Source organism: Kitasatospora sp. NPDC051702, from assembly GCF_040681575.1.
In the GTDB taxonomy this organism is placed as follows: Bacteria; Actinomycetota; Actinomycetes; order Streptomycetales; family Streptomycetaceae; genus Kitasatospora.
Genome location: NZ_JBFAZB010000030.1, coordinates 1 through 56,427 on the forward strand (window position 1 = coordinate 1; position 56,427 = coordinate 56,427).

The window sequence follows — 56,427 nt, forward strand, 5'->3', positions numbered from 1 at the left end:
CGCGGGGGCGGACGGGCTGCACTTCAGCCTCTCCCACTCGGGCGAGACCGCCCTGCTCGCGCTGGCTGCGCGGCCGGTCGGGGTGGACGTCGAGCCTGCGGAGGGTCAGACCGCGGCCGGAGCCGCCTCCTTGCCCGCCTGCGCCGGGATCACGGCCGCCGGGGTGGCGTCGTACAGGTCGCCCGGCGGGTCGTTGTACGCGGCGACGTCGAGGATCTTCTCCCGCGCGGCGACCACGACCGGCACCAGCGCCTGGCCGGCGACGTTCGTCGCGGTGCGGACCATGTCGAGGATCGGGTCGATGGCGAGCAGCAGGCCGACGCCCTCCAGGGGCAGACCCAGGGTGGAGAGGGTGAGCGTCAGCATGACGATCGCACCGGTGAGGCCCGCGGTGGCGGCCGAGCCGACGACCGAGACGAAGGCGATCAGCACGTAGTCCTTGATGCCGAGGTCGATGTTGTAGACCTGGGCGACGAAGATCGCGGCGATCGACGGGTAGATCGCGGCGCAGCCGTCCATCTTGGTGGTGGCGCCGAACGGCACGGAGAAGGACGCGTACTCGCTCGGGACGCCGAGGCGCTCGGTGACCCGGCGGGTGACCGGCAGGGTGCCGACCGAGGAGCGCGAGACGAAGGCCAGCTGGATGGCGGGCCAGGCGCCCTTGAAGAAGTTCACCGGGTTGAGGCCGGCCGCGAACCGGAGCACCAGCGAGTAGACGACGAACAGCACCAGCGCGCAGCCGACGTAGACGTCCAGGGTCAGCGTGGCAAAGGGCTTGAGCAGGTCCCAGCCGTACTTGGCGACGGACTTGCCGATCAGGCCGAGGGTGCCGAGCGGGGAGAGCCGGATGACCCACCACAGGGCGGTCTGGGTCAGCTCCAGCACGGACTCGCTGAGCTTGAGGACCGGCTCGGCCCGGCTGCCGAGCTTGATGATCGCGGCGCCGACCACGACCGCCATGAAGACGATCTGCAGGACGTTCACCTTGGCGAAGGCGTCGACGATGTTGGTCGGGAAGATCCCGGTCAGGAAGTCGATCCAGGTGCCCTTGGAGTCGAGCGCCTTCAGGCCCTCGGTCTTGAGGTCGGTGCCCCGGCCGGGGTTGGTCAGCAGGCCGAGGCCCAAGCCGATGGCCACCGCGATCAGCGAGGTGATCATGAACCAGAGCAGGGTGCGGGTGGCCAGGCGGGCCGCGTTGGTGACGTTGCGCAGGTTGGCGACGCTCACCACGATCGCGGTGAACACCAGCGGCGGGACGGCCAGCTTGAGCAGCTGGACGAAGATCTTGCCGATCGTCTCCAGGGTGGTGGCCAGCCAGGAGATGTCGGCGGTCCGGGCCAGGTAGCCGAGGCCGGCGCCGAGCACGAGGCCGGCGACGATCTGCACCCAGAACGGGGTCTTTCGGATCTTGGTGAGCACGGACGGCGACGAGGTCGCCTCGGGCGCTGTGGACATGACGGTGCGGCTCCGGGGGAGGGCGTTGCTGACGGCGGGGCGGGGCGGGGAAGGCGGCACGGCGCGGGGCCGGACAGGAAGGTCACGAACCCCCGGTCAGGGGCGTGCCGCCGACGTACAGCTCATGGCGCGACAACGGCGCGGGCTGTCCACAGCACCGGTCAGAGCGCACGGGCGGGCGGCGCCGGGCAGCGAGCCCAGGCCGTGCGTCCGCGGTGCGTCTGAGGTGGTCACGGCCGACACGTTAGCAGCAAAGGTTTGAGATGTTCAAAGTAGTTGTTTGAGGTTGCGGCGAGATCCGGACACGAACGAAGCTGACGCCCCATCAGTCAACGCCGATCGGCTCGATTGACCGCAGGTAGTTATACGTATAACTTTGACCTGTCCCCGCCCCCGCCTGCCCAGACCGGAGAAGAAGACGCCGATGGGCTACCTCGCCCTGCTCCGCGCCCCCCACGTCAGCCGCCTGCTCCTCGGCACGCTGCTCGGCCGCCTGCCCGCCGGCATGACCGCCCTGGTCATCGCCCTCGCCCTGCGCGAGGCCGGCACGCCCTACGGGCGGATCGGGCTGGCCACCGCCGCGTACGCGATCGCCGCCGCGGTCGGCGGGCCGGTGCTCGGACGCGTCGTGGACCGCACCGGGCAGCCGCGCGTCCTGCTCGCCTCCGCGGTCGTCGCCGGCGGCGGCTACGCCCTGCTCGCCCTCGCCCCCGGCTCCGCCCTCGCCGCCCCGCTGGGCGCCGCGATCGCCGGACTCGCCATGCCCCCGCTCGAACCCTGCCTGCGCTCGCTCTGGCCCGAGGTGGTGGAGGAGGAGCAGCTCGACACCGCCTACGCCTTCGACTCCGCCTCCCAGCAGATCCTCTACGTGGCCGGCCCGCTGGCCGTCGCCGGCATCGCCGGGCTGTTCAGCCCGGTCGCCGCGCTCTGGGTGGCCGCCGGCCTGGGCCTGGCCGGCGCGCTGATCGTCTCCACCACCGCCCCCGCCCGGGCCTGGCGCGCCCCGGCCCGGGAGCACTCCGCCGGCCTGCTCGGGCCGCTGCGCTCCCCCGGCCTGGTGCTGCTGCTGGTCGGACTGGCCGGCGCCGGCTGGGCGGTCGGCGCGCAGAACGTGCTGTTCATCGCGTACGCGGAGCACCACGCCGGCGAGCTGCCCGGCGGGGCCGGCACCCTGCTGGCACTGGCCGCGCTCGGCGGCCTGCTCGGCGCGCTCGCCTACGGCGCGGTGCGGTGGCGCAGCAGCACCGCCACCCGCACCTGGGTGATGGCGCTCGCCATGGCCGCCTCCTACCTCCCGCTGGTCCTGCTGCCCGGGCCGTACCCGATGGCCGCACTGGCCTTCCTGTCCGGGATCGTGCTGGCCCCGCTGCTGGCGGCGGCGTTCGTGCTGGTCGCCGAGCTGGCGCCGACCGGGACGGTGACCGAGGCGTTCGCCTGGCTGGTGACGCTGTTCGCCACCGGCAACTCGCTCGGCTACGCGGTGGCCGGACACCTCGCCGAGGACTCGCTGCGCCCGGTGGCGCTGTGCGCGGCCGGCGGGATCGCGCTCGGCGGCCTGCTGCTGTTCGGCGCCCGGCGCTGGTTCCACCCGGCACCGGTCGCGCCGCTGGCGCAGCCGGTCCCGGTGGGCTGAGGCGCCCCCGTAGACGACCGCGCCCACCGGGGTCTGGCCGGTGGGCGCGGTCCTTTTCCGCTTCCCTGCGGTCGTCTCCGGCCGCCGTCCGCTGCGATCGACGGGCGGACTCCACACCGGGGCCCACGCCGGGACCCACGTAGGAATTCCACGCCGAGGTCGACGCCGAGGTCCACGTAGCGGTCCGCCCGGGATCACGCCGGCCCCGCCCGGGAGTCAGCCGTGGGCCGGCGCCGTGGAGGAGCGCAGCACCAGCGAGGTGGCCAGCGGTGCGACCGGCGCCACCCGCTCCCCGCGCAGCAGGCCGGCCAGCGCCGCCACCCCCACCCGGCCCAGCTCTTCGCCGGGCAGGTCCACGGTGGTCAGCGGCGGGGCGAGCAGCGCCGCCACCGGAACGTTGTCCATGCCCACCACCGACAGGTCCCCGGGCACCCGCAGCCCACGCTCGGCGGCGGCCTGGTAGACCCCGGAGGCGACCACGTCGTCGTCGCAGACCACCGCGCGCGGGTGGTCCGCGCGCTCCAGCAGGCGGTGCGCCACGCTCCGCGCGGCCGGCTGCCCCTCGTTCAGACTGACCCCCAACTCGACCACGTCCAGGTCGAGTTCGCGGACGGCCTGCTCGAAGGCGGCCTGCCGCACCCGGAAGGTGTACGCGGAGTGGGTCGAGCGCAGCCGCCCGATCCGGCGGTGGCCGAGCGCGGCCAGGTGCTCGACGGCGGCGCGCATGCCGCCCGCGACGTCGAGCTCGACGGTCGGCCGGGCGCGGTCGGTGCCCGGGTCGGCGTCCAGGAATACGGCGGGAGTGTCGGCGGGGAGCTCACCGAGCTGGCTGTCGTCCGGGGAGCAGATCAGCAGGCCGTCGAAGCGGCTGGTGGTGGCGGCCTCTGCGAGGGTGGCGCTCCCCCAGCCGGAGCTGACCACCACCGCCAGGCCGTGCCGGCCGGCCTCCTCGTGGACGCCCTCTAGCACCCGGCCGAAGAACGGGCCGAGGATGTTCGGCACCGCCAGCAGGATCATCCCGCTGCGGCCCAGGCGCAGCTGACGGCCGGCCGCCTGCGGGCGGTAGCCGAGGCTGCGGGCGGCCTCCCGGACCCGCTCCCGGGTGGCGTCGGAGACCCGGCGACCGGCCTCGGCACCGGAGAACACCAGCGAGACGGTGGCCTGCGAGACACCCGCGAGCCTGGCCACGTCGCGGCCGGTGGGCCGCCGGACCGGGGCCGGCCAGGTCCCGGTGGCGCCGCTGCCCGGCGGCTCGGCCGACGACCCGGCGGCCGGAACGGCACGGGAGTCGGCGGACGGCACGGCGGACGGCACGGCGGACGGCACGGCCGGAACGGCGGAGGTGTCGGTGGACGGCCCGGCAGGGGTGTCGCCGGACGCGGCGGAGGACGGCTCGGGCGGAACGGCCCCGGAACCGGAACCGGAGCCGGAGCCGGAACCCGAACCGGAGGTGGAACCCGAACCGGAGGTGGCGGAGGCGGGCACGAGGGCTGCGGTCGCTGGTCCGGCCGGGGTCAGCTCTGCCCGGCGGCGGCCGCGCGGGCGGCGTCGTCGGCGGCGTCCTCCTCGGCGTTCTGCGCGGCGATCCGCTCGGCGGTACGGCTGCGCAGGCCCTCGACCTTGCCGCTGATCTGGCTGGACATCTCGTCGCGCTGGCGGCTCAGCAGCACGTAGCTCAGCGGCGCGGAGGCGACCGCGGCCAGCAGGAACAGGAAGACCACGCCGGCCTGGCCGCTGACCGGGATGATCCCGAAGTGTCCGAGCAGCAGCGAGACCAGCAGGCAGCCGAGGAAGATGCTGACCCGCAGGGAGGTGTAGCGGAGCGTGGCGTGCGACTTCTCCTGGCCGGTGCTGCTCACGGGAACACGTCCTTTTCACTGGTCTGGGCGGGGGCCGGTCTCCCAGTGAAGCATGCCTGACGGGCGGCGCGGGGCCGGGGGCGTCCGCGCCCCGCCCGCCGCCGCCCGCCGTCGGCCCGGATCACCGCAGGTCGAGCCAGAGGGTGATGTCGTCGCGGTCGTCCCCGGGGGCGACCCTGATCGCGGCCGGCACCCGGCCGACCTCCCGGTAGCCGCTGCGGGCGTAGAAGCCCTCCAGGCCCTGGCCGCCGCGCGCGGTGAGCCGCAGCGACTGCAGGCCCCACCGGCGGGCCACCCGCTCGGCCTCGGCCAGCAGCTCGGCGCCGTAACCGCGGCCCTGGAAGTCGGGGTGCACCATGACCCGCTTGAGCATCCGCCAGTGCTCCATGAGCTCGAAGCGCATCGACTCGAAGAACAGCACGCCCACCAGTCGGCCGGTACCGCTCTCGTGGGCGACCAGCATCCGGTCCGGGCCGTCCGGCCGCACCCCGGCGAACTGCTGCTCGGCGGTGTCCCAGACCTCCTCCTCGGTGACCGGCGCCACGAAGCCGACCGCTCCGCCGGCATTGGTGACGTCCGTCCACAGCCGGACGACGGCGGTGCGCAGGTCGGGGTCGAGCTTCGGGTCCACGGTGAAGATGAGCGCCATGGTTGCGGAGCCTAGCGGTCCGCTCCGGAGTGGCGGTGGACGGCCTCGGGACAGCGCCGGGGCGGCGGTGGACGGCCTCAGGACAGCGCCGGAGCCGGCCGCGCGGCCGTCCGCCCTCCCCGCAGGGCCAGGCAGAGCCCGACCGCGATCGCGCACAGCGCACCGGCGCCGTACCAGGTCAGGTCGTAGTTCCCGAGCGCGTCGCGGGCCAGGCCCGCCAGGCCGGCCACCACGGCGGCGCCGATCTGGTGGCTGGCCAGCACCCAGCCGAAGACGATCGGGGCGTCCTCGCCGAAGTGCCGGCGGCACAGCGCGACGGTCGGCGGGACGGTGGCGACCCAGTCCAGGCCGTAGAAGACGACGAAGGCGAGGATCGGCGGCTCCAGCGAGCCCGCGAACAGCTGCGGCAGCAGGAGCAGCGAGAGCCCGCGCAGCCCGTAGTAGACGACCAGCAGCAGCCGGGAGTCGACCCGGTCGGTGAGCCAGCCGCTGAACACGGTGCCGGCCACGTCGAAGACGCCGATCAGGGCGAGCAGGCTCGCCGCGGTGGTGACCGGCATGCCGTGGTCGTGGGCGGCCGGGATGAAGTGGGTGCCGACCAGGCCGGCGGTGGTGGCACCGCAGATCGCGAAGGAGCCGGCCAGCAGCCAGAACGCCCGGCCGCGCGCGGCCTCCCGCAGCACCCGCAGCGTGCGGGCGAGGGCGCGGCCGTCGGCAGCGGTCGCCGTCGCGGTCCCCTCCGAGCCGCCGGCGGCCGGGGAGGGGAGTTCCCCGGTCTCGCCGTACGGCAGCAGGCCGAGGTCGGCCGGGCGTTCGCGCATCAGCAGCAGCACCGGGACGGCGACCGCGCTGGCCGAGAGCGAGACCACGATCACCGCCGAGCGCCAGCCGTGCTGCTCGACCAGCCAGGCGCCGACCGGCAGAAAGACCAGGTTGCCGGCCGCCCCGGCGGCGGTCAGCACGCCGGTGACCAGGCCCTGCCGGGCGCGGAACCAGCGGCCGGTGATCGTGGTGGCGAAGGCGCCGGCCATCGAGCCGCTGCCCAGGCCCACCAGGACGCCCCAGCAGAGCACGAGTTGCCAGGGCTCGCGCATCAGCATGGTGAGCCCGGACCCGACCGAGATGGTCAGCAGTGCGCAGACCACCACCAGGCGGACGCCGAAACGGTCCATCAGGGCGGCGGCGAACGGGGCGGTGAGGCCGTAGAGGGTCAGGTTGACGGAGGTGGCGCTGGATATCGTCGCGACCGACCAGCCGAACTCGTTGTGCAGGGCGTCCATCATCAGGCTGGGCGTGGACCGGAAGCCGGCCGAGCCGAGCAGGACCAGCAGCGAGACGCCGGCCACCACCCAGGCGTAGTGCACCCGGAAGCGGGTGGGGCGGGCGGGGTCGGACGGGCCCCCGGAGGCGGGGGCGGGGGCGGAGGCGGGGGCGGGCGTGGGGGCGAGGACGTTGCGTTCGGTCACGCGGACGAGTGTCCCGAAGCCGCGGGGCCCCGACGAGTGGCCTGAATGACAGGTTTCGCAAGAATCGGGCCACGGCCCGGCGTACGCTGGCCCGACCACCACGGCACCGGAGGGAACGGCATGGCGCACCTGGTCGCGGTACTCGCCCTGGACGGCGTGATCGCCTTCGAACTCGGCATCCCCGCCCGCATCTTCGGCGGCGCCAGGGACCCGCTCGGGCAGTCGCTCTACCAGGTCGCCACCTGCACCCTGGACGGCGGTCCGATCGCCACCAGCGCGGACTTCCGGATCGCCGTCGACCACGGCCCGGAGCTGCTGGAACGGGCCGACACCGTGGTGGTCCCGGCCTCCGCCGACTCCAGCCCGGCCACCGTCGACGCCGCCTTCACCCCCGCACTCGCCGCCGCGCTGGCCCGGATCCGGCCCGGCACCCGGCTGATGTCGATCTGCACCGGCTCCTTCCTGCTGGCCGCCGCCGGGCTGCTGGACGGCCGGCCGGCCACCACCCACTGGCGCTACACCCGGCGCTTCGCCGAGCTGTTCCCGCAGGTGCTGCTCGACCCCGACGTCCTCTACACGGACGACGGCGACGTCCTCACCTCCGGCGGGGTGGCCGCCGGGGTCGACCTGTGCCTGCACGTCGTCCGCCGCGACCACGGCAGCGCGGTGGCCAACGCGGTGGCCCGCAACTGCCTGGTGCCGCCGTGGCGCGAGGGCGGCCAGAAGCAGTACGTGGAGGCGCCGAGTCCGCTGGAGTCGACCGGCCAGGGCACCGCCGCGGTGCGCGCCTGGGCGCTGGAGCGGCTGGACCAGCCGCTGGCCCTGAGCCGGCTCGCCGACCGGGCCGGCATGAGCGTGCGGACCTTCACCCGGCGCTTCCGCGAGGAGACCGGTTCCAGCCCCGGCCAGTGGCTCACCGTGCAGCGCACCGAGCGGGCCCGGCAGTTGCTGGAGCGCACCGACCTGACCGTCGACCAGATCGCCAGGGAGTCCGGATTCGGCACCGCCGCCTCCCTCCGGCTCCAGTTGCGCGGGCGCCTGGACGTCGCGCCGAGCGCGTACCGGCGGACCTTCCGCGCCGTTCCGGAGTGACGCGCCGTTCCGGAGTGACGCGCCGTTCCGGAGTGACGCGCCGTTCCGGAGTGACGCGCCGTTCCGGAGTGACGCGCGGCTCCGGAGCGCCGCACCGTTCCGGGGTGACGCACGGTACCCCTGCGGTCGGTGAGCCGGGTGTGGTCCGGGTGGCCGGAAAGCGCCGTAGTACCACGGCGGATCGGATGGCGGCCGACCGTGCTCACCCCGAGCGCGGCACGGCAGACCGCCATCCGATCGCGACGCACGGGCCCTGAACCCGCGTCGTGCTCCCCGCACTCGCCAAGGACAGCCCGCGGCCGACGTTCCACGGCCCCCCTGCTGGCGCGGTCCCCCTGGACAACAGCACCGTGGCGGCGTTCGGGCTTCCCTCGACGTCCCCTCGCAACGAAGAGCTGCACCCAAGCGTGATCAGTCGGATACGTCACGTCAATGGGTAGTCCGAAATTCGGAATGGTTGCGTCAACTTTCAGCCGGTGATCTCCGGCGGCGCATCAACGGCGCACACCGGCGCCCCGGTTCACCACCGCCGCCACCGCCGCCACCGCCGCCACCGCCGCCACCGCCGCCACCGCCGCCACCGCCCACGGCTACTGCGCCAGCGCCGCCCAGTCCACGCCGGCCATCGGGTCCACCGGCCGGGCGTCCGCGCCGATCTCGCACCACACCCGCTTGCCCGAGCCGTCCGGGTACCAGCCCCAGCGCTCGCAGAGCAGCTCCACCAGCTCCAGGCCGCGCCCGTTGGTGGCGTCCTCGTCCGCGCCCGCGTGCCGCGGCGCCGGGGCCGTCCGACTCGCGTCGGCCACCTCCACCCGGAGCGGACAGAGCGGGGCCTCGGGGGTGCCGGCCGGGCCGTCCTCCACCGGCAGGCAGAGCCGCAGCACGGCCGGACTCCCGGTGTGCACCACGGCGTTGGTCACCAGCTCGGAGACCACCAGCACCACCGTCTCGGCGATCGGCGCGTCCGGGTCGACGCCGTGGTTCAGCAGCCGCGAGCGCACCCACCGGCGCGCCCGGCCGACCTCTGCGGGGTCCGCCTGCACGGCCAGCTGTACCTGAAGAACCTGCACCGCTCCACCACCTGCACTCGCAGTTCGGCCATCGTCCCGATCGGGCCGGATCATCCAGCCGGCGGGCCTCGCACGTCGCCCGGAGCCGGCCGGGCCCACCCGGGCTCCCGCCCGGCGCTCACCCGATCCGTCCGCCCGCGCCACCTCGTCCGTCGCGCACTGGCCGCGACTCGAATACGCCTCAGGATGGGTGGGCGGACGGGCCGCAGCAAGCGCTTCGGGCATATTCCAGCGATCGGGGGACAGCGCGGTGCATACTGTCCCGTTCACTCTCGCGAGCCTCGTACCGGCACTCGGCCGACCCGGGCCGACCCGCCGGTCCCGCAGTGGCGAACCTACCGCCGCACGCCCCGCGCGCCCGGCCCGCCACTCGCGAACCACCCGTGCGACATATGTCCACCGGTGCTCGAACAGCGGCTCCGGCGGAACGCCCGACGGACCGTCCCACCAGCCGACCGTCCCACCATGTGACGATCCGCGAGCCCCGGTTCCGTTCTTCGGGGAATCCTCCCACCGCCGAGCGGCCGCAAGATACCGTTGGGTAAGCCAGCGGACCCGGCAGGAGGGTGGTTCCCGATGGCCGCCCCCGACCGCGCACCGCGCTGGGACGAACAGCTCCAGCACCGCCTCGCCCGCGGCGAGGAGACCGCGCTCGGCGAACTCTACGACCAGCTCGCGCCGATGGTGCACGGCCTGGCCGGGCGGATACTCGCCGACGAGACCGCCGCCGCCCAGCTCACCCGGGAGATATTCGCCCACGTCTGGGAGCACCCGGAGGACTTCGACCCGGCCCGGGGCTCACTGCGCTCCTGGCTCGGCACGCTCACCCACCGCCGGGCGGTCGACCGGCTTCGGCTGCGCCGGGCGGCCGAGTACGGCCACGCCGGCGAACCCGACCGCGGCGCGGCCGAGGCCGAGATCCGCGCCGTGTCCACCGCCGCGCGGGTGCGCTACGTGGTGGACGCCCTGCCCCAACCCCTGCGTGAGACCATCACGGTGACGTACTACGACGGCCGCACCTACCAGGAGACGGCCCGCCTGCTCGGCATCACCGAGCAGGCCGCCAAGCAGCGGATGCGGCTCGGACTGTCGCTGCTGGCCACCGAACTGGCCGACGAACGCGCCCGCCAGGACGAGGACCACGGCCACCGGGACGTCCGGCCCGCCGGGCCTGACGGGCCTGACGAGGCGGACGAGGCGGACGGCCACCGGGACGGCCCCGGCGACGAGCACGGGAACGGGGGCGCATGAGCACCGGGGACCGGCACGACGACCTGCGCTCGCTGCTCGGGGCCTGGGCCCTCGGTGCCTGCCAGGGCCACGAGTCCGCCGAGCTGGAGCAGCACCTGCCCGGCTGCGCGGACTGCGCCGACGAGGCCGCCCGGCTGAGCGAGGCGGCCGGCTGGCTCGCCCTCGACGAGCCGCTGGACCAGCCCGGACCGCTGCGCCAGCAGGTGCTCGACTGGTGCCTGGCCCGCCGCCCGGCCGAACTGCCCGTTCCCGTCTGGGGCATGCCCTACGGCGCGGAGACCGCCAAGCTCGACGCGCTGCTGCGCGACCTCGGCCCGGAGGAGTGGCAGGAGGTGGCCGAACTGCCCTGGCACGGCGGCGTCGAGCGGCTGCGCCCGGCCGAGGTCCTCGGCCACCTCGCCGCCGTGGACGGCTGGCTGGCGCTGGCCCTCGGCCTGCCCGACCCGGTGCCCGCCGCCCCGGGCACCGCGACGCCCCCGGCCGAACGGCGGGTGCCGCCGCAGGAGGCGGTCGCACCGCCGCCCAGGGTCCCGCCGCAGGGCGGCCGGTTCGCCGGGGTGACCGGGCGCACCGCCCGGCTGATCGCCGAGCAGGCCGACCTCCCGCCCCAGTCGGTGCGCGCCCGGTGGCGGCGGCAGACCCACGAGCTGGTGCGCACCGCCGCGCTCGCCCCGCAGGGCAACACCCCCGTCGACTACGGCTTCGCCGTCCTCCCGCTGCGCGACGCCTTCCTCGACCGTGCCTTCGAGTGCTACGTGCACGGCGAGGACGTGGCCCGCGCGGTCGCCTACCCGTACGAGCCGCCCGCACCCCAGCACCTGCGGCAGCTGGTGGACCTGGCGGTGCGGATGCTCCCGCAGGCCCTGGCCGGTCTGCGCGCCGCCCGACCCGCCGCGGCGACCGCCGGGGCACCGGCCGGCACGAGCGGCCCGGAGCGGGGCGGCCGCCGGCTGCGCCTGGTGGTCGACGGCCCGGCGGCCGGCGAATGGCTGATACCCCTGGACGGCCCGGAGGCGGGGCCGCCCGGCGGCGAGCCGGTGGCCTCGATGGTGCTGGACGGCCTGGAGCTCTGCCAGCTCGCCGCCGCGCACCGCGACCCGGACCGGCTTCCGGTCGGCGAGCACGGCGACCGGGCCGCGATCCGCGAGGTGCTGCACGCCCTCCCGCTGCTCTCCCGGCCGTAGCGCCGGGCCGCGGCCGGCGCGAGCGGCCGCGGCGGCAGGCCCGTGGGCCGGCCGCCGGCCAGGACCCTGGGCCCCTGGCCCCTCGCCGCAGTGCCTAGGCGAAGACCACCGTGCGGGTGCCGTTGAGCAGCACCCGGTGCTCGCTGTGCCACTTCACCGCGCGGGCCAGCGCCTGGCACTCGACGTCCCGGCCGAGCGCGACCAGCTGGTCCGGGGTGGTGTCGTGGGTCACCCGGGCCACCTCCTGCTCGATGATCGGGCCCTCGTCGAGGTCGGCGGTGACGTAGTGGGCGGTGGCGCCGATCAGCTTCACGCCGCGGGCGTGCGCCTGGTGGTAGGGCTTGGCGCCCTTGAAGCTCGGCAGGAAGGAGTGGTGGATGTTGATCACCCGGCCGGACAGCGCGGTGCACAGCTGGTCCGAGAGCACCTGCATGTAGCGGGCGAGCACGACCAGCTCGACGTCCTCCTTGGCGACCAGGTCCAGCAGCTGCTGCTCGGCCTCGGCCTTGGTGTCCCGGGTGACCGGGATGTGGTGGAACGGGACGCCGTAGCTCTCGGTCAGGTCGCGCAGGTCGGTGTGGTTGGAGACGACCGCCGCGATCTCCACCGGCAGGGCGCCGATCCGGGTGCGGTACAGCAGGTCGTTCAGGCAGTGGCCGAACTTGCTGACCATGAGGACGATCCGCATCCGCTGCTCGGTCGGGTGGATCTGCCAGTCCATCCCGAACGAGGCGCCGATCGCGGCGAAGCTGGCCCGCAGCTTGTCCGCGGTGACCGGCTCGACGGCGGAGAAGTGCACCCGCATGAAGAACAGCCCGCTGTCGCCGTCCCCGAACTGCTGGCTGTCGATGATGTTGCAGCCGGTCATGAAGAGGTAGCTGGAGACGGCGTGGACGATGCCCTGCTTGTCGGGGCAGGACAGCGTGAGGACGTACTGGGCGCTGGCCGGCTGCTGGTCCACTGGGGGTATCCCGTCCTGAGGTCGTGGCGTGCGTGGGTGGTCCAGCGTGTCACATCCTGGACACTCGCCGCCCCGCTGCCCGTACTGCGGGACGGCCCTGCTCAGGAGCCCGGTCGCGGCGCCGCGACGGCGCGGCCCGCCCACGGCGCCGCCACGGCCCGACCCCGCCCCGGGCTGCGCCCCGGGGCTCAGACCTGGGTGAGGATGCGCAGCACGTCCAGCGACTTGGGCGCCGCGTCCGGGTCGTCCCCGTCGTTGGACGCCAGCACGACGTGCGCCTCACGGGCCGCCCGGACCGCCTCCGGCCAGCCGGGGTGCCCGAGGTAGGCGGAGGCCGGGGCGTCCGCGCCGACCTCGTGCAGCAGGTGGACCACCCTCAGCACCGCGACGTCGACCAGGGCCGCCTCGGTGGCGTCGCGGAAGATCGTCCCCACGTACTTCCCGGCCGACCAGCGGTCCAGCCAGGTGTCCTCGACCAGCCGGTAGACGGCGTCGGTCACGTCCCCGTAGCCGGCCCGGCCGGTCAGCCAGGTCTCGTGCTGGAACCCGGGGTCGGACAGCATGTGCAGCGCCGAGCGGAGTCGGGCTCGCCAGCGCCACCAGGGCAGGTCGTTGAGCGGCATGCCGCCCATGGTGCTGGAGCGGTGGCCCGGACGAGAAGGGTTTCGGGCGGACCGGTGCGAAGAATCTGTGCTGGCGGACATGGAGAACGATCGTACGTTCCCGGTCCGTTCGTGCTCCACTCGCGATCTACACGCGTACCCGTCCGGATTTCAGCCCCCGTTTGCCGACTGTTCGCACTTCGGCCCTCTCGACGTGTGGCACCGGCGTTTGGCTGGATCCGGTGCGCCGGATGGCGCCCAGAGAGGGAAGACCGATGACCAGCCGAAGGGACGCGTTCCAGGCCCGGCACCACGCCTCGAGACGACGCCGCCCGATCGCCGCGGCAGCCGCCGCGGCCGCCCTGATCCCCACCCTCTTCTCGGCCTCCGCGTGCGGCGGACCGGCCGACGCCTCCACCAACGGCGGCGACCTCACCGTGATGACCTGGGCCCCGTCCGGCACCGGGTCCGCCGACCGCCCGGGCATGACCGCGCTCGCCGAGGCGGTCGGCCAGGACGTCAACCTCAAGGGCGGGTTAAACGGCCGCCGCCTGAAGGTGATCACCTGCAACGAGCACAACACCGCGGACGGTGCCCGGGCCTGCGCCCAGCAGGCGGTGGACGCCAAGGCCGTCGCCGTGCTCGGCTCCTACAGCCAGTGGGGCGACGCCTTCATGCCGACGCTGGAGCGCGCCGGCATCCCGCTGATCGGCGGCTACGGCCTCTCCCAGCCGGAGTTCAGCAGCCCGCTGTCGTACCCGGTGGACGGCGGCATGCCCGCCCTGATCGGCGGCAGCGGCCGCCAGCTGGTCGAGGCCGGCTGCAAGGCCGTCTCGCTGGTGCGCCCCGACACCCCGGCCGGCGACAACCTGCTCGGCTACCTGGCCAACGCGCTCAAGCCGGCCGGGATCAAGCTGCTCGACGTCAAGGCGCCCGAGCAGTCCACCGACTACACCGCGGTGGCCCGCAAGGCGATCGGCCGCGACGAGTCCGGGAACTGCATCACCAGTGCCCTCGCCGCCGAGCCCACCGGCAACCTGCTGGACTCCTACCGCCGGCTGAACCCGAAGAACACCAGGATCGCCTCGGTGATCGGCAGCGTGCAGCAGTCGGTGGTCGACTCCACCGGCGGCGACTCCGGCCCGCTGGCCGGCGCGTACGTCACCAGCTGGTACCCGCCGGAGTCGGCCAAGACCTGGGACGGGCTGCGCGCGGTGGTGCGCGCCGACACCACCGGCGGCCGCACCATCGACGTCTCCGACCCCGGGGTAGAGACCACCTGGGTCGCGTACGAGGTGTTCCGCATGGTCGTCGAGAAGCTCACGGCCGCCGGCAAGCAGGTCACCGAGAAGACCATCACCGCGCTGCTGGACAGCGGCGAGGGGATCGACGTCGGTCTGACCCCGCCGCTGAACTGGGGCACCACCAACATGCTGCCCAGCACCGAGTCCCCGCGGCTGGTGAACACCTGGGTCACCTACCAGGTGGTCAAGGGCGGCCGGATGACCCTGCAGCAGCCGGGCTTCGTGGACGTCCGCTGGGTGCTCACCGGGGGCAGACCCCCGGCCTGACCGGCACACGGGGGCGGGCTCCGGCCCGCCCCTGCGCCGTCCGACCCTGCGCCGTCCGACCCCGCGCAGTCCCGCCCGGCCCGTCCGTCCGGGTCCTCAGAGGTCGCCGTCGCCGCGGCTGGGCAGCCCGGTCTGGACGGCGATCGCGTTCCACAGCGCCGAGGCCTGCTTCTTCGCGGTGGTCGCCGTGCCGCTGGCCTGCACGGCGTTCTTGTAGTGCTGGTTGTCCTGCTTCTTCGGGTCGCAGGCGCCCGGGGCCTGGGAGTCGCCGGCCCAGGCCGCGTACTCGTCGTCGGCCTGCGCCGAGGCCGTCCAGGCCGCGTTGAGCTGGTCGACCAGCTGCTGGCCGCCGGGCAGCTTGTCCGTCTTCAGCTGGCCGAGCTTCGTCTGCAGCTCGCGCCGCTTGCCGGCCGCGCCGCTGAGCGCCTGCTGCGACTCGGGCAGCTTGTCGCACTTCTGCACCGAGGAGACCGCGCCGACCACCGCCGAGCGGCTGTCGCTCGCCGTGCCCAGCAGGTCCGACAGCGGCTGCGCCTGGGCCTTGACGTCCGGGTCGACGGCCGCGCCCGAGCCGCTGGCGCTCGCCGTGCCGGGTGCGGTGCTGCCGGTGGCGGCAACCGTGCCGGTCTTCTTGTCGCCGCCGGAGGCGGTGTCGTCCCCGTTCATCAGGACCGCGACCAGCACGCCGGCCGCCGCGAGGCCCGCCAGCACACCGCCGATGACCAGCTTGTTGGAGGGGCGGCCGCCGCGGGCCCGCGCCGCCGGCGCCGCCGACGGCACCGCCTGGGTGGCCTCGAAGCCCTGCCCGTAGCCCTGGTCCTGGTAGCCCGGTGCGGCCTGCTGCGGCACGACCTGCTGGCCCGCCGGCGGGTAGCCGTACCCGCCCGGGGCGGGCTGGTGCTGCTGCGGGTAGCCGGGCTGGGCCTGCTGAGCCGGGTAGCCGCCGCCCCGCGGGTCCGCGACCGGGTACGGCGGGAGGTGCTGCGTCTCCGGCGCGTGGTCCTGCTGCGGGACGCCGTAGCCGGGCTGCGGCGCACCGGCCCACGGGGGCTGCTGGGCCGGCATGGCCTGGGTCGGCAGCGCGTGCGCGCCGTCGCCGAGGTACTCCGGCTGCCCGGAGGGCTGGCCCACCGGCGGCACCGGCGCCTGGTTCTGCGGGTGGCCAGGCTGGCCCGGCTGCCCCTGGGGCTGCTGGCCGGGCTCGGGGCGGAACAGGTCGTCCAGGTTGAAGTCACCCGAGTTGGGGTACGAGCGGCGCTGGCTCAACGCGATTCCTCACCTGTGCACGACCGCGCGCTGACGGCGGACCACATCTCGTCGGTTCTTGGGAGCATCACAGTTCCTTGGACGTCACGCCCACGCTACCGGTTCGCCGAACCGGGTGGCCACGCGGGCGGGACATCCCTCACACACTCCCCTCACAGCCCCCGGACCCGGGGCTCAGAGCCTCGCCGGACGGCCCCTGGGCCCCGCCTCCGCGTCCACCGGCTGCTCCGCCCCTAGGGCGTGTCTTTCGGATCACGTCGGATCAGCGGGCGTCGTTGGGGTGCGTGCATCGGCGGCGCCGAGGAGGGAGTCCATGCGGAGCATCGGCGACTGACGAGAAGCCGGCGAGGTGCGTGCCCCGGCGGCGCCCGCCTGGCGTGATCCGAAAGACACGCCCCTAGGCGGCCTCCGCGTCCGCCCGGGCGTGGAACTCGCGGACCACCCGCTGCTCCCGGTACGGCTCCAGGCGACGCCGGAACTCGTCCAGGTACTCCACGCCGCGGTTGGACCGCAGCCCGCTCAGCAGCCGGACCGCCTGCGCCCCCGTCTCGCAGGCCCGCTCGAGGTCCCGCTGCTGCAGCTGCGCGGTGGCGAGCAGCACGAGGTCGACCGCGCGGCGGCGGACCCGGGTCGGCGGGTGCAGGTCGAGCGCCCGGCGGGCGTAGTGCTCGGCCTGCCCCGCCTGTTCCAGGTCGCGGTGGCAGTGGGCCAGTTCGTCCGCCAGGTAGGCGTCGTCGAAGTGGACGATCCAGTCCGGGTCGTCCTCCGGGCGGCGCTTCTCCATCATCTCCAGCGCCTTGGCCGCGACCGCCTCGCAGGAGCGGGCGTCCCCGAGCAGGGCGTGGCCGCGGGCCTCGGCGGCGTAGAACATGGCCATCGCCGTCGGGGTGGCCACCGTGCGGGCGCCCTCCTGGGCGGCGCGGGCGAGCTGGGCGATCTCCCGCGGGTTGCCGAGGGTGGCCGCCAGGTGGCTCATCGAGGCCGCCAGCACGTAGCCGCCGTAGCCGCGGTCGTCGGCCGCCTGGGCGAGGCGCAGCGCCTGGATGTAGTACCGCTGGGCCAGCCCGGGCTGCCCGGTGTCCACCGCCATGTAGCCGGCCAGTTCCGTCAACCTGGCCACGGCGGCGAAGAGTTGGCGCCCGGTCTCCTCCCGGTAGGCGCCGCCGAGCAGGCTGGAGACCACCGAGTTGAGGTAGTGCACCACGACCGGGCGGACGTGACCGCTGCCGAAGCGGTGGTCCAGGTCGACCAGCATGGTGGTGGTGGCCTTGATCGCGGCCACGTCGGTCGGGCCCACCCGGGGGCCGCCGGTGCGGGCCACCACCGGGTCGGGCGGGGTGATCAGCCAGTCGCGGCTGGGCTCCACCAGGGCGGAGGCCGCGACCGTCGCCCCGGTCAGGAAGTCCCGCCGGCCGACGTCGCTGCGCCACAGCTCGCAGACCTGTTCCAGCGCGGCGTTCAGGGTCGGCGCGAACTGCAGCCCGATGCCGGAGCTGAGGTTCTTGCCGTCCGCCATGCCGATCTCCTCGACCGACACGCTGCGGCCGAGCTTGCGGCCGAGCGCCTCGGCGATCACGGCCGGCGCCTGCCCGCGCGGCTGCTGCCCGCGCAGCCAGCGGGCGACAGAGGTCTTGTCGTAGCGCAGGTCCAGGCCGTGTTCGGCGCCGCAGAGGTTGACCCTGCGGGCGAGGCCCGCGTTGGAGCAGCTGGCCTCCTGGATCAGTTGCTGCAGACGCTCGTTGGGCTGTCGTGCGACGAGTGGTCTCGCGGCCATTGGGCTTCGCCTCCCCACACCCTCCGGTCCCGGCCGGCGGGCGACGCTTCTGCTGATCTGTTGCCGACTGTCCGACCGTCCAAGGAATCTGACACAAGGTTAGCGATCAGCAACGCCAGCGGGATACCCACGGTGACGAACCGCACCCCCCACGCGCCCTGGGAAATGCTCCCGTGCGCCCCCACTGCGCCCACCCCCGCCCGCCCCAACTCGGTCGGGTAACCGGATCGGGTGACATTGCCGGGATGCGCCCAACCGGCTGGCACCGGGCCGTAACCAGCCTCACACACGGTAGTTGAGCAGCGCGTGGAAGACATCCCCGACTCCCCCGACCAGGGCAAGAACGCCGGACTGCCCCCGCTGCTCATCGAAGCCGTCGGCTACGCCGAGACCCGCCACTGGGAGGTGGCCCCGGGTGCCTGGCTGATCGACGGCGACGGGCCCGCCCGCTGCTCCTGCGGCGACCCGCGCTGCCCGCTGCCGGGGGCCCACCCGCTGGACGCGGACTGGGCCCGCAAGGCGAGCGCGGGGCCCGGCGCGGTGCGGCGCTGGTGGACCGAGCGGCCGCAGGCCTCGATCCTGCTGCCCACCGGCCGGTCCTTCGACGTCCTGGACGTCCCGGAGACGGCCGGGTGCCTGGCACTGGCGCGGATGGAGCGGATGGACCTGCAGCTGGGCCCGGTGGCGGTGCTGCCCGCCGCGCCCGGCCGGATCGGTCGGCGGCTGCACTTCCTGGTACTGCCCGGGGTCGCGGCCAAGCTGCCGGAGATGCTCCGCAAGCTCGGCTGGCCGCCCGGGCGGCTGGACCTGGTCGCCCGCGGCGAGGGGGACTGGACGGTCGCCCCGCCGTCCCGGATCGGGGGCACCGGCTACGCGCAGTGGGCCCGCTCGCCCTCGGCGCTCAACCGCTGGCTGCCGGACGCCGCCGAGCTGATCAGCCCGCTCGCCTACGCCTGCGGGCGCGAGGCGCCGGCCGCCGCCAGGCCCCAGCCCGCCCAGCCGGCGGCGGTGCGCTGAGCCGGTTCGGAGCCCCGGTGCACCGGGCCGCCGCGCCGGTCGGGCGCGGCGGCGGTACGCCGGACGGACGCGGCGGTCCACCGCCCGCGGAACGGCGGCCCTACGCCTATCGGGTGAGGGCGCGCGACGCGCGACACCCCGCGCGCGACTGACGGGCCCCGTCTCCCACCGGAGACGGGGCCCGTCACACGCAGGGGCGGATAAGGCCTCGGTCTACCCGCTGGTCAACGGCGAAAGCCCCTCGGACGAGTGACAACGCTCAAGGATTGCCATGATCGGCCGAGGGGAGGATTTGCGGTGCGAGGGGACGCCGGAGGGAGCGCTCGGACGGGGAAGCCGGGCGGGGCGGTGGAGGGGACGGGAGGGAGCGGAGGGGACGGGAGGGACGGGGAGGGCGAGAGGGCCCGCTGCACGGGGAGCAGCGGGCCCTCTCGTTGTGCCCGGCGCCGTTCGGCGCGCTCCGGCCGGCGCTCCGGCCGGGAGACCGGCGGGCGTCCTGGGGGGCGCCTCAGGCCTGGGCGACGAACACGTGCTGGGCGATGTCCTTGCCGATCTCGGCCGCGTGCTCGCCGGTGCCGACGAGCACCCCGCCGACGCCGGCGCTGACCTGCACGGTGGAGCCCGGCCGGACCCCGGCCCGGCGCAGCGTGCGCATCAGCTCGCCGTCCGTCTGGATCGGCTCGCCGATCCGGCGGACCACGACGCTGGCACCCTCGTCGCCCGGGCGGACGGTGTCCAGCGGGACGAGCGCCGCGTCGAAGCCCTCACCCTCGGCCTTGGCGTCGCCCAGCTCGTCCAGGCCCGGGATCGGGTTGCCGTACGGGGACTGGGTCGGGTGGCCGAGCATGGCGAGCACCTTGCGCTCGACCGTCTCGCTCATCACGTGCTCCCAGCGGCAGGCCTCCTCGTGCACCTGCTCCCACTCCAGGCCGATCACGTCGACGAGCAGGCACTCGGCGATCCGGTGCTTGCGCATCACGCGCACGGCGAGCCGGCGGCCGTCCTCGGTGAGTTCGAGGTGGCGGTCCCCGGCGACCTGGAGCAGCCCGTCCCGCTCCATCCGGCCGACCGTCTGGCTGACCGTCGGGCCGCTCTGCTCCAGTCGCTCGGCGATCCGGGCACGCATCGGGACGATGCCCTCTTCCTCCAGTTCCAGGATGGTGCGAAGGTACATCTCAGTGGTGTCGATCAGCCCAGACATCGCCGCTGGCTCCGTTCTTCGGTGTCCTCACCGCCAATTCTGACCTACCGGACCGACAACCGGGCCCGCACGGGGGCTCCGGTGAGCGGTTTTCGTTCCTGTTGACAGCGGTGCCGCCGGGGCGCCACGGTGCTCGCCGTAGCTTTCTCCACTGGCGGTGCGGACCACTCCGGCCGTCCCACCCGGCCGGCTCCCCCACCGGCAGAGAGCGGAGGCAACAGATGAACGACCTGGTCGGCCGGTACTTCGACGCCGCGATCGCCCACCTCCAGCGGGTCCGCGAGGAGGAGGCCGAGGCCATCGAGGCCGCCGCGGAGCTGCTCGCGGAGGCGATCGCCGAGGGCCGCCGGGTGTTCACCTTCGGTGCCGGGCACTCCGCGCTGGCCGCCCAGGACGTGGTGTACCGGGCCGGCGGGCTGGTCCCGGTGAACCTGCTGAACGTCCCGGGGATGGCCGGGGTGACGGTGATGCCCGCGCCGCTGTCCAGCGCGCTGGAGCGGGTCTCCGGCCTGGCCACCACCACGCTGGACCTGACCCCGGCCACCGGCGGCGACCTGCTGTTCGTGATCTCGTTGTCCGGCCGCCAGGTGATGCCGGTCGAGCTGGCCCGGTACGCCCGGGAGCGCGGCCTCAAGGTGGTCGGGGTGACCTCGCTCGCCTACCCGGGCGAGGTGCCCTCGGCGCACCCGTCCGGCAGCTACCTCAAGGACCACTGCGACGTGGTGCTGGACAACAAGATCGCGGTCGGCGACGGCGAGCTGACCCACCCGGCCGCCGAGACCACCTTCGGCCCGGTCTCCACCATCGTGACCAGCGCGCTGATGCAGGCCGTGGTCGCCTCCGCGGTCGGCCGGCTGGCCGACGCGGCGGCCGCCGGCACCGCCGCCGCCCCGCCGCTGTTCCGGTCCGGGAACGTCCCGGGCGGCACCGAGTGGAACGCCAAGCAGATGGCCGACAACGCCGACCGGATCCTCTACACCTACTGACCGCCGGCCGTACACCTGCCGACGCCACCGGCACCCCCCGCGACACGGAGTGTCCGTCCGGCCACCGGACGCACCCGGCCCGGACAACCACCGGGGCTTCCCGGCCATTGCGGGCCGCCCCGGACCGGGCCAGGCGTACCGGGAAGCCGCCCGGGGCAGGACAGCGGTGCGACCGGAGCGACGGGTGGGGGCCGAGCATGGCGTCTGGGGCGGAACGGGCGGGGCGGGTGCGCGAGCGGGAGCTGCTGCCGGAGTTCTTCTGGACCGCCGACGCGGCCTCGCTGCGCGGCCAGCGCCGCTCGGTGCTGCTCTCCGCCTGGGAGCTGCTCCTGCTGGTCGCCGCCGCCGCGACCGGGTCGGCCGACGGCGCCCCGTGGGCTTGGCCGGCGGCCGTCGCCTACCTGGGGGCGATCGTCCTCGCGGTGGTGATCAGCCGGCAGAACCCGCAGGGCCTCTGGTACGAGGGCCGGGCCGCCGCCGAGTCGGTCAAGACGCTGGCCTGGAAGTTCGCCGTCCGGGCGGACGCCTTCCAGCCGCCGCCGCGCAGCCTGCCGGACGCCGAGGGCCTCTACCGCTTCCAGCTCGACCGGGTGCTGGGCGCCTTCCGGGGCGGCCCGGTCGCCGTCGCGACGGCGGAGCGGCCCCCGGACCCCGTCGACCCCCCGGACCCCGCCGACCCCGCCGACCCCGGCGGACCGGCCGGCATCACGGCGGCGATGCGCGGGCTGCGCGAGCAGCCGCTGGCGGTGCGCCGCGAGGTGTACCTGCGGGAGCGGATCCAGGTCCAGCACGACTGGTACCGCGCCAAGGCCCGGTACTGCGCGCGGGCGGGCGACGTGGCCGGGGTGCTGGGCGTGGTGCTCCCGGCGCTCGGGCTGGTGCTCGCGGTGCTGCGGGCGCTCGGCGCGTTCGGCTACGACGCGCTGGGCACGGTCTCGGCGGTGGCCGCCTCGGTGACCGCGTGGGCCCAGCTGCGCCAGTACCGCCCGCTCGCCGCCGCCTACGGGCTGGCCGCCGACGAGCTGGACCTGATCCGGCGCCAACTGGCCGCGCTGGACGTGGCCTCGGACGACGCCGAGGAGCTCTGGGCCAGGCTGGCCCGGGACGCCGAGGACGCGGTGTCCCGCGAGCACACCACCTGGCAAGCCCGCCGGGAGATCCGCACCACCACCGACCGGGACCACTGAGGAGGCCGCAGGTGTCGTTACGGATGGTCAAGGCGGCGGACGGCCGCGCGCTCGCCGTGGAGTCGCTGGGCGACCCCCGCGGGCGTCCGGTCTTCCTGCTGCACGGCATGCCCGGCAGCCGGGTCGGGCCGCACCCGCGCAGCACCGTGCTGTACCGGCTGGGCGTCCGGCTGATCTCCTACGACCGGCCCGGCTACGGCGACTCCACCCGGCTGTTCGGCCGCCGGGTGAGCGCCGCGGCGGCCGACGTGCGGACCATCGCGGACGACCTGGGCCTGGACGGCTTCGCGGTGCTCGGCCGCTCCGGTGGCGGACCCCACGCGCTGGCCTGCGCGGCGCTGCTGCCGGAGCGGGTCAGCCGGGTGGCGGTGCTGGTCGGGCTGGCCCCGCACAACGCGGCCGGCCTGGACTGGTACGCGGGGATGACCCCGTCCAACGTGCACGCCTACCAGGAGGCCGAGCGCGGGCACGGCCGGATCGCCGACGCGATGGAGTTCCGCTCCCGCCAGATCAAGGACGACCCGGTGCGGCTGCTGAACGGCCTGCGGCCCGAACTGTCGCCCGCCGACCGGGAGGTGGTGGCCGACAGCGGGCTGCGGCGGATGCTGGAGAGCAACTACCGGGAGGCGTTCCGGCACGGCGCCGACGGCTGGATCGACGACGTGCTGGCCTTCACCGCCGACTGGGGGTTCAAGGTCGAGGACGTCGCGGTGCCGGCCTGGCTGTGGCACGGCGCCGACGACCAGTTCTCGCCGGTCGAGCACTCCCGCTGGCTGGCCGACCACATCCCGGGCGCCGAGCTCTTCCTGGAGCCCGGCGCCGCGCACTTCGGGGCGTTCCGGGTGCTCACCACCGCCCTGGCCTGGGCGGCCGGCTGATCCCCGACCCGGTCGGGGCCGCGCCCGCCGGGGGCCCGTGCCCGCCAGGGACCGTGCCCGCCGGGCCGGGCACCCGTCAGGCCGGCACCGGGGTGACCGGCGCTCCCCCGCCGAGGACGGCGAGCACGTTGTCCACCGCCAGGCCGCCCATCGCCTGCCGGGTGCGGACCGTGGCGCTGCCCAGGTGGGGTGCGAGCACCGCGCGCTCCTGGGCGAGCAGCGCGGACGGGACGGCCGGCTCGTGCTCGAAGTTGTCCACGGCCGCGGCGAACAGCGCCCCGGACTCCAGCGCGGCGGCGAGCGCCTCCTCGTCCACCACCCCGGCGGTCATGCTGACCACCACGGCGCCGCGCGGCAGCAGGGCGAGCCGGCGGGCGTCCAGGAGGTGTCGGGTGGCGGCGCTGAGCGGGGCGGTGACGACCAGCACGGTGGAGGCGGCGAGCAGCTCCTCGAGCGGCAGCCAGGCGGCGCCGTCGGCCTGCTCGGGCGGGAGTTCGCGGCGGTTGTGGTAGCTGACGGGCATGTCGAAGGCGCGGGCCCGGCGGGCCACCGCCTGCCCGATCCGGCCCATGCCGAGCACGCCGAGCGGGGTGCCGGCCAGTTCCATGCCGAGCAGGAAGTTCGGCGCCCAGGTCCAGGGGCTGCCGGAGCGCAGCAGGCGCTCGCCCTCGCCGAGCCTGCGGGTGGCGGCCAGCAGCAGCGCCCAGGCCATGTCGGCGGTGGCGGTGGTGAGCACCCCGGGGGTGTGGGAGACCAGGACGCCGCGTTCGGCGCAGGCGGCCAGGTCGATGTTGTGGTACCCCACCGCGTGGTTGGCCACGATGGCGAGGGACGGCCCGGCGGCGTCCAGGAACTCGCCGTCCACCCGGTCGTCGAGAGTGGTGAGCACGGCCCGCCGGCCGCGGACGGCGGCCAGCAGCCCGGCCCGGTCCATCGCCTCGTCGGAGTCGTGGCAGGTGACGGCGTGGTGCGCGGTGAGCCGTTCGATCACCCCGGGCGCGAGGCGGCGGGTGACCAGGACCGGGGGCGGGAGCTGCTCCATGGGTCGGCAGCGTACCCGGCCCCCGGTGCCGGGCCGGTCACACCGGCTGCGGTTCCAGGTCGCGGTTGATCCGCTTCCAGCCCCGGGCGGACACCGTGTTGGGGTGTTCCTCGCCGAACTGACGGATCAGTTCGGCGATCGCGCGGGCCCGCAGTTCGGCCGCCTGGGTGTGCCGGTTGGCCGCGCGCAGGGTGATCGCCAGGTTGGCCTCGCAGGCGACGGCGTCCGGGTGCCGGGGCGTGTAGCGGTCGCAGAGGCCCTGGTAGGCGGCCCGGCCGAGCTCCTCGGCGAGGCCGATCTGGCCGTCGTCGCCATAGGCGTTCGCCAGGTTGATCATCGCGTTGAGGGTGTACGGGTGCTCCGGCCCGACCGAGTCGGTCAGGCCCCGGACGGTGGCCAGGCCGCGCTCGATGGCGCCCTGGATGTCGCCGCTGCCGCGCAGGTAGATGCCGAGGTTGTTGGCGCAGGCCAGGGTGAACGGGTGCTCGTCGCCGAACAGCCGCCGGTGGCCCTCGAACACGGTGGCGCAGAGGTCCCGGGCGGCCTCCTTGTCGCCGGAGGCGCTGTGGTCGGCGGCCAGGTTGAGCGCGCAGGCGAGCGCGTCGGGCGCGTCGGCCCCGTAGCGCTCCAGGTAGCGCTCGTAGGTCTCCTTGGTGATCCGGCGGGCCTCGGCGAGCTGGCCCATCCGGCGCAGCGAGACGGCCAGCGACTTGGCGTTGCGCAGGCTCTCGGGCAGGCCCGGGTCCAGCCCGTCGCCGAAGTCCGCGGTGACCTCCTGGAGCAGGTCCGCGGAGCCGCGGTAGTCGCCGAGTTCGCGCAGGTCCCGGGCCAGGGCGGACTTGGTGATCAGCGTGTAGGGGTGCTTGGGGCCCAGGACGGCGGTGCGCCGGTCGAGGGTCTCCTGGTCGAGTTCGCGGGCGGCCTCGCTCTCGCCGACCAGGCGGTAGTCGATGGCCAGGTTGTTCGCCATCGACAGGGTGCGCGGGTTGTCGTCGCCGAACAGCTCGCGGAACTGGTCGAGGATCTCCCGGTCGAGGTCGAGCGCGGCCTGGAACCGGCCGAGCGCGCGGCGGTCGGCGCCGAGCGAGCCCGCGGTCATCAGTGTGTAGGGGTGGTGCTCGCCGAGCAGCACCCGCTGGCGTTCCAGGGTGGCCTCGTCCAGGGCCAGCGCCTCCGCGTAACTGCCCTGGGACCGCAGCACGTTGGCGAGCTGGAAGCGCAGCAGCAGGGTCTGCCGGTCGTCCTCGCCGAGCTTGCGGGTCCACTCGTCGTCGAGCGCGTGGCCGAGGTCGCGGGCGCGGTCGAGCTCGCCGCGCTTCCAGAGGTAGCGGACGCGGTCGATGAGCAGCTGGCGGGTGTCGGCCTCGTCGCAGTTGTGCGCCTTGGACGGCGACAGGTGCGGCCAGATCTCGTCGAAGGCGGGCCAGTTGGCGGGGTCGTCGGTGTCGCCGAGGACGGGCCGGGCGCCGGTGAGGATGCGGTGCACCTCGTGGACGGCGACCTCCTGCTCCTCGTCGGTCATCTCGGCGCGGATCACCGCCTGGACGAGCCGGTGCACCTGGAAGCTGTTGCTGCCGGCGTCGACCTTGGCCAGCGCGTACCGGCCGATCGCCTGGATCACCTTGCCCAGCATGAACTTGTCGCTGAGGTCGGCGTCGTACTTCACCAGCGCCCGGATCATCTGGTCGCTGTAGAAGAGGTTCATCGAGATCGGCTCGGGCGCGAAGAACGCGCAGAGCTGGAGCAGCCGCACGGCGGCCGGGGACTGCTGGCGCAGCCGTCCGATCGACACGTTCCAGGTGGCGCCGACCGGCGTCGGGTAGTCGGCGGGCCGGGCGACGGCCAGCGCGCGGGCGGCCTCGGCGTGCAGCTGGGCGACGTAGGTCTCCACCGGGGTGCCGGTGGTGTCCAGCCAGGCGGCCGCGACCTCGACGGCGAGCGGCAGGTCGCCGACGGCCTCGGCGACCCGGTCGGCGTCCGGGCGGGACAGTCCGCGGGCCCGCCGGCACAGGTGCTCGACGCTCTCGCCGCGGGTGAAGACGTCCACCTCCAGGGCCTCGGCGTGCCCGCTCCAGGCCTGGTTGCGGGAGGTGACCAGGATGTGGCCGGAGCCGCCGGGGAAGAAGCGGCGGATCTCGGACGGCTCGTCGGCGTTGTCGAAGATCAGCAGCCAGCGCTGGGTCGGGACGCCGCGCCGCAGCGCCTCCCGGGCGGCCTCGGCGGCCTCGGTCACCGAGTCGCCGACCCGCAGGCCCAGCCGGCGGGCCAGGTCGGCCAGCGCGGGGGCGACGAGTTCGGTCTGCTCGGCGTCGATCCACCACACCAGGTCGTAGTCGGACATGAAGCGGTGCGCGTACTCCAGCGCGACCTGGGTCTTGCCGACGCCGCCCAGCCCGTACAGGGTCTGCGGGGTGGGCAGCACGGCCGCCATGCCGCCGCGCAGCTGGTTGCGCAGCTGTTCCAGGACGGCGGCGCGGCCGGTGAAGGAGGGGTTGCGCGGCGGCACGTCCCACACCGCGGGCTTGCTCCCGGGGAAGCGCGGACCGCCGCCGTTGGACTCGGTCAGCGCGACGTCGCCGCGGCCGAGCGCGCGCAGCAGGGTCTGCACGGACTGAGCCTCGTCGCGGCCCACCAGGTCGACCGGGTTGCGGTTGCTGAACGGCGCGGTCAGCCGGACGTCGCCGACCCGGACCGGGACGAGCTGGCGGCGGGTGCCGGACGGGTCGGAGCTGACCACGGACTCCCAGAGCGCCCGGGCCTGCGGGGAGCGCTGGTAGGCGGGCGAGAGCACGGCGACCGTGCGGTAGGCGGCGTCGATGCCGCGCTCCGTCTCCTCCCGCGGGTCGGTGCCGGCGCTCAGGTCGCGCGGCAGCACCCGGAAGCCGGCCCGGGTGAGCACGGACTCGATCCAGTCCGCCCACATCCGGTCCTCGGGCACGTAGGAGAGGTAGAGGTCGGCGGGCACGGACGGGCGGCGGCGGGTGAACGCGTCCACGTAGCGCAGCCGCAGCTCCTCGTCGAGCGAGGGCAGCGAGTTGACCCGGCCCTCGGTGATCATCGAGGTGAGCCGCTCGCAGGCGGCCAGCATCGAGGTGGGGGTGCCGGTCTGGTCGCCGAAGGTGGCGAGGATCTCCTCGTAGGCGTAGAACGGCCGGTACGGGATCTCCACCGAGCCCCAGTACTGCGCGAGTTCCTCGCCGTTCAGGCCGACCGGCAGGCCGTCGAAGCGGACCCTGGCGAGCGCCCGGCCGGCGTCGGCCTTCTCCTTCTCGCCCTCGTCGATGCGCATCGGGACGGGCAGGATGCGGATGCCGCGCTCGCGGTAGCGGTCGTGGATGTGCTGGGCGATCCGCGAGGCGCCGTCGATGGACTGGTCGCTCAGGGTGAAGCAGACCACCAGGTCGTCGGGCATCTGCACGGTGCAGATCTCGGCGATGTCGGACAGGCCGGTGCGGGAGTCGATCAGCACGTAGTCGTAGCGCTTGCTCATGTCGGCCTTGAGCGCGTCGAAGAACTGCCCGCCGTCGAAGCGGTCGTAGAAGATGTCCCAGTCCAGGTGGGTGACGGCCTCGGAGTAGTCCCGGTTGAACTGGCCCGCGGAGAGGAAGTCCAGGCTGCCGCCGGCCGGGAACAGCGGCCAGGACAGCGACAGCGCGTGCGGGTGCACCCGGGCGAAGTCCAGGTGCCAGCCCTCGGCGTGCTCGACCGGGCGCAGCGCCTCCTCCCGGTACTCGGCGATCAGGTCCATCATCCCGGTGGTGCCCGCGAGCGAGGCCGGGTCGAGGAAGGGGTGGAAGAACTTGGCCAGGCCCGGCGCCTCCAGGTCCCAGTCGACGGTGAGCACCCGGAAGCCGTTCGCCGCCAGGATCCAGGCGGTGTTGGCGAGCGCCATGGTGCGGCCGGTGCCGCCCTTGTACGAGTAGAAGGTGATGATCCGGCCGTTGCGGTCCTGCTCCCCGCCGTGGCGCAGGGCCTCGCGTTGCGCGGACTCGCGCTGCGCGGCCAGTTCGGCCGCGGTGAGGCCGCCGACGCGGAGGTTCCTGGTGCGGTTCTCGCTCATCTGAATCCTCCCACGGGCGCCATCCCGTCATCGGGGTCATCGCCGTCGTCACGGTCAGGGTGGTCGTCGTGGCCGTAGCGGTCCGGGTGGCCGGCGGGCCCCGCGCCCGGACCGCGCCGGAACGCGTCCCGCAGGCTGGGCCGGGGCGGCGCCGGGTCCTCCGGTTCGGCGCGGGTGCGCCCCTCGAAGGCGTACTTGGCCTTCATGGCGGCCCGGGGCAGTGCGTCGTCGAAGTCCTCCAGGGTGTTGAGCCCGGTCGGGCCGGTGACGCCGAGGAAGCTGGGGCGGCTCGCCCGCCGGGTGATGCGCAGCGTCTGGTCGCTCAGGTCGCCGAGTTCGCCGCCGCGTTCCTCGCACTCGGGGTCCTCGGTGTTCCACGGCTCCAGGACGCTCACCCAGGTGGCGTCGGAGCGGTCGAAGCGGCGGACGAGCTCGCGGCGGTCCGGGTCGCACAGCGCCCAGCGGTCCAGCAGCAGGAGGCCGGGTGCGGCGGCGTCGCCGCCGATGATCGACTCGACCTCCTCGTCGAACTCGTGCACGGTCGGCTGGAACCCCAACTGCCGCGCCAGCCGCACCGCGTGCTGCGCGATCGGCGACCCGGCCGGCCGGTACGGGTGCCAGTCGGTGCGCCGGGCGCCGTAGAAGTCGGGGTTGCGGTCGGCCGGCAGCTCGCCCTGGTGGTAGGCGAGCACCGAGATCCGCAACTGCTTCGTCGGCGCGGTGACGTTGAACGCGCTGGGCAGCCCGTTGAAGTCGAGGCGCCGCCCGACCGGGATCACCGTCTCCTCGGCCACCTGCACGATCCGCGCGGCCAGCCGGTGCACGGCCAGCTCGTAGGCGGAGCGGAAGTAGCTGAGCTTCATCAGCGCGTACAGGCCCTCGGTGGCGTAGTCCGGCCCGAAACTCGCGTGGTTGAACTGCAGTTCACCGGCCACCCCGGGCAGCCGGTAGCGGCTCATCGGCGCCCAGAGCACCGGCACGATGCCACTGGTGCGCTCCGAGTCCATCGTCGCCGGGTACACCGGGCGGCGGGTGAAGGCGTGCCACTCCTGGCCGCACGGGACGCTGTTGAAGTACCGCGGCGAGTACAGCGGCACGAAGACCCGGCAGGTCGCCAGCTCGTCGGCCAGCCGCTCGGCCCACAACTCGCCCTGGTGCATGGACTCGTCCATGAAGCCGACGGGCACCCCGGCCGGCACCGTGGTCAGCTGCAGGACCGCCTCGCAGAGGTCCCGGTACAGCTGGCGCACCCAGTGGTTCGGGTCGCCGGCCCCGCGGGCGCCGGCCTTCGGGGTGTGCGCGTAGGAGAGGAAGAAGTACGGCCGGGCGTCGTCCTCGTCCCAGCCACGGTCGTTCACACGCGCCTCCCCCGGGCCCGTCGGCAACCTGGTTCCCGCAGCCCCCGTGCGCGGGGCTTCAGTGTAGGAACGACTGACGCCCCAGGGGAATAGCACAACGACTCGCACGAATTGACATGACCGAAACGATGGCGGTCCGACGTGCGGTCGGCCGCGGTCGCGCTAGGACTTCTTGATCGTCGACAAGTCGATGATCTGGTCGGCGGGCGGCATCGTGACGGTGACGGGCGCGTCGTAGTCGGAGAAGTCCATCGTCACGCCGTCCGTGGCCCCCTCCAGGCGCATCGACTCGACCCGGACCGGTCGCGCCGGGCCCTCCACGGCGACGTACCCCCGGTAGCTTCCGCCGTCCTGCGAGCCCGAGAAGATCGCCACCGTCTTCTGCCCGTTCACCGTCTGGGCGCCGTCCGAGTTGACCAGCTTGTACCAGTCGCCGTCGCCGAACACCGGAGTGCCCTTCAGGTCGCAGAAGGACCCGACGACGGACAGGTCGTCGCCCGCTTTGGCCCGGATCCACCGGCCCTTGCCCAGCTCCGCCGCGGCGGCGCCGGCCAGCTTGGCGAGCAGTGCGGCGTCCTCCTTGACCAGGGTCTGTCCCGCGGTCCGCAGGATCTCGGCCTTGCCGTCCGCCCCGAAGTCGAACGTCCCCGCGCAGTCGCCGTTGGCCGCGGCCGACGCCGTGAAGGTGACCTTCTGGCCCCCTTCCACCGAACTCCCGGTGATCTTCACCGACTTCGCCCGGGCGAACTCGTTGTGCGCCTTCTCCAGGATCGTCCCGCCGGTCGCCGACTCCAGCCGCTCCGCGCTCGCGCTCGCGCTCGGACTGGCGCTCGCCGCACTCCCCGCCGTGTCGCCTCCCCCGCACGCGGCGACCGCACCCAGCGCGACCACGACGACACCCGCAACAGCAACCCGCTTGACGCTCACGCCGAACCCTTCGTGGAGTGACCAACCCTGCGGATCCTACGTCCCGGGCCCGCCGGGCCCGCGGGCGGGGCCCGGTCCGACGACATGGACATGCCCGACGATCGCGGGCGCGCAAGAAGTCGGCCGGACCGACTTCCTGCGCACGGGCGGACGGGCGGACGGGGGCAGGCCCGGACGGGCGTGCCGCCTAGCGGTGCCGGCGGAGGAGGTGTTCGGCGAGGTCGACGGCCTCGCGGACCGGGACGAGGCGGCAGTCGGCGCCGCCGATGCGGCCGGTGGTGACCTGCCGGGCCTCCGCGAGGAAACGTTCACCCAGGGAGCCGAAGTGGAGGTCGTCCAGGTCGGGGGCCTTGAAGGTGATCCAGCCGTCCGGGCCCGCGCAGTGGTACTCGCGCAGCGGGACGTCCGGCATCCGCTGGTCGGCGAGGTGGAAGGCGGTGAAGCGGGACATCGGGACGCCGAGCATCAGCACCCGCGCGTCGAGGTCGTAGAGGCGCCCGAGGGGGGACGCGGGGCCCAGGTGGGAGGTGAGGGGGTGGTCGTGGGTGATCTCGCGGGCGTGCCGCCCGAGGGCGGCCCAGGAGGTCTGCGGGTGGCTGCTGCGCAGCGCGCCCGGGCGGGTGCGGACGGTCTCGGAGAGGGCCCCCATGGTCGTCGAGCAGGGCGTGGCGTCGGGGTCGAAGGGCGGCATCCGGGCCTGGTAGGCGGTCACCTCGGCCGGGGAGAGACCGGCGGTGGCGGCCTTGTGGATCCGCGAGGTGGCGGAGTTCTCGGGCGTGGCGGTGTAGGCGACCAGGGTGCCCCGGTCGCCGAGCACGTCGAGCAGGGCGTCCACCACGGTGTCGGCGCCCCCGTCCACCGGGCCGAGGGCCCGCAGGGAGGCCTGGACGTGCAGCACCGTGCCCGGGCGGACGCCGAGCCGGACGAGGTCGTGGACGAGTTTCCGGCGGGAGAGCGCGGCGGCGACGCTGCCGGCGCGGGATTCGGTCAGGATGACGGTTCCCCGGGGTTGGGCCCCGGGTGAGGGTGTCCCGAGGCGGGCTGATGTGGTCAGGTGGCGGCGCGTTCCCGCCGGGCGCGGTCGGCGGCCCGTTCGGCGGCGGCGGGCAGCGGCACGGCGAGCCACGGGGTGACGGTCTCGCGCATGCCGTCGGCGAACCGCGAGCCGGCCGCGGTCAGCGATCCGGAGCCGGCCAGCCGCTCGACGGCTTCGGCGGTGTACCGCCGCCAGAGCGCGAACTCGCGCCGCGCCCGGTCGGCGGCCTCGCCCGGCAGACCGTCGTACGCGAGTGCGCGGGTTCCCCAGTACTCGGTGACGGCCAGGTGGGCGTAGGTGCCTTGGAAGAGCCCTTCGAGCGGCCGGGGGTCGGGCCGCCAGGGGGCGAGGTAGAGCGTAGCGTCGCCGCGGTCGAACAGGTCCAGCACGTCGAGGACGGCGCCGAGTTTCACGTGCTGGAACTCGTGGGCGAGCAGCAGGGCGAGGGTGGGTGCGGTGGCGGGCCGGGCGATGGCGACGGCACCGAAGGCCTGGCGGGCGGCCGAGCTGACGTCCCGTCCGGCCGGGCCGGGGCGCAGCGGGGTGACGGTGCCGAGGCCGGCCCGGACGCCGTCCGCGTAGCCGGGCAGGTCCCGGCCGAGCAGCTCCCAGGCCTCGCGCAGGGCGCCCGTCCAGTCGAGCAGTTCGGCGTCGGTGAGGCGGCCGGACACGGGGTGGTCGTGGCTGTCCCGCAGCGGGTCGACGTCCTCCAGCCGGACGGTCCACCCCCCGGCGAGCCGGACGGTCCGCAGCGGTTCGTCCAGCACCGTGCGCACCGTGCCGTCGGCCGCCCGCACGGTGAGGCCCTCGGCCGTGCCGGTGACGACCGCCTCCCCGGCGGGCAGCGCGATCCGTCCGAGGGTCGGCAGGTGCAGCCACCCGTCGCGCACCGGTACGGCGACGGAGTCCCCGCGGCCGGCCCGCACGGCGGCGGCCGCGGCGAGGGCGGCGAGCGGTCCGAGGTCGGTGCCGAGGTCCCCGGCGAGCCGGCGGGCGGCCCAGGCGCGGGCGTACGGGTGGGCGAGGACGGCGTCGACGGCGGCCGGGGCGGCCGTGTCGAGGGCGGCGAGCAGGGACCACGCCTCGCCCCGGGAATGCCCGGAGGCGTCCCAGGCGGCGGCCAGCATGGCCCGGGTGAGGGCGAGTTGGGAGCGGGTGAGGGCGCGCACGGTGTCCGCGCCGCCGTACCCCCGGGCGAGTTCGTCGAGTTGCGGCGGGGTGAGCGCGGTCGGCAGCACGGGTTCGCCGCTCTGCGCCGGCACCGCCGCCGGAGCGCCGTGGGCCGAGATGCCGTTGATCAGGGTCATGAGGTCCCCGCAGTAGACGGAGGGATGGTCGAAGCCGCCCCCCTCATCGTCGCTCCGGTAGCGGTGGGCGTACAGACCGCCTCCGCAGGAGCGCACGACGGGGCAGGCGCGGCACTGTGCGGCGAGCCCGGCGAGGCCGGACTGGCGGGCGGCGATGCCGGGGTGCCGGGCGAGGTCGTCGAGGCTGTGCTCGAAGACGTTGAGGCCGGTGGCGGGCGCGCCGTCGTAGGCGGTCTTCAGGCTGTCGGCCTGCTCGAAGGTCCCGTCCGTCTCCAGGACGGCCAGGTCGGAGGGTTCCAGCCCGAGGGACTCGGTGAGGCTGGAGAGGCCGCGCCGGGTGCGGTGGACGGATTCGAAGGTGCGCACGGCGAAGGGCCGGCCGCCGGTTTCCCACAGCCTGTGGACGGCGAGCAGCCAGTCGGCGTACGGGGTCCCCCCCAGGGCGGCGGGACGTTTCGGCGGCTCGTCCCAGGTCGCGTGCGGGAGCAGGAAGTCGACCGCGGGGGGTTCCAGTACGGCCAGCGCGCCGTACACGGCGACCGGGTCGTTCTCCACGTCGACGGTGCACAGCAGCCCGGCGTAGAGGTGCCGGTAGGCGGGTTCGCGCAGCAGCGCGACGGCCCGCAGGACCTGCGGGTGGCTGCTGCGCCCGTCGGCGAAGCGCCGGTGGCGGTCGTTGGCGGCCTTGTCGCCGTCCAGGGAGATGCCGACCTTGACGCCCGTCTCGGCGAACAGGTCGCAGAAGGCGCGGCTGAGCAGCACGCCGTTGGTGTGGATGCGGGCGTCGAGGACGCATCCGGGCGGGAGCGCCGAGCGGAGCGTCGTGACGGCACGGCGGAGCCGTTCCGGGCCGGCGAGCAGGGGCTCTCCCCCGTGCAGGACGACCCGGACGACGGGCAGCCGGTGGGTGGCCGCGTGCTCGCCGATGCGTTCGGCGGCCTTGGCCAGGATCTCGTCACCGACGACCTTGGGTCGGCTGCGCCAGCTGCTGTCGGCGTGCTCGTAGACGTAGCAGTGGTCGCATGCGAGGTCGCACCGGCTGTGCATCTTGATCACGAATTGCGTGAGGGGCAGCGGAATTCGCGTCGTCATGGATCTGGTTCGGTCGAAGCTCGGTCTGGGATCCCGTTCGGGTCTACGGAGCAGGTCAGATCGACGAGTTGAAGGCCGCGACCGGTACGAGACCGGAGTCCGCGCCGGGGAGCGCGCGGCGCAGCTGGTCGGCAATCTCCTCCGCGCCCAGTGCGGCCAGATCAGCGAGGGAGAGGCGCTCCGGGGCTTCCTGAGGGTCAGTCAGGTTGCCGGCCGGCAGGGTGCTGGTTACCGCTGTCATATTCGTTTCCTTATGCACGGTTAGGCACGGCCGAGGGTGGGAAGAGAAACCACCCAAGATTGAGTGGCACCACGATAAGGCTCCGGCGCACCCGAAGACGGCGCATCGAGGTCTCAACTTCGCTTCCCCTGCCGCTCCGCGCCCTGCGGGAGCCTCCACAACCCCAAAAATTCACCCGTTCAGCGGTCGCGCGCTTCGCCCTGGCGCGCGCCGAAGCGCGTCCGCCAGGCCGGCCCGCCACCCCGCACCGCCGCCGCGGAGCGACCGGCGCACGCCCCGGGCGGGCGACCACCACCCACGGCCACCACCGCGGCCGCGACACCCGCCGCCGGCACCGCGGCCGCCCCGCCCGGGCCCGCCGCCCGCCCGGGCTCAGCCGGCGACCCCCAGGGCACCCGCCGCCCGCGCCAGCTCGGCCGTGAACTCCGTTCCGTCGGGCGTCAGTTCACCACTCCCCAGGAGCGTACCCGCGGCCGCGACGGTGTGCGCCCGCCAGCAGTCGAACTCCCGCCGCGCCCGGGCCCGGTCGCCCTCCCCCGAGCCCGCCTCGGCGCACCAGAAGTCCGCGACCCCCAGGTGGGCGTACGTCCCCTGCAGCAGCGCGCCGACCGGGCGCAGGTCGGGCCGCCAGGGGGCGTGGTAGACGGCCGCGCCGTTGGGCCGGTGCAGCGGCACCAGGTCGAGCAGGGCACCGAGTTGGACGTGCAGGAACTCGTGCACCAGGGCCAGCGCCAGCAGCACCGGATCGCCCGGCAGCGAGGCCGCCACCCCGCCGTAGGCCCGCCGGGCGGCGGCACTGACCGCCGCCCCGCCCGGGGCCGGGCGCAACGGCACGATCACCCCCACGCAGGCCGCGACGGCCCGCGCGTACCCGGGGTGCCGGCGCACCAGGATCCGCCAGGCCCGTTCCAACTGATCCTCCCAGAGAGCGAGTTCCGCCGCTCCGAGCGGACCGGCCGGCGGCCGCCCGTAGTCCACCCGGCGCGGCCCGGCGTGGTCGATCACCGGGCTCCAGCCCAGCCCGTCGCACTCCAGCGCGAGCGCGGGGCCCGACCCGGCCCGGAGGAACGCGGCCAGCCCGTCCAGCGGAACGCGTTCCCCGGCGGCTAGGCCGCGCAGGCAGTCCGCCGCCCAGGCGTCCAACTCGGGCCGCAGCAGCACCTCCTCCCACCGCGCCCGGTCGGCCCGCTGCAGCTCCCGCACCTCGCCGTACGCCGCGCGGTAGCCCTCGTCGTCCGGAGCGGCCCGCCGCAGCGCCAGCAGCAGCAGTGCCCGCTTGCTCAACTGCCCGGCACGCAGCGGTCGGACGGCCTCCGCTCCGCCGCGGGCGGCCGCGATCGCCCGGAACGTCGCCCGGTCCAGCCCGTGGCGGGGCAGCCCGTCCGCCCCGCGCGCGCCCGGCACTCCGGCCGCCACCGCCTCGTCCGTACCCGCCACCGGTCGTCCTTCCGCTAGGTCTGCTGGGTCCGCTGGGCCCGCTGGGCCCGTCGGGCCCTCGCCCCGGCCGCTCCGGCCAGGTCCGCCCGCAGTCTCCCCGCGATGTGGCGGATCAGCCGGTCCAGGTCCGCGCAGTACACGGACGGGTGAGTGAAGCCCCCGCCGGCGCCCCCTGCCGCACCCCCTCCGACGCCCACTGCCGCACCGCCCGCGCCGCCGCCCCCGCCCGCACCGCCGCCGCCCCCGGCCGCGTACCGGTGCGCGTAGAGCCCCCCGCCGCAGACCCGGGCCAGCGGGCAGCCGGCGCAGACCGGGCCGAGCCCGGCGAGCCCCCGCTGACGGGCCCGGAACGCCGGGTGCGCCGCCGCCTCGGTGAAGCCGTGCCGCCGGACGTCCAGGCCCGTCCCGGCGGCCCCGTCGAAGGCCACCTTGAGGCTGTCCGCCTGCTCGATCGTGCCGTCCGCCTCGACCACGACGAGGTCGACCGGCGCCAGGCCGACCGCCTCGCTGGCCGCCCGGCCGCCGAGCAGCAGCACGGCCAGTTCCTCGAACAGCCGCACGCCGGTCTCCCGCCGGGGGGCGCCGTACCAGCGGTCGAAGGCCGCGATCAGCCACTCCCCGTAGGGCGCGGGCTCCGTACCGGAGGGCGGCGCGGAGGGCGGCTCCCGCCGCACCCCGGCCGGCTGGGCGGCCCAGGTCGCGTGCGGCAGCAGCAGGTCGAGCCGGGGCGGCGCGAACTCCAGCAGCGCCTCGTAGGTGGCCACCGGGTCGGCCCGCAGGTCGACGACGCAGAGCAGTCCGGCGAACAGCTCCCGGTGCTCGGCCGAGCCGAGCAGCCGCACCGCCTCGGCCGTGCGGTCCCAGCTGCCCCGGCCGGAGGGCAGCAGCCGGTGCCGGTCGTGGTCGGCCCGGGTGCCGTCGAGCGACACCCCGACCGCGACCCGGTACCGGTGCAGCACGTCGAGCAGCGCGGGCTCGTCCAGCAGCCGCAGCCCGTTGGTCTGTAGGCTGAACCGGATCCGCGGCCCGGCCGCGGCCAACTCCCCCAGCAGGGCGTCCAGGTGGCCCGCGCCGACGAGCAGCGGCTCGCCGCCGTGCAGCACCACGGCGACCTCGTCGAGCCCGTGCTCGGCCGCGTGCTCGGCGATCCGCCGGGCGGTCCGGCGGACCGTCGGCAGCGCCATCCGCCGCGGCCGGTCGCGCCAACCCTGGTCCGCGGCCTCGTACATGTAGCAGTAGTCGCAGGCCAGGTTGCACCGGCTGTGGATCTTCAGCAGGAACTGCCGGAACGGCACCATGCGGGTGAGCCTAGGTCCTCTCCCCCGGATTCGCCGGATCCGGCGGGGATCCGCACGAGGGGGCCCGGCGCCGGGCCCCCGGCACCGGACCGGCCGTCACACGTGCGGGGGTTCGACGTCGGAGTCGAGCCGGTGCCCGGCCTTCACCGCCACCGTCGTCGGGTGCTCCTCCCCGAGGGTCACCCGGGCCCGGCGGATGCAGTCCGCGCGCAGCTCGGCGGCCCGTTCGGTCAGCCCGACCGCGGCCAGGGACAACGAGAGGTTGGAGTTGATCCCGATGGAGTCGTAGTGGTCGGGGCCGAGGGTCGCCGTCATCAGCGGTGCCGCCTCCTGCTCCACGGCGAGGGCCGCCTCGGTCTCCCCGGCCAGGGCGAGGTCGTTGGCGTGGTTCATCATCGCGATCGGGATGTAGAGGTGGTGGTCGCCGAGGACGGTGCGGAACTGCGCCAGGGTCCGCCCGGACAGCTCGCGGGCCTCGGTGGCCCGGCCGGCCAGCCGCAGGTAGACCGAGAGGTTGTTGGCGCCGGCGAGCGTCACCGGGTGGTTCTCGCCCAGGTAGTCGCGGTAGCGGGCGAGGGCCCGTTCGGCGAGCGGGATGGCCCGGTCGGTGTCGCCGAGGGCGTTGAGGTCGCTGGCCAGGTTGGTGGCGGCGGCGAGGGTGTCGGGGTGTTCGGCGCCGTTGATGTCCAGGTAGCGCTGGTAGATGTCCTCGTCGATCTCCAGGGCCTCGTTGTAGCGGCCGGCCCGGCGCAGTGCCACCGCGAGGTTCTTGCGGGCGCGCAGGGTGTCGGTGTGGGCGTCGCCGATGGTCTGCTGGTAGATCCGGACGGTCTCCTCCAGCAGGTCCAGCGCCTCCCGGAGCCGGCCGGTCTCGCGCAGGTCGCGGGCGTAGTTGCTGGCCGAGGAGAGGGCGTAGAGGCTGTGCGCGCCGAGGGCGTCGCGCTGCTGGAGGTAGTTGCTGCGGTGGCGTTCGAGGGCGGCCCGGCGGTCGCCGGCCAGGTAGTCGGAGACGGCCAGGTTGTTGGTGATCATCAGGGTGCGCGGGTGGTCCGGGCCGAGGGTGCGCCGGGCGGCGTCCAGGGTGCGCCGGTCCAGCGCCCGGGCCTCGTCGTAGCGGCCGAGGAAGCGCAGGTCGGCGCCGAGGCTGTTGGCGACGGCGAGGGTGTGCGAGTGCTCGGGGCCGAGGGTGGCGGTGAACCGCTCCAGGATGTCGCGGTCCATCTCGTACGCCTCCTGGAGGGCACCCTGGGAGCGGCGGATGTTGCTCAGCTGGGTCCGCAGCATGAGGGTCTGGGCGTCGTTGTCGGCGTCGAAGCCGGGGCCGCCGTAGCCGTCCCGGCGCCAGTGCTCGAGGGTGCGTTCGGCGAGCTCCCGGCCGGACTCGTGCAGGCTGCGCTTCCACTGGTAGCGGACCGAGTCGATGATCCACTGCCGGACGTCCTCGTCGGCGCTGTCGACGGCGCCGGACGGCCAGAGGTGGGGCAGGAGTTCGGCGTACTCGGACCAGTTGGCGGGGACGTCCGGGTCGCCGGGGTTGGCGGTGGCCAGCGCGGCGTGCACGACGGCGCGCAGTTCGGCCCGGCGCTCCTCCTCGACCTGGTCCCGGAGCACCGCCTGGACCAGCCGGTGCACGGTGATGGTCTCGCTGCCCTGGTCGGTGCGGGCGAGCCCGAACCGGTTGATGGCGCGCAGGAACTCGCCGATCGCGAGCTTGTCGCGGGGCGCGCGCGGGGGCAGCCGCAGGGCCCGGGTGACGGCCCGGCTGTAGAGCAGCCGCATCGGGATGGCGTCGGGCCCGAAGAAGGCGCAGATCTCCAGGATCTGGGCGGCCGGGGCGTTCATCCGGCGCAGTTCCTCGACCGAGATGCGCCAGGTCGCGGCGGCGGAGTGCGGGTAGTCGGCGGTGCGCAGCCGGGTGCGTTCGAGCATCTCGGTGAGCTCTTCGTCGAGCAGTTCCAGGTAGGTGGCGATCGGCATCGACGTCTCCTGGAGCCAGACCGCGGCCTGGCCGACGGCGAGCGGCAGGTCGCCGAGCCGCTGCGCGACCTGGTCGGCGTCCTCCGGGGAGAGGCCGCCGTTGAAGCGGCGCAGCAGCCGGACGCTCTCCTCCCGGAGGAAGACGTCGACCTCGACGAGACCGGCGTGCCGGGCCCAGCCCTGGTTGCGGGAGGTGATCAGCACGTGCCCGCCGGAGGAACCGGCCGGCTGCCAGGGCGCGAGCTCCTCCGGGGTGCCGGCGTTGTCGAAGACGAGCAGCCAGCGCCGGTAGGGGTGGCCGCGGCGCAGCGCGTCGAGCACCGCCGCCGCGGTGTGGGCGACGTCGTCGCTGCTCGGCACGCCGAGCCGGGGGGCGAGTTCGGCGAGCTTCTGCGGGATGTTGGCGGGCTCCTCGGCGGGCACCCACCAGACCACGTCGTAGGCGGCCTTGAAGCGGTGCGCGTACTCCGCGGCGATCTGCGACTTGCCGGCGCCGCCGAAGCCGTAGAGGACCTGGCTGAGCACCGCGGCGGGGCCGCCGGTGAAGCGGTTGCGGAGGAGTTCGAGCAGCTTGCCGCGGCCGATGAAGGAGGCGTTGCGCGAAGGCGCCTCCTGGACCTGCGGGGCGGTCCCGGGGAAGCGGGCGGGGGCGGCGAACTCACCGCTGTCGGAGTCGCCCTGGCGGGTGCCGCCGGGGGGCGGGCCGAGCTCGCCGTAGAGCTGGGACTCGGCGGCCACGGCCGAGGAGCGGACCAGGTCGGGCGCGGCCTGGCCGACGAACGGGCGGGGCACCGGCTCGTCCGAGTCCTGCAGTCGCAGGGCGACCAGCGCCGGTGAGCCGGAGGCGAGTTCGCGTCCGTTCAGCAGCTGCCAGACCTCGGTGGCGCGGGCGAGCGCGGTGTACTCGGGCGAGAGCAGGGCGAGCAGCCGGCCCTGGCCGTCGAGCGGCCCGGTGACCTCCGGCGGCCGGTTGCCGGTGTACGGATCGGCCGCGTTGTGCAGCGAGGCCTGGTAGCCGAAGCGGGTGAGGGTGCCGGCCGCCCACTCGGCCCACATCCGGTCCTCGGGCGCGTAGCTGACGAACACCTGGCGGGGCACCGCGCGGGCGGAGCGCAGGTAGGAGCCGTAGAGCCGGCGGCGGGTCTCGGAGGTGAGCGGTCGCAGGGTGCGGACCCGCCCGTCGGTGATCCACCCGGCCAGCCGTTCGAAGGCGTTGAGCAGGCTGCGGGCCTCCTGCGGGCGGTCGGCGACGGTGGCGGGCACCTCCTCGTAGGCGTAGAAGGGCTTGTACGGCACCTCGACGTCGGCCCAGTAGCCGGCCCGCCGGTCGGCGCTCAGCCAGCGGCCGAGGTAGGGCGCGAAGGACTCCCGGGCGTAGTCGCGGCCGGCCTCCAGGCGCTCCTGCTCGGCGTCCTCGACCCGCATCGGCACCGGCAGGACCCGGATGGCCCGTTCCTCGGCCTCGGCGATGGCGCGGGCGGCGTCGACGCCGCCGCGGATGTTCTGGGCGCTGAAGGTGAAGCAGTCGACGACGGTGTCGGGCATCAGGACGGTGCAGATGCCGGAGGTGTCGCTGACGCCGGTGCGGCTGTCGATGAGCACGTAGTCGTAGCCGCGCGCCCAGCGTTCGCGCAGTTCGCGCAGGAACTCGCCGCCGCGGATGTCCCGGCCGTGGTAGAAGCTGCGCCAGTTGAAGCTGGTGACGGCGGCGGCGTAGGCGGCGTTCTGCCGGCCTGCGGGCAGGAAGTCGAGCCGCCCGCCCGGGGGCAGGTCGAGGGCGAGGCCGCAGATGTAGCCGTCCAGCCGGCCGGGTTCGTCCAGCCAGGCCGCCGGGGGCAGGCCGGTCGGTCCGAGGGCGGAGGGCAGGGCCTGCCGGACGTAGGAGCGCAGCAGGTCGATCAGGCCCTCGGTTGAGTGCAGTTCGGGGTCGACCAGCAGCGGGTGGTAGTAGCGGTGGAGGCCGGGCGCCTCCAGGTCCCAGTCGACGACCAGCACCCGCAGGCCCCGGCTGGCGAGGATCCAGCCGACGTTGGCCAGGGCCATGGTCCGGCCGGTGCCGCCCTTGAAGGAGTAGAACGTGACGACCGATCCCGGTCCGCCGCGCTCCCGCTCTGCACCGGGCTCAGTGATCATCGTCCTGGTCTCCCCTCAGCGGCTCCGCCTCGTCCTGGTTGCGGCGCGGTCTGGGCACGTCGTCCCGGCCCGGGAGCGGGTCGGGTCGGGCGATCGGGTCGTGGCGCGGGCCCCGCGGGGCGGGCGGGGCGGACAGCCCGGGCATCGCCGGGCCGCTCCCGCCGTCGGGGCCGAGGCCGAACGCGGCTCCGCCGCCATCGTCCTCCCAATCGAAGTTGTCGTCCATGAGCTTGTTCTGGGCGACCGTCACCATGATGGTGAGGTCGGTGTCGAAACTCTCCCGGTTCACTTTGACCCGGAACAAGTGCTCCGGGTCGCTCCGGCGCAGCCAGTTGCGGCGGAACACGCCGCGCACGCCGGCCCACAGCGCGTCGTGCTCCGGCCCGTCGCCCGGGTCGCCGCTGCCGTCGGGGACCATCACGCCGGTGACCGGGTGGTTGTGGTCGTCGTACTCGCGCAGCGCGGAGCGGTAGCGGTCGGCGGCGGCCACCCACGGGTCCACCAGCAGGACGCTGACCTGGCTGTCCTCACGGGCCTGGTCGAGCTGCTCGCCGAGGCCGGCGCCGATCTCCTCCAGGGTGGTGGTGTGCCCGGCCGCGGTGATCACCTGCTGGGCGCGAGCGGCCAGGGAGGGCCGGACGGGCGGGTGGTAGGGCGCCCAGTGCCAGGGCTTGGCCCCGTACCAGCCGCCGGCGTACGAGCCGCCCGCGGCGGCGTCGGAGGCCTGGCCGGCGGCGATGAAGAGCCGGACCATCCCGGGGCTGGGCGCCGGCTCGATGGGGGCGGGCCCGGGGAAGTAGCCGCGCACGGCGCCGAGGTCGAAGTCGGCGAGTTCGGTGAGCCGCCGCGCGGCCGCGGCCCGGACGCGTTCGGCGACCACCCGGACGACCTGGAGGTAGGCGTCGCCCTGCGGCCCGGTGCGCAGCAGGGCGCGCAGCCCGTAGCGGGCGTAGGCCTCGCCCATGTCCGGCTGGGCCCACTGGATCTTGGTGACCTCCTCGGCCAGCTCCCCGGGCGCGACGGGCTCCCAGAGCACCGGGACGAGGGCCGGGATCAGCTCGCCGTGCTCCTCCTGGTGGCGCCGGACCCTGCCGCGGAAGGCGGTCCACTCCTTGCCGCAGTAGAGGCTGGCGAAGTAGGCGGGGGAGTAGAGCGCGACCATGGTCCGGCTGCGGCCGAGCATCCGGGCCAGCTGCTGGGCCCACTCGTCGCCGAGGCGCAGCTGTTCGGTGTCGCGGTAGGCGATCTCGTCGGCCCGGGCGGCCGACTCGATCCGGCCGAGTTCGTCCCTCAGGTCGTTGAAGAACTGGTCGACGAAGGCGTCCTCGGCCTCGTAGTCGCGACGCGCGTAGCTGAAGAAGAAGTAGGGCTTCCGCTGGTCCTGCTGATGCTCCGACACCTTTTCCCCCCGGGCCCGACGGTGCCTCGACGGCGCTGGTTTGATACCCAGCATGTCGTGAACTCCACCAACCTCGCGGGAAGTTGTCGAACTCCGCGGGCCACCTGGGGTTTAACCGACGGTCAGCCGCCGGTCGGGTCAGCGGTCGAGGGCCGACTGGAAGGCGGCGAGCGGCTCGGCGCCGGGGGTCAGGGCGTCCGCGACCACCCGGCGCAGCAGGTCGCCGAGGACGGTCTCGGGCAGGGCGTCGAGTTCGTCGAGCGGCAGGGCGGCGACGTCGACCAGGTCCGAGCCGAGTCCAGCGGCGGTTTCCGTACCGGTGACGCCCATCAGTCCCTCACTCGATCGTGCCGGCACAGCGGGCTGCCGGCCGGAAGAGCCTCGACCCGGGCACCGCGCGACGGGCAGCACATTGTTACACATCGGGCATGACGGGTCATCAGTTCCGTGGTGACGCCGCGCGCCGGGAGCGCCGGACGGGCCGGGCGCCGGGATGCGGGATGCAAGATGCGGGATGCGGGATGGGCCGGACGGGCCGGGGCGCCGACGGACCGGGAGGTCGCCCTACGGGCAGAGCCGCTCGACCCGCCACCCGGTGGGGGCCGTCGGCTCGGCGAGGTAGCGCAGTCTGTCGTGCAGCCGGTTCTCCCGGCCCTGCCAGAACTCGACGCTCTCCGGCACCACCCGGTATCCGCCCCAGAACGGCGGCACCGGCACGCCCTCGCCCTCCGGGTAGCGGCGCTCCAGTTCGGCGTAGCGCTGTTCGAGGACCTCGCGGCTGCCGACCGGGCTGGACTGCTCGCTGGCCCAGGCGCCGAGCTGGGAGCCGTGCGGCCGGGTGCGGAAGTAGGCGGCGGTCTCGTCCCGCCCGACCTTCTCCACCCGGCCCTGGACGATCACCTGGCGGGCCAGCGCGACCCACGGGAAGAGCAGTGCGGCGTGCGGGTTGGCGGCGAGCTCGGCGCCCTTGCGGGAGCCGTAGTTGGTGAAGAACACGAAGCCGCGCAGGTCGTACCCCTTGAGCAGGACGGTGCGCGAGCTGGGCCGCCCCGCGGCGTCGGCGGTGGAGAGCACCATGGCGTTGGGCTCGACCAGTCCGGCGTCGTCGGCCTCGTGGAACCAGCGGGTGAACTGGCCGATCGGCTCTGGCGCGAGCTGCTCCTCGACCAGGCCCTCGTGGGTGTAGTGCTTGCGCATCACGGTGAGGTCCGGGCCGGGGCGGGCCTCGTCGGCCAGGATCCGGGTGGCGGGGCTCTGGGGCGTCGACTGGGCGCGTTCCGGGGTCTGCACGTCAACATCATCCCGTACGACAAGCAACCGGCACCGCTACCTCCGGACAAACCGCGGTGGGAGATAAGGTGTCTCGCCACCGCTTGACCGCCCGTCGTACGGTGAATTGTCCGGAACCAGACGTTTGGCTCCGGAGATTTCCCGGGCACGACCGACCCTCGGCGGAAAAGTCAAGCGGGCCCATGGGCAACATCACCGCGGTGGTGTATGGCGCAATGCACCCCGTGCCTGTCACTCTGGCACCGAGTGCCAACCACCATTCGGTCACTGGCGTGCCCGCCCCACCACGGCGGAGCGCCGATCGCAGAACTGAAGGAGCCGTCGCATGTCCGACTTCGTACCCGGACTTGAGGGAGTCGTCGCGTTCGAGAGCGAGATCGCCGAACCCGACCGTGAAGGCGGCGCCCTGCGGTACCGCGGTGTCGACATCGACGACCTGGTGGGTCACGTCTCCTTCGGCCACGTCTGGGGCCTGCTGGTGGACGGCAAGTTCAACCCCGGCCTGCCGGCCGCCGAGCCCTTCCCGATCCCCGTCCACTCCGGTGACATCCGGGTCGACGTGCAGTCCGCGCTCGCCATGCTCGCCCCGGTCTGGGGCCTCAAGCCGCTGCTGGACATCTCCGCCGAGCAGGCCCGCGACGACCTCGCCCGGGCCGCCGTGATGGCACTGTCCTACGTGGCCCAGTCGGCCCGCGGCCAGGGCCTGCCGATGGTCCCGCAGAGCGAGATCGACAAGGCCGAGACGGTCGTCGAGCGCTTCATGATCCGCTGGCGGGGCGAGCCGGACCCGAAGCACGTCAAGGCCATCGACGCCTACTGGACGTCCGCCGCCGAGCACGGCATGAACGCCTCCACCTTCACCGCCCGCGTCATCGCCTCCACCGGCGCCGACGTCGCGGCCGCCCTGTCCGGTGCGGTCGGCGCGATGTCCGGCCCGCTGCACGGCGGTGCGCCGTCCCGCGTGCTCGGCATGATCGAGGAGATCGAGCGCACCGGCGACGCCACCGCCTGGGTCAAGAACGCGCTGGACCGCGGCGAGCGCCTGATGGGCTTCGGCCACCGCGTCTACCGCGCCGAGGACCCGCGCGCCCGCGTGCTGCGCCGCACCGCCAAGGAGCTCGGCGCGCCGCGCTTCGAGGTCGCCGAGGCGCTGGAGAAGGCCGCGCTGGAGGAGCTGCACAACCGCCGCCCGGACCGCGTGCTGGCCACCAACGTCGAGTTCTGGGCCGCCATCATGCTGGACTTCGCCGAGGTCCCGGCGCACATGTTCACCTCGATGTTCACCTGCGCGCGCACCGCCGGCTGGTCGGCGCACATCCTGGAGCAGAAGCGCACGGGCCGGCTCGTGCGCCCCGCCGCGCGCTACATCGGCCCCGGCCCGCGCCGCCCCGAGGAGATCGAGGGCTGGGGCGCCATCGCCCACTGAGTCGACCGGCCGCACACCGGTCGACCGCCTGCGCACCGCCTCTGAACAGCGGGTCCGGCCTCCGCCGGGCCCGCTGTCCGCACGTCGGGGGGCAGCGAAGATCACAATCTCAGGAGGCGGACGACCGTACCCCGGGCCGGTTCCCGGCCGGTAGGCTGCGCGCGTGGCTCAGATCCAGATCCCCGCTGACATCAAGCCCGCAGACGGCCGTTTCGGCTGCGGACCGTCCAAGGTGCGCCCCGAGGCCCTGAGTGCCCTCGCCGCCACCCAGACCTCGCTGCTCGGCACCTCCCACCGCCAGGCCCCGGTCAAGAACCTGGTCAAGCGCGTGCGCGAGGGCGTGAGCAGCCTCTTCTCGCTCCCCGAGGACTACCAGGTCGTCCTCGGCAACGGCGGCTCCACCGCCTTCTGGGACATCGCCGCCTTCGGCCTGGTGCGGGAGAAGTCCCAGCACCTGGACTTCGGCGAGTTCTCCTCCAAGTTCGCCTCCTCGGTGAAGGCCGCGCCCTGGCTCGCCGAGCCGACCGTGATCAAGACCGCCCCGGGCACCCACCCGCTGCCGGTCGCCGAGGCCGGCGTGGACGTCTACGGCCTCACCCACAACGAGACCTCGACCGGCGTCGCGATGCCGATCAAGCGCCCGGTGGGCACCGACGAGGGCTCGCTCGTCCTGGTGGACGCCACCTCGGGCGCCGGCGGCCTGCCGGTGGACATCACCGAGACCGACGTCTACTACTTCGCGCCGCAGAAGTCCTTCGCCTCCGAGGGCGGCCTCTGGCTGGCCGCGTTCTCCCCGGCCGCCCTGGAGCGCGCCGCCGAGATCGCCGGCTCCGGCCGCTACATCCCGCCGTTCTTCGACCTGCCGACGGCCATCGACAACTCGTCGAAGGACCAGACGTACAACACCCCGGCGATCGCCACCCTGTTCCTGCTGGCCGACCAGCTGGAGTGGCTGAACGGCAACGGCGGGCTGGACTGGGCCGTCGCCCGGACGGCCGACTCCTCGTCCCGGCTGTACTCGTGGGCCGAGAAGTCCTCCTACGCCACCCCGTTCGTGGCCAACCCGGCCGAGCGCTCCCAGGTGGTCGGCACCATCGACTTCGACGAGTCGGTGGACGCCGCCGCGGTCGCCAAGGCACTGCGTGCCAACGGCATCGTGGACACCGAGCCGTACCGCAAGCTCGGCCGCAACCAGCTGCGCATCGCGATGTTCCCGGCCATCGACCCGGCCGACGTCGAGGCGCTCACCGCCTGCATCGACCACGTGGTCGAGCAGCTCTGACGGGCTCCACGCACGGCTGAGGGCCACCGCCCGGCGGGCGGTGGCCCTCAGCCGTCCCCGGGCGGCCCCGGGGGCGTCCAGGGGCGCCCTAGCGGCCGGACAGCGAGCTGATCAGCACGACGACCAGCAGCAGCACCAGGGTGCCGGTCACGATACGCATACGAGTCTTGGGATCCACGGTCAACGAGGGTACCTCCGGCCCACACCCGTCCGGACGCCGAGGCCGGTCCGCTCCCCCGCCGCCGGGCCCGCGGAGCGCCGCCGGGCCCGCCCGCGGGGCGGTTCAGCACCAGTCCGCCAGCGGCCAGGAGCGCAGCGTGGTGTAGCGCGCCCCGCCGCCGTCCGGGTCGCTGCGCACCAGGTGCAGTTCGGCGGCCTCCCACTCCGGCCCCCGGTAGTCGGCCAGCACGGCCGCCAGGGCGTCCAGCTCGGCCGCCGTGACCCGCTGGACGGCCCGCCGGTGGCCGCGCGAGGAGCCCGCCCGGGCCAGGGTCAGGTGCGGGTGGAAGGCCTCGGCACCGGCCGCCCCGGCCACCTCGGCGACAGCCCCGGAGACGGCCTCCGCGAGCCGGCCCAGCGCCCTGGCCTGCCCCTCCACCCCGACCCAGAGCACCCGGTCGCCGAACCGACCCGCCCCGGACAGCCGCAGCCGGTGCACCGGGTGGACCTCGGCGACCCCGGCCAGGCCGGCCTCCAGCTCCGGCACCCGCTCGGGCGCCACCTCGCCGAGGAACGCCAGGGTCAGGTGCCACCCGTCGACGGCGGTCCAGCGCAGCCGGTCCGCCCCCGGCAGCCCTCGCAGCGGCTCGACCGCGGCGGCGAGCCCCCGCAGCGCCCGGTCCGGCGGGTGCACCGCCACGAACAGCCTCATGCCGCCATCCTCCCCCGCGCCGCCGCGCCCCCGCTTTCCCGCGGGAGGCCGTCCGGGTTAGAACGTCCCATGACCGATTCCCTTGGCGTGACGATCCGCACCGGCGGCCCCGACGACATCCCGGACGTGCTCGCCCTGCTCGACGGCGCCGTCGCCTGGCTGGCCGGCCAGGGCCGCACCGGCCAGTGGGGCGACCAGCCCTTCAGCACCGTCCCGGCCCGGGCCGGGCACGTCGCCCGGTACGGCGCGGAGCCGTTCCTGATCCGGCTCGCCGTGGACGGCGAGGGCCGCACGGTCGGCTCCTGCGTGCTCTCCGAGGAGCGCGGGCCGCACGTCCCGCCGGCGGACGAGCCCGAGCTGTTCATCCGCAACCTGGTCACCGACCGCAGCCGCAAGGGCTCGGGGATCGGCGCCGCGCTGATCGCCGACGCCGTGGCGCAGGCCCGCCGGCGCGGCCTCGGCCTGCTGCGGGTGGACTGCTACGCGGGCGCGGACCGCAAGCTGGTCGGCCGCTACCGCGCGCTCGGCTTCACCGAGACCGAGGGCTTCGAGGTCGCGCAGGGGGACGGCGTCTGGCCCGGCCAGGTCCTCGCCATCCGGCTGTGACCGCGGGGCCCCGGGGGCACTCCCCCGGGGCCCGGCGGCCCGTCAGCAGGCGGCGGCCAGCTGGGACTTGCTGGTGGTGCCGGTGCGCGGCACGAAGGCCACCACCCGCCCGCCGCGGCCCGGGTGCAGGTCGAGGCGCAGCCGCAGGTCGGCGCTGCGGGCGAGCACCAGTCCGACCACGCCGGCGGCCAGCGCGGACACCAGTCCGCAGGCCAGCAGGCCCAGCCGGGGCCCGTACGAGGCGGTCACCCAGCCGACGACCGGGGCGCCGATCGGCGTGCCACCGGTGAAGACCAGCACCAGCAGCCCCATCACCCGGCCGCGCATCGCCGGGTCGGTGCCCAGCTGCAGCGCGGAGTTGACGGAGGTGTTGAAGCTGAGCCCGAACACCCCGATCAGGGTGAGCAGCACCGCGAAGGTCCAGTAGTCGGGCGCGAACGCGGCGACCACCTCCAGCGTGCCGAAGGCCAGCGCGGCCCCCACCAGCCGGCGCAGCCGGGGTGCGCCGCGGCGGGCCGCGAGCAGCGCGCCGGCCAGCGAACCGACCGCCATCGCGGTGTTCAGCAGGCCGTACTGCCCGGCGCCCACCTTGAAGGTGTCGTGGGCGAAACCGGAGAGCAGCGTCGGGAAGTTGAAGCCGAAGGTGCCGATGAAGCCGGCCAGGACCATCGGCCAGAGCAGCTCTGGCCGCTCCTTCACGTACCGCAGCCCCTCCTTCAACTGCCCCTTCTCACGCGCGATCGGCGCGGTCGGGCGCAGTTCGGACTCGCGCATGGCGAGCAGCCCGCCGATCACGGCGGCGAAGGACAGCGCGTTGACGGCGAACGCCCAGCCGCTGCCGACCGCGGCGATCAGCAGGCCCGCCACGGCGGGGCCGACCAGGCGCGCGGTCTGGAAGTTGGCGGCGTTCAGGCTGACCGCGTTGGAGAGGTCCTTGGGGCCGACCATCTCGGAGACGAAGGCCTGCCGGGTCGGGTTGTCGACCACGGTGACCAGGCCGAGCAGCAGCGCGAAGGCGTACACGTAGTACGGCGTCACGACGCCGCCGATGGTCAGGACGGCCAGGCCGGCGGCGAGCAGGCCCATCGCGCCCTGGGTGTAGACCAGCAGCCGGCGCTTGGGCATCCGGTCGGCGAGCACGCCGCCGAACAGGCCGAGCAGCAGCATCGGCAGGAACTGCATGGCGGTGGTGATGCCGACGGCGAGCGGGCTGCCGGTGAGGCTGAGCACCAGCCAGTCCTGGGCGATCCGCTGCATCCAGGTGCCGGTGTTGGACACCACCTGGCCGGCGAAGTAGTAGCGGTAGTTGCGGACGCGCAGGGAGGAGAACATCCCCCCGGGCCGGGTGAAGCGGGCTCCGGTGGGGGACGTGGCCGCGTGGCTGCGGCCGGGAGCGGCGGGGTCGTCCGCCGCGGTGCGTTCGTCGGGGTCGTCGTCGCCGCTGCCGGGCAGCCCCGTGGGGGCGGGTGCCTGGAGGTCGGCGGCCGCGGCACCGGCCGCGGTGGGGTCGGTGGTCACGTCGTCGGTGCGGACGGCGGCGGCGCTGGCTGCGGCCGGCGGTGTCAAGGTGGTCTCCCCTCGCGGCGCGGCGGCCCTGGCGAAGGCCGTCGCGCTCCTGGTTTCGGTGGTCGGTCCTGCGGTGATGCGGTGCTCCTTCTTCTTCCGGCCGGCTCGCCGGAGTGGGTGTGCCTAGAGGTGTGCGAGCTTGTAGAGCACGGGCGCGGCCTCGCGGAGGACGGCCCATTCCTCCTCGTCGAGCCCTTCGGCGAGCTCGGCGAGCCAGACGTTGCGCCGGCGGCGGCTCTCCGCGAGGATCGCCTCCGCCTGCTCGGTGCTGCTGACGACCACCTGGCGGCGGTCCTCGGGGTGCGGCTCGCGCCGCACCAGCCCCTTCTCCTCCAGCATCGCGACGATCCTGGTCATCGACGGGGGCTGCACGTGCTCCTTCCGGGCGAGCTCACCCGGTGTGGCCTTCCCGCACCGGGCGAGGGTGCCCAGCACCCCCATCTCGGTGGGGCTCAGCGACTCCTCCACCCTCTGGTGTTTGAGTCGACGGGAGAGGCGCATCGTGGACGACCGCAGCTGGTTGACCGCTGCGAGGTCCTGCTCGGACATCTCGGGCATGTCCTTAGCCTATCTCATTACTCTCGCTAAGGAAAATTGGTTCCCGCCCGCCCCGCCCGCCCCGCCCGCCCCGGCGGCCCCGGTTCCCGACACCGCCGCACGCACCGCGGCACCCCCCACCCGGCGGCCCCGCGCCGCCCTCTCCCGCACGCACCGCCGCGCCGGAAGATCGCCCCGGTGCGATGCTGGTCGTAGGCCACGATCCGACGCGCCGCCGGGTGCCCGCTCCCCCTTCCGCAAGGGCCGACACCACTCCCAGAAGGGCCGACCACACATGTCCGACCTCGTCACCGAGCAGAACGACACCGGCTTCGCCCGGCTCGCCATGGTCACCATCGACTGCGCCGACCCGGTCGCGCTGGCCGCGTTCTACGGCGAGCTGCTCGGCTGGGAGACCCGGCACTCGGACGAGCACTTCGCGATCCTGGACAACCCCGAGGGCGGCAGCCCGCTCGGCTTCGGCCGGGTCACCGACTACCGCCCGGAGCCGTGGACGGAGCCGGACGGCAGCAAGCACTTCCACCTCGACTTCTACGTGGACGACCTCGACGAGGCCACCGCGAAGGCGCTGGAGCTCGGCGCGACCGAGCCGACGTACCAGCACGGCCGGACGCTCAAGGTGCTGATCGACCCGGCCGGCCACCCGTTCGGGCTAGCCCCCCTGGAGTAACGCACCAACCGGCCCGGGGGCCGTGCGCAGGCGGTGTCAGGGCTTGGTGCCAAGATCATGCAGACCGCGTAAAGGCCCATCCTGACCTGCGATTTCACGAAAACCCCGAACATTGTGCCGCCGCCGGGCAGTGGCTACTGTCCCCGTTGTCAGGGGCACCACACGCCCAGGTCTCCCCACGGCGGAGCCCTCGTCCTCCCGCGCCCACCCGCGCGTTCCACCGGCCGACCCGTTCCGGCCCACCGCCTCCGCCCGAGCCCTGGCGCCCGCATCCCCTCATCCCTCCAGGGAGCTCTCTTGGGTGAGATCCACCATGCCGACCACGGCTGGGTGACACCGGCGGTCTCGTACTTCATCGCCTGCGTGGGCGCCTTCGTCGCGCTGCGCAGCGCCCGTTGGGCCCTCGTCTCGCAGGGCCGCACCCGCGCGGTCTGGCTGCTCTTCGCCTCCAGCTCGCTCGGGGCCGGCATCTGGTCCATGCACTTCATCGCGATGCTCGGTTTCTCCGTCAGCGGGGTCGAGATCCGCTACCGGCCCGGGCTCACCGTGCTCAGCCTCGTGGTCGCCGTCGCCGTCGTCGGCGTCGGGCTGTTCACCGTCGGGTACAGCCGCAGGCCCGTCCTGTCGCTGCTGGCCGGCGGCCTGACCACCGGGCTCGGCGTCGCCGCCATGCACTACCTGGGCATGGCGGCGATGGTCCTGCCCGGCCACCTCGGCTACGACCACGTCACCGTCGGACTCTCCGTCGGGATCGCGGTGTTCGCCGCGACGGCGGCGCTCTGGGCCGCCCTGAACATCCGCGGCACGCTCGCCGTCCTGGCGGCCGCGCCGGTGATGGGCGTGGCGGTCTGCGCGATGCACTACACCGGCATGGCGGCGCTCTCGGTGCGACTGGACCCGGCGCAGTCCGTCCAGAGCGGGGTGATGGCGCTCCAGTTCATCTTCCCGCTGGGCGTCGGGCTCGGCTGCTACGTCTTCTTCGGCTCGCTGGCCTTCGCGGTCTCCCCCAGCCGCGCCTCCTCGCAGCCCCTGCTGGCCGGACCGGCGGCCCCGCTGGTGCCGCGGCAGCGGCGGCCGCTGAACCGGGTCGGCGCCCAGCGCTGAACCCCCGGCGCGGCGGCGCCCGGCCGGGTCCCCCACCCCGGCCGGGCGCCGCCGCGCGATGACCCCGGCTACTCCGGACGGCCGAGCAGTCCGGTCAGGTGCGCCGGCGTGGCCACCGGGCAGACCTTGTGCACGAAGTCCCGCCGCAGCGCGTGGTACGGCTCGCCGGCCCGGTAGAAGTTGGCGTGCATCCGCCGCAGTTCCTCCGCCCGGTACTCGGCCAGCGGCTTCGCCTCCTCGTCGGCGGCCCGGCGGCGCTTCTTCTCCACCAGTCGCCCGGCGAGCTCGGGCGAGCCGCCGAGCCGGGCGGCCTCGCGGGCCACCCAGCGACGGAAGGCCGCGGCGTCCCCGCCGCGGGTGCGGTCCACCAGCCCGATCCGGCGGGCCTGTTCGGCGCCGACCGGCAGCGCCTCCGTGGTGAGCCGCTCGGCCCGCTCGGCGCCGACCCGGGCGGGCAGGGTGTACGTCCAGTACTCGGAGCCGTACAGGCCCATCAGCCGGTAGTGCGGGTTGAGCACCGCCGACTCCCGGCACCACACCTCGTCCGCGGCGAGCGCCAGCATCAGGCCGCCGGCCGCCGCGTTCCCGGCCAGTGCGGCGACGGTGAGCTTGTCGGTGGTGGTGAGGACCGCGTGGACGAGGTCGTCCATCGCGTTGATGTTCTCCCAGGACTCCAGCGCCGGGAAGGACGCGCCCTCGATGACGTTGAGGTGGATCCCGTTGGAGTAGAAGTCCCGGGGCGCGCCGAGCACCAGCACCGAGGTGGGCCGGTCGGCCGCCTCCACGTAGGCGGCGAGCAGCCGGCGGCACTGCCCGGTGTCCATCGCACCGCCGGCGTGGGCGAACTCCAGGAAGCCGACGTCGCCCTCCTCGCGGTAGCGCAGCTCCGACCAGGTGTCCCGGCGGGCCGCCGACGACGGGCTCACCGGCACCTCGCGGACCCGGTGCAGCCGGTCGGCGAGCACCGTCGCGGCCGGCAGCTTGAAGGTGGCCGGGCCGCCGGGGGTGCGGCGCGGGCGCAGCTGCGGGATCCACACCGCGCCGTCCGTGGTGGCCCGGCAGATCGCGCCGTCGCGGGTGGCGAGCACGGCGCCGGGCACCGGGCCGCGCAGCTCGTCCTCGGGGTGGCCGCCGTGCAGGAAGTACTCGCGGCCGTACAGCTCGTCGAGCACACCGGGCTGGGAGTCGGCGGCCCGCAGCTTGCGCAGCACCGTCGCGGTGTCGTCCGCGGCCCAGTCGATCCGCCGGTCCCCCTGCCGGAGCGGCGGCCGCAGCCTCCCGTGGACGTCCGGCCGGCCGTAGTCGAGCGGTTCGGGGGTGAACAGCCCGCCCTGGAAGCGCTGGACGGCGAGCAGGACGGCCTCGACGGTGGCGTCGGCGACCTCGCCGCGGTACAGCTCGCTCTTGCCGCAGGCGGTGACGGGGAACTCGACGGACGCCCAGACGTCACCGGCGTCCATCTCCTCGACGGCCTGCAGGACGGTCACGCCCCAGCGCTCCGCCCCCTCGGTGATCGCCCAGTCGAGCGAGGAGGGGCCGCGGTCGCCCTGCGGGCCGGGGTGCACGATCAGGACGGTCCGGGTGGACCAGATGTCCTCCGGCACGGCCTTGGTGAGCATCGGGCAGACGATGAGCTCGGGGTCGGTGTCGGCCACCGCCGCCCGCATCCGCTCCTCGTCGAGGGCGAGTCGGACGGCCACCCGGTGGCCGCGCTCGCGCAGCTCGGTGTGGACGCGCTGGGTCAGGCTGTTGAACGCGCTGGTGATCAGGAGAATGCGCAAGAAGGGCCTCCGGGCAGGACTGGGGGTCGCGCGGAGGCGATGAAACCAGGGCATGGACACGTAATGATTACGTTCCGCGGCTCCCCGCCCGACCCTCACGCACCCCGCACACCTGTGCCCCCGGGATGGTCCCTGCTTCGCCGGATCTCCCCAGCCCCTCCCCCGAGTTGACGCCTCCCGGCTACCTCGGGAACGCCCGGCGGGCCCGCCAGGTGGTGTGCTCGCGGGACACCGCGTCCTCCGCCTCGGCGGCCAGCCGGGCCCAGCGCGCCTCGGCGTCCGGCGCCCGCAGGTCGAGGTCGGAGAGCTGGTTGCCGACGTTCTCCAGCTCGCGCGCGGCCAGCTGGTAGGCGGCGGCCAGCGGGCGCAGCTGCTTGAGCTGCGTCCAGGCGATGACGGCGGCCGCCGCGGCCGAACTGGCCCCGAACACGTGCACCTGGAGGGCTCCGGTCGCCTGGGCGATGGCCGCCGCCGCACCGATGATGATCAGCGCGGCGATGCCCAGCCCCCAGGACACCGCCTGCGTCTCGCACGCCTCGGCCCGGGCGCGGTACCAGGTGCGCTGCCCCTCCACCCGGGTGCGCAGGTAGAGCGTGCGGCGGGCGGTCAGGCTCCCGGCCCGCACCCGCCGCATCTCCTCGGTGATCTCCGGGACGGTGCCGGGCGGCACGATCTCCGGGTCCTCGAAGGCCCGCAGCACGTCCTCGAGCTGGAGCAGGTAGCCGCGGTCGACGTCCGCGGAGTCCGCCCCGCCGTCGAACGGCCGGGCCCGGACGGTGTACTTCCAGGCCAGCGTCTTGACCGACTCGGCCGCCGCCCTGGCCTCGTACCACCGGCCCTGCGGGTTGCCGCGGCGCAGCCGCGACCAGAAGTAGCCGGCGACCAGGAAGGCGGCCACCGAGAACAGTGGCGTGATGTCGCTGTCGCCCTTGTGGTCCGGGCCGGGGAACGAGCCGATCACGGCCGCGATCACCAGCATCGCGATCAGTCCGCGGTACCAGCGCAGCGTCTCGCGCTGGCCGTCCAGCGAAGCCTTGTCCGCCGTCCAGAACAGGTCCGGCAGCAGCTTCGCCTCGTCCCCCCCGGGCGGATCCTGTTGCACCATCGGTCGCGTCCCCTCCCCGTGTCCGTCCAGGCAGTATTCCCACCGCCAACTGCCCTCAACAGTCGCCTTTTTGACATTGTGCGAGCCGGTCGTTGCCCGCACCCCGCGACACCGGTAGAACCGGTTACATGCCGCTGCACTGGAAGCTCGTCATCGACTGCGCCGACCCGAACCGGCTCGCCGCCTTCTGGGCCGCCGCCCTCGACTACGCCCTCGAGGAGCACACCGCCCTGATCACCCGGCTGCTCGACGCCGGGGCCGTCGCCCCGGACGCCGTCACCGAGGTCGACGGCCACCCCGCCTGGCGCTCCCTCGCCGCCGTCCGCCACCCCGACGACCCGTACGACCCCGCGACCGGCACCGGTCTCGGCCGCCGCGTGCTCTTCCAGGCCGTCCCCGAGCCCAAGCAGGGCAAGAACCGCCTCCACCTCGACGTCCACCCGGGCCAGGGCGAGCGCGCGTCCACCGTCGCCCGTCTGAGCGCGCTCGGCGCCACCGTCCTGCGCGACGTCGAGGAACCGGGCGGCGCCTGGACGGTCATGGCCGACATCGAGGGCAACGAGTTCTGCGTGCACTGACCCGGCCACCCGCCCCGGCGGGAAGTCAGTCGGCGGATCCGGCCGGCACGACCCAGCGAGCGGGCTGCCCGGTGATCGACGCGATCATGTCGTAGTCGCCGTCGTAGTGCAGCACCGTGACCCCGTGCCGCTCGGCCGTGGCGGCGATCAGCATGTCGGCCATCGACAGGGCGCGGTGGTGGCCCCGGAACAGCGCACGACGCTGGACGTCCTTCGCCCGGTCCCAGACCTCGTCGGTGCACGGCAGGTAGTCGAAACCCCTGAGCAGGTGGCTCAGCCGGTCCGCCTCCGCCGCGCTCCGGGCGCTGTGCAGCACCTCCATCTCGACCGCCGCGCTGACCGCCAGGAGCGCGCGCTGCGAGAGGTCGTCGAGAACCGGCCGCACCGTCGGCTTCCCCCAGCGTGCCAGGGCCGACTTGTCGATCAGGTAGCGCTCCCGGGTCACGCCGCAGCCGACTCGCCCGGCTCGGCGAGGAGGTCGAACTCCCCACTGGCGATGGCGTCGGCGAGCTCTATCCGGCGGGCCAGCTTCACGGCCTCCAGCAGCGCCGCATTGACCGTGGCGACCTTGGTGGTCGTGCCGAACAGGCGCTGCGCCTCGGCCAGGAGGTCGTCGTCGAGGTCGATCACCGTACGCGTCATGGCCGTTCCTCCCTGGGGCGACAACAGAAAAACGATATCAGCCGCGGCGCCTTCGCGATATCGAACGGCCCCGCGCTCCACGGGGAGCACGGGGCCGCGGGCGTACCGGAGCCGTCAGAGCAGGCCGAGCGCCGGCATCAGGTAGTAGAAGGCGAACACCGCCGCGACCGCGTACATCGGGACGGGCACGCTGCGGCCCCGGCCGGCCGCCAGCCGCAGGATGCAGAAGGCGATGAACCCGAAGCCGATGCCGTTGGTGATCGAGTAGGTGAAGGGCATCATCACGATGGTCAGGAAGGCCGGGATCGCGATGGTGTAGTCCGCCCAGTCGATCTCCTGGACGGAGTTCGCCAGGATCAGGAAGCCGACGGTGACCAGGGCCGGGGTGGCGGCCTGGGCCGGGACCATGGTGGCGAGCGGGGTGAGGAAGAGCGCCACCGCGAACAGCAGGCCGGTGACGATCGAGGCGAAGCCGGTGCGGGCGCCCTCGCCGACTCCGGCGGTGGACTCGACGAAGCAGGTGTTGGCGGAGGAGGAGG

General features: G+C 74.4%; 47 protein-coding genes and 1 pseudogene (1 of these 48 only partly in view). 16 read left to right on the forward strand and 32 right to left on the reverse strand.

Annotation, left to right across the window (positions count from 1 at the left end; all coding sequences use genetic code 11):
- A pseudogene (locus AB0N04_RS23710) lies at positions 1-94 on the forward strand (4-phosphopantetheinyl transferase); the annotation flags it as partial.
- 11 nt (positions 95-105) lie between these two features.
- Here the strand turns inward: AB0N04_RS23710 and AB0N04_RS23715 are convergent.
- A complete protein-coding gene (locus AB0N04_RS23715) occupies positions 106-1,455 on the reverse strand; it encodes a dicarboxylate/amino acid:cation symporter (protein WP_363365217.1) in 1,350 nt (449 codons plus the stop codon).
- Positions 1,456-1,879: 424 nt separating this feature from the next.
- Between AB0N04_RS23715 and AB0N04_RS23720 the strand changes: the two genes are divergently transcribed.
- The gene (locus AB0N04_RS23720; RefSeq protein ID WP_360212504.1) at positions 1,880-3,088 is read left to right on the forward strand and encodes an MFS transporter; all 1,209 of its coding nucleotides are present in this window, start codon (positions 1,880-1,882) and stop codon (positions 3,086-3,088) included.
- Positions 3,089-3,304: 216 nt separating this feature from the next.
- On the opposite strand, the gene AB0N04_RS23725 is transcribed toward AB0N04_RS23720, so the two are convergent.
- The 4 genes from AB0N04_RS23725 to AB0N04_RS23740 all read right to left on the reverse strand — a co-directional run bounded on the left by AB0N04_RS23725 (position 3,305) and on the right by AB0N04_RS23740 (position 7,062).
- Positions 3,305-4,573, reverse strand: coding sequence for a substrate-binding domain-containing protein (locus tag AB0N04_RS23725; RefSeq protein WP_360212506.1), 1,269 nt, complete (start codon positions 4,571-4,573; stop codon positions 3,305-3,307).
- A gap of 29 nt (positions 4,574-4,602) precedes the next feature.
- Positions 4,603-4,947, reverse strand: a complete 345-nt coding sequence (locus AB0N04_RS23730; RefSeq protein WP_360212508.1) for a DUF4229 domain-containing protein — start codon at positions 4,945-4,947, stop codon at positions 4,603-4,605.
- Positions 4,948-5,068: 121 nt separating this feature from the next.
- Positions 5,069-5,596: a GNAT family N-acetyltransferase gene (locus AB0N04_RS23735; protein WP_360212510.1), complete on the reverse strand. Its 528-nt coding sequence runs from the start codon at positions 5,594-5,596 to the stop codon at positions 5,069-5,071.
- 77 nt (positions 5,597-5,673) lie between these two features.
- Entirely contained in the window at positions 5,674-7,062 is a 1,389-nt protein-coding gene (locus AB0N04_RS23740; protein ID WP_360212512.1) for an MFS transporter, read from the reverse strand.
- A gap of 120 nt (positions 7,063-7,182) precedes the next feature.
- On the opposite strand from AB0N04_RS23740, the gene AB0N04_RS23745 reads away from it, so the two are divergent.
- On the forward strand, positions 7,183-8,154 hold the full coding sequence (locus AB0N04_RS23745) for a helix-turn-helix domain-containing protein (RefSeq protein ID WP_360212514.1): 972 nt from the start codon (positions 7,183-7,185) through the stop codon (positions 8,152-8,154).
- 590 nt (positions 8,155-8,744) lie between these two features.
- On the opposite strand, the gene AB0N04_RS23750 is transcribed toward AB0N04_RS23745, so the two are convergent.
- Positions 8,745-9,224: an ATP-binding protein gene (locus AB0N04_RS23750; RefSeq protein WP_360212516.1), complete on the reverse strand. Its 480-nt coding sequence runs from the start codon at positions 9,222-9,224 to the stop codon at positions 8,745-8,747.
- Between the two features lie 576 nt (positions 9,225-9,800).
- On the opposite strand from AB0N04_RS23750, the gene AB0N04_RS23755 reads away from it, so the two are divergent.
- Together AB0N04_RS23755 and AB0N04_RS23760 are read left to right on the forward strand one after the other, a co-directional pair.
- Positions 9,801-10,475: a sigma-70 family RNA polymerase sigma factor gene (locus tag AB0N04_RS23755; protein WP_360212518.1), complete on the forward strand. Its 675-nt coding sequence runs from the start codon at positions 9,801-9,803 to the stop codon at positions 10,473-10,475.
- Positions 10,472-11,659: an MDMPI N domain containing protein gene (locus AB0N04_RS23760; RefSeq protein ID WP_360212520.1), complete on the forward strand. Its 1,188-nt coding sequence runs from the start codon at positions 10,472-10,474 to the stop codon at positions 11,657-11,659. Before AB0N04_RS23755 ends, AB0N04_RS23760 begins: the two co-directional genes overlap by 4 nt.
- A gap of 94 nt (positions 11,660-11,753) precedes the next feature.
- Here the strand turns inward: AB0N04_RS23760 and purU are convergent, their stop codons facing one another.
- Together purU and AB0N04_RS23770 are read right to left on the reverse strand one after the other, a co-directional pair.
- Entirely contained in the window at positions 11,754-12,629 is an 876-nt protein-coding gene (purU, locus tag AB0N04_RS23765; protein ID WP_360212652.1) for a formyltetrahydrofolate deformylase, read from the reverse strand.
- A 179-nt stretch (positions 12,630-12,808) separates the two neighbouring features.
- On the reverse strand, positions 12,809-13,324 hold the full coding sequence (locus AB0N04_RS23770) for a hypothetical protein (RefSeq protein WP_360212522.1): 516 nt from the start codon (positions 13,322-13,324) through the stop codon (positions 12,809-12,811).
- A 173-nt stretch (positions 13,325-13,497) separates the two neighbouring features.
- Between AB0N04_RS23770 and AB0N04_RS23775 the strand changes: the two genes are divergently transcribed.
- A complete protein-coding gene (locus tag AB0N04_RS23775) occupies positions 13,498-14,793 on the forward strand; it encodes an ABC transporter substrate-binding protein (protein ID WP_360212524.1) in 1,296 nt (431 codons plus the stop codon).
- A 96-nt stretch (positions 14,794-14,889) separates the two neighbouring features.
- Here the strand turns inward: AB0N04_RS23775 and AB0N04_RS23780 are convergent, their stop codons facing one another.
- Both AB0N04_RS23780 and AB0N04_RS23785 read right to left on the reverse strand, forming a co-directional pair.
- On the reverse strand, positions 14,890-16,059 hold the full coding sequence (locus tag AB0N04_RS23780; protein ID WP_360212526.1) for a hypothetical protein: 1,170 nt from the start codon (positions 16,057-16,059) through the stop codon (positions 14,890-14,892).
- Positions 16,060-16,456: 397 nt separating this feature from the next.
- Complete coding sequence (locus AB0N04_RS23785; RefSeq protein ID WP_360212528.1) at positions 16,457-17,833, reverse strand: transcriptional regulator; 1,377 nt, start codon at positions 17,831-17,833, stop codon at positions 16,457-16,459.
- A 315-nt stretch (positions 17,834-18,148) separates the two neighbouring features.
- Between AB0N04_RS23785 and AB0N04_RS23790 the strand changes: the two genes are divergently transcribed.
- On the forward strand, positions 18,149-18,850 hold the full coding sequence (locus AB0N04_RS23790; protein ID WP_360212654.1) for a bifunctional DNA primase/polymerase: 702 nt from the start codon (positions 18,149-18,151) through the stop codon (positions 18,848-18,850).
- Positions 18,851-19,358: 508 nt separating this feature from the next.
- Here the strand turns inward: AB0N04_RS23790 and AB0N04_RS23795 are convergent.
- Positions 19,359-20,051 carry a metal-dependent transcriptional regulator gene (locus AB0N04_RS23795; protein WP_360212530.1) on the reverse strand — a complete coding sequence of 231 codons (693 nt, stop codon included), beginning with the start codon at positions 20,049-20,051 and terminating at the stop codon, positions 19,359-19,361.
- 221 nt (positions 20,052-20,272) lie between these two features.
- Between AB0N04_RS23795 and AB0N04_RS23800 the strand changes: the two genes are divergently transcribed.
- The 3 genes from AB0N04_RS23800 to AB0N04_RS23810 all read left to right on the forward strand — a co-directional run bounded on the left by AB0N04_RS23800 (position 20,273) and on the right by AB0N04_RS23810 (position 23,102).
- The gene (locus tag AB0N04_RS23800) at positions 20,273-21,037 is read left to right on the forward strand and encodes a sugar isomerase domain-containing protein (protein ID WP_360212532.1); all 765 of its coding nucleotides are present in this window, start codon (positions 20,273-20,275) and stop codon (positions 21,035-21,037) included.
- A 197-nt stretch (positions 21,038-21,234) separates the two neighbouring features.
- Positions 21,235-22,224: a DUF4231 domain-containing protein gene (locus AB0N04_RS23805; RefSeq protein WP_360212534.1), complete on the forward strand. Its 990-nt coding sequence runs from the start codon at positions 21,235-21,237 to the stop codon at positions 22,222-22,224.
- A gap of 23 nt (positions 22,225-22,247) precedes the next feature.
- On the forward strand, positions 22,248-23,102 hold the full coding sequence (locus tag AB0N04_RS23810) for an alpha/beta hydrolase (RefSeq protein WP_360212656.1): 855 nt from the start codon (positions 22,248-22,250) through the stop codon (positions 23,100-23,102).
- 76 nt (positions 23,103-23,178) lie between these two features.
- Here the strand turns inward: AB0N04_RS23810 and AB0N04_RS23815 are convergent, their stop codons facing one another.
- The 13 genes from AB0N04_RS23815 to pdxH all read right to left on the reverse strand — a co-directional run bounded on the left by AB0N04_RS23815 (position 23,179) and on the right by pdxH (position 43,606).
- On the reverse strand, positions 23,179-24,144 hold the full coding sequence (locus AB0N04_RS23815; RefSeq protein ID WP_360212536.1) for a D-glycerate dehydrogenase: 966 nt from the start codon (positions 24,142-24,144) through the stop codon (positions 23,179-23,181).
- Between the two features lie 37 nt (positions 24,145-24,181).
- Positions 24,182-28,036, reverse strand: coding sequence for an FxSxx-COOH system tetratricopeptide repeat protein (gene fxsT / locus AB0N04_RS23820; protein WP_360212658.1), 3,855 nt, complete (start codon positions 28,034-28,036; stop codon positions 24,182-24,184).
- A gap of 164 nt (positions 28,037-28,200) precedes the next feature.
- Positions 28,201-29,562, reverse strand: a complete 1,362-nt coding sequence (locus tag AB0N04_RS23825; protein ID WP_360212538.1) for a TIR-like protein FxsC — start codon at positions 29,560-29,562, stop codon at positions 28,201-28,203.
- A gap of 162 nt (positions 29,563-29,724) precedes the next feature.
- Complete coding sequence (locus tag AB0N04_RS23830) at positions 29,725-30,489, reverse strand: hypothetical protein (RefSeq protein ID WP_360212540.1); 765 nt, start codon at positions 30,487-30,489, stop codon at positions 29,725-29,727.
- 187 nt (positions 30,490-30,676) lie between these two features.
- A complete protein-coding gene (locus tag AB0N04_RS23835) occupies positions 30,677-31,387 on the reverse strand; it encodes an AAC(3) family N-acetyltransferase (RefSeq protein ID WP_360212542.1) in 711 nt (236 codons plus the stop codon).
- A gap of 152 nt (positions 31,388-31,539) precedes the next feature.
- The gene (locus tag AB0N04_RS23840; protein WP_360212544.1) at positions 31,540-33,924 is read right to left on the reverse strand and encodes an FxsB family cyclophane-forming radical SAM/SPASM peptide maturase; all 2,385 of its coding nucleotides are present in this window, start codon (positions 33,922-33,924) and stop codon (positions 31,540-31,542) included.
- A gap of 55 nt (positions 33,925-33,979) precedes the next feature.
- Positions 33,980-34,165, reverse strand: coding sequence for an FxSxx-COOH cyclophane-containing RiPP peptide (fxsA, locus tag AB0N04_RS23845; RefSeq protein WP_360212546.1), 186 nt, complete (start codon positions 34,163-34,165; stop codon positions 33,980-33,982).
- Between the two features lie 372 nt (positions 34,166-34,537).
- Positions 34,538-35,602 carry an HEXXH motif-containing putative peptide modification protein gene (locus tag AB0N04_RS23850; RefSeq protein WP_360212548.1) on the reverse strand — a complete coding sequence of 355 codons (1,065 nt, stop codon included), beginning with the start codon at positions 35,600-35,602 and terminating at the stop codon, positions 34,538-34,540.
- 14 nt (positions 35,603-35,616) lie between these two features.
- A complete protein-coding gene (locus tag AB0N04_RS23855) occupies positions 35,617-36,900 on the reverse strand; it encodes an FxsB family cyclophane-forming radical SAM/SPASM peptide maturase (protein ID WP_360212550.1) in 1,284 nt (427 codons plus the stop codon).
- Between the two features lie 96 nt (positions 36,901-36,996).
- Positions 36,997-41,010, reverse strand: a complete 4,014-nt coding sequence (fxsT, locus tag AB0N04_RS23860; RefSeq protein WP_360212552.1) for an FxSxx-COOH system tetratricopeptide repeat protein — start codon at positions 41,008-41,010, stop codon at positions 36,997-36,999.
- A complete protein-coding gene (locus AB0N04_RS23865) occupies positions 41,000-42,409 on the reverse strand; it encodes a TIR-like protein FxsC (RefSeq protein WP_360212554.1) in 1,410 nt (469 codons plus the stop codon). The genes fxsT (AB0N04_RS23860) and AB0N04_RS23865 overlap by 11 nt, the downstream gene beginning before the upstream one ends.
- A 138-nt stretch (positions 42,410-42,547) precedes the next feature.
- Positions 42,548-42,739: an FxSxx-COOH cyclophane-containing RiPP peptide gene (fxsA, locus tag AB0N04_RS23870; protein ID WP_360212556.1), complete on the reverse strand. Its 192-nt coding sequence runs from the start codon at positions 42,737-42,739 to the stop codon at positions 42,548-42,550.
- 234 nt (positions 42,740-42,973) lie between these two features.
- On the reverse strand, positions 42,974-43,606 hold the full coding sequence (gene pdxH, locus AB0N04_RS23875; RefSeq protein WP_360212660.1) for a pyridoxamine 5'-phosphate oxidase: 633 nt from the start codon (positions 43,604-43,606) through the stop codon (positions 42,974-42,976).
- Positions 43,607-44,024: 418 nt separating this feature from the next.
- On the opposite strand from pdxH, the gene AB0N04_RS23880 reads away from it, so the two are divergent.
- Both AB0N04_RS23880 and serC read left to right on the forward strand, forming a co-directional pair.
- The gene (locus AB0N04_RS23880) at positions 44,025-45,125 is read left to right on the forward strand and encodes a citrate synthase 2 (RefSeq protein WP_360212558.1); all 1,101 of its coding nucleotides are present in this window, start codon (positions 44,025-44,027) and stop codon (positions 45,123-45,125) included.
- Between the two features lie 163 nt (positions 45,126-45,288).
- Complete coding sequence (gene serC, locus AB0N04_RS23885; RefSeq protein WP_360212560.1) at positions 45,289-46,407, forward strand: phosphoserine transaminase; 1,119 nt, start codon at positions 45,289-45,291, stop codon at positions 46,405-46,407.
- 283 nt (positions 46,408-46,690) lie between these two features.
- Here serC and thpR read toward each other — a convergent pair whose 3' ends face one another.
- Positions 46,691-47,278, reverse strand: coding sequence for an RNA 2',3'-cyclic phosphodiesterase (gene thpR, locus AB0N04_RS23890; RefSeq protein WP_360212562.1), 588 nt, complete (start codon positions 47,276-47,278; stop codon positions 46,691-46,693).
- 69 nt (positions 47,279-47,347) lie between these two features.
- On the opposite strand from thpR, the gene AB0N04_RS23895 reads away from it, so the two are divergent.
- Complete coding sequence (locus AB0N04_RS23895) at positions 47,348-47,884, forward strand: GNAT family N-acetyltransferase (protein ID WP_360212564.1); 537 nt, start codon at positions 47,348-47,350, stop codon at positions 47,882-47,884.
- A 42-nt stretch (positions 47,885-47,926) separates the two neighbouring features.
- On the opposite strand, the gene AB0N04_RS23900 is transcribed toward AB0N04_RS23895, so the two are convergent.
- Both AB0N04_RS23900 and AB0N04_RS23905 read right to left on the reverse strand, forming a co-directional pair.
- Entirely contained in the window at positions 47,927-49,216 is a 1,290-nt protein-coding gene (locus tag AB0N04_RS23900) for an MFS transporter (RefSeq protein WP_360212662.1), read from the reverse strand.
- A gap of 357 nt (positions 49,217-49,573) precedes the next feature.
- Positions 49,574-50,008 (reverse strand): MarR family transcriptional regulator, encoded by a 435-nt coding sequence (locus tag AB0N04_RS23905; RefSeq protein WP_360212566.1) that lies wholly within the window; start codon positions 50,006-50,008, stop codon positions 49,574-49,576.
- 274 nt (positions 50,009-50,282) lie between these two features.
- Here AB0N04_RS23905 and AB0N04_RS23910 point away from each other — a divergent pair, with 274 nt between their 5' ends.
- Entirely contained in the window at positions 50,283-50,678 is a 396-nt protein-coding gene (locus AB0N04_RS23910; protein WP_360212568.1) for a VOC family protein, read from the forward strand.
- Positions 50,679-50,975: 297 nt separating this feature from the next.
- A complete protein-coding gene (locus AB0N04_RS23915; RefSeq protein WP_360212570.1) occupies positions 50,976-51,782 on the forward strand; it encodes an MHYT domain-containing protein in 807 nt (268 codons plus the stop codon).
- 68 nt (positions 51,783-51,850) lie between these two features.
- Here the strand turns inward: AB0N04_RS23915 and AB0N04_RS23920 are convergent, their stop codons facing one another.
- Both AB0N04_RS23920 and AB0N04_RS23925 read right to left on the reverse strand, forming a co-directional pair.
- The gene (locus AB0N04_RS23920; protein WP_360212572.1) at positions 51,851-53,563 is read right to left on the reverse strand and encodes a hydrogenase maturation protein; all 1,713 of its coding nucleotides are present in this window, start codon (positions 53,561-53,563) and stop codon (positions 51,851-51,853) included.
- Positions 53,564-53,744: 181 nt separating this feature from the next.
- Positions 53,745-54,668, reverse strand: coding sequence for a DUF4231 domain-containing protein (locus AB0N04_RS23925; protein ID WP_360212574.1), 924 nt, complete (start codon positions 54,666-54,668; stop codon positions 53,745-53,747).
- Between the two features lie 128 nt (positions 54,669-54,796).
- On the opposite strand from AB0N04_RS23925, the gene AB0N04_RS23930 reads away from it, so the two are divergent.
- Positions 54,797-55,246, forward strand: a complete 450-nt coding sequence (locus tag AB0N04_RS23930; protein WP_360212576.1) for a VOC family protein — start codon at positions 54,797-54,799, stop codon at positions 55,244-55,246.
- 25 nt (positions 55,247-55,271) lie between these two features.
- On the opposite strand, the gene AB0N04_RS23935 is transcribed toward AB0N04_RS23930, so the two are convergent.
- The 3 genes from AB0N04_RS23935 to AB0N04_RS23945 all read right to left on the reverse strand — a co-directional run.
- Positions 55,272-55,691 (reverse strand): PIN domain nuclease, encoded by a 420-nt coding sequence (locus tag AB0N04_RS23935; RefSeq protein ID WP_360212578.1) that lies wholly within the window; start codon positions 55,689-55,691, stop codon positions 55,272-55,274.
- The gene (locus AB0N04_RS23940; protein WP_360212580.1) at positions 55,688-55,888 is read right to left on the reverse strand and encodes a type II toxin-antitoxin system VapB family antitoxin; all 201 of its coding nucleotides are present in this window, start codon (positions 55,886-55,888) and stop codon (positions 55,688-55,690) included. Before AB0N04_RS23940 ends, AB0N04_RS23935 begins: the two co-directional genes overlap by 4 nt.
- A gap of 114 nt (positions 55,889-56,002) precedes the next feature.
- Positions 56,003-56,427: the end of an NCS2 family permease gene (locus AB0N04_RS23945; protein ID WP_360212582.1), read on the reverse strand. Its footprint extends 1,036 nt past the window's final position; only the last 425 of its 1,461 coding nucleotides appear in the window; its start codon lies off the right edge, out of view; its stop codon occupies positions 56,003-56,005.

Excerpts from the sequence above, each read along its gene's own strand:
- AB0N04_RS23760 (WP_360212520.1), top strand. The coding sequence starts at position 10,472 with ATGAGCACCGGGGACCGGCACGACGACCTGCGCTCGCTGCTCGGGGCC.
- AB0N04_RS23745 (WP_360212514.1), top strand. The coding sequence starts at position 7,183 with ATGGCGCACCTGGTCGCGGTACTCGCCCTGGACGGCGTGATCGCCTTC.
- AB0N04_RS23810 (WP_360212656.1), top strand. The coding sequence starts at position 22,248 with ATGGTCAAGGCGGCGGACGGCCGCGCGCTCGCCGTGGAGTCGCTGGGC.
- AB0N04_RS23800 (WP_360212532.1), top strand. The coding sequence starts at position 20,273 with ATGAACGACCTGGTCGGCCGGTACTTCGACGCCGCGATCGCCCACCTC.
- fxsT (WP_360212552.1), bottom strand. The coding sequence starts at position 41,010 with ATGATCACTGAGCCCGGTGCAGAGCGGGAGCGCGGCGGACCGGGATCG.
- AB0N04_RS23755 (WP_360212518.1), top strand. The coding sequence starts at position 9,801 with ATGGCCGCCCCCGACCGCGCACCGCGCTGGGACGAACAGCTCCAGCAC.
- fxsA (WP_360212556.1), bottom strand. The coding sequence starts at position 42,739 with ATGGGCGTCACCGGTACGGAAACCGCCGCTGGACTCGGCTCGGACCTG.
- thpR (WP_360212562.1), bottom strand. The coding sequence starts at position 47,278 with ATGAGGCTGTTCGTGGCGGTGCACCCGCCGGACCGGGCGCTGCGGGGG.
- AB0N04_RS23910 (WP_360212568.1), top strand. The coding sequence starts at position 50,283 with ATGTCCGACCTCGTCACCGAGCAGAACGACACCGGCTTCGCCCGGCTC.
- AB0N04_RS23735 (WP_360212510.1), bottom strand. The coding sequence starts at position 5,596 with ATGGCGCTCATCTTCACCGTGGACCCGAAGCTCGACCCCGACCTGCGC.
- AB0N04_RS23900 (WP_360212662.1), bottom strand. The coding sequence starts at position 49,216 with ATGTTCTCCTCCCTGCGCGTCCGCAACTACCGCTACTACTTCGCCGGC.
- AB0N04_RS23715 (WP_363365217.1), bottom strand. The coding sequence starts at position 1,455 with ATGTCCACAGCGCCCGAGGCGACCTCGTCGCCGTCCGTGCTCACCAAG.
- AB0N04_RS23925 (WP_360212574.1), bottom strand. The coding sequence starts at position 54,668 with ATGGTGCAACAGGATCCGCCCGGGGGGGACGAGGCGAAGCTGCTGCCG.
- AB0N04_RS23720 (WP_360212504.1), top strand. The coding sequence starts at position 1,880 with ATGGGCTACCTCGCCCTGCTCCGCGCCCCCCACGTCAGCCGCCTGCTC.
- AB0N04_RS23770 (WP_360212522.1), bottom strand. The coding sequence starts at position 13,324 with ATGTCCGCCAGCACAGATTCTTCGCACCGGTCCGCCCGAAACCCTTCT.
- pdxH (WP_360212660.1), bottom strand. The coding sequence starts at position 43,606 with ATGCGCAAGCACTACACCCACGAGGGCCTGGTCGAGGAGCAGCTCGCG.
- AB0N04_RS23905 (WP_360212566.1), bottom strand. The coding sequence starts at position 50,008 with ATGCCCGAGATGTCCGAGCAGGACCTCGCAGCGGTCAACCAGCTGCGG.
- AB0N04_RS23840 (WP_360212544.1), bottom strand. The coding sequence starts at position 33,924 with ATGACGACGCGAATTCCGCTGCCCCTCACGCAATTCGTGATCAAGATG.
- fxsA (WP_360212546.1), bottom strand. The coding sequence starts at position 34,165 with ATGACAGCGGTAACCAGCACCCTGCCGGCCGGCAACCTGACTGACCCT.
- AB0N04_RS23855 (WP_360212550.1), bottom strand. The coding sequence starts at position 36,900 with ATGGTGCCGTTCCGGCAGTTCCTGCTGAAGATCCACAGCCGGTGCAAC.
- AB0N04_RS23785 (WP_360212528.1), bottom strand. The coding sequence starts at position 17,833 with ATGGCCGCGAGACCACTCGTCGCACGACAGCCCAACGAGCGTCTGCAG.
- AB0N04_RS23930 (WP_360212576.1), top strand. The coding sequence starts at position 54,797 with ATGCCGCTGCACTGGAAGCTCGTCATCGACTGCGCCGACCCGAACCGG.
- AB0N04_RS23940 (WP_360212580.1), bottom strand. The coding sequence starts at position 55,888 with ATGACGCGTACGGTGATCGACCTCGACGACGACCTCCTGGCCGAGGCG.
- AB0N04_RS23880 (WP_360212558.1), top strand. The coding sequence starts at position 44,025 with ATGTCCGACTTCGTACCCGGACTTGAGGGAGTCGTCGCGTTCGAGAGC.
- fxsT (WP_360212658.1), bottom strand. The coding sequence starts at position 28,036 with ATGGCGCTCGCCAACACCGCCTGGATCCTGGCGGCGAACGGCTTCCGG.
- AB0N04_RS23805 (WP_360212534.1), top strand. The coding sequence starts at position 21,235 with ATGGCGTCTGGGGCGGAACGGGCGGGGCGGGTGCGCGAGCGGGAGCTG.
- AB0N04_RS23775 (WP_360212524.1), top strand. The coding sequence starts at position 13,498 with ATGACCAGCCGAAGGGACGCGTTCCAGGCCCGGCACCACGCCTCGAGA.
- AB0N04_RS23895 (WP_360212564.1), top strand. The coding sequence starts at position 47,348 with ATGACCGATTCCCTTGGCGTGACGATCCGCACCGGCGGCCCCGACGAC.
- AB0N04_RS23815 (WP_360212536.1), bottom strand. The coding sequence starts at position 24,144 with ATGGAGCAGCTCCCGCCCCCGGTCCTGGTCACCCGCCGCCTCGCGCCC.
- AB0N04_RS23795 (WP_360212530.1), bottom strand. The coding sequence starts at position 20,051 with ATGTCTGGGCTGATCGACACCACTGAGATGTACCTTCGCACCATCCTG.